Source organism: Methylobacter sp. sgz302048 (assembly GCF_052162025.1).
Taxonomy (GTDB): domain Bacteria; phylum Pseudomonadota; class Gammaproteobacteria; order Methylococcales; family Methylomonadaceae; genus Methylobacter.
This window is the reverse complement of sequence record NZ_CP197401.1, coordinates 3,083,642-3,141,312: the sequence shown is the minus strand read 5'-3', so window position 1 is coordinate 3,141,312 and position 57,671 is coordinate 3,083,642. Positions and strand designations below refer to the sequence as shown.

Sequence of the window (57,671 nt, the reverse complement as noted above, 5' to 3'; positions counted from 1 at the left end):
GAATGGCTAAAGAAACTCACACTCAGGATCACTTCAAATGTCTCTATATAACCATTTTAATTTTTTAAGTATTTATAACGTAACATCAAATGCAAAGGTATTGGTGTAATAACTTAAGTATAAACACTTAGAAAATAAATAGATCACATGGTCATTGAGTAAATAGCGCTATGTAAGCATACGTATAGATATTTTTAGTAATAGAGAATAATGTTGAATGGTCAATTGGATAATTTCTTACTAGAGGAAATAACCATGAAATCATTCTGGATACTTGTTGCTGATAGTAGTCGGGCGCGAATATTTACCTCCGATACGCCTTCTTCACCTTTAGAAGAACTTGAAGATATTGCCCATACAGAAGGCCGTCTGCATGATAGGGAAATAACCTCTGATCTGTCAGGAGGAATGCGGTATTCAGGTGGTACAGGAAGTGGGAGTAACGTAGAGGGGCATAATTATAGTCCGTCCAGTGATCCCAAAAAACACGAAATCGACAATTTTGCTCATTCCATTGCTCAGCATTTGGAGAAGGCCCGTAGTGAAAATAAGTTTGAGCAATTAGTAGTTATTGCAGAGCCTAAGTTTTTGGGGATGCTTCGTAACAATTTTTCGGAGCAGGTAAAAAAAATGGTTTGCTTAGAGCTCGATAAATCCATTACTACACACAGTGCTGCTGATATTCGAGCGCATCTTCCTATGTACTTGCCGACCCAGAGCTTATGATCAAGTTGAAACGAACGGGAGTAGTGAATCGCTGTTTGATTACTGAATTTTAGTTCTAGAAAATCAAAAAAGGTTCCCCAATTAGCTTTGCTTAGATTAAATCATTTATAAATGAAAAAAATGAGTTATAAATTTTTTTAATAGTAAATATGTAAATAATATGCAAGAAAAATATTTATTTATATGACTTAATGTTTATATCTCACATACAAATGGTTAAAGTGGCTTTTAATACTAATTTTTTGCTTATAACTGATAGAGCAGCTTAAAGTAAGGTGTCATAAAGAATCAGTAATTTTTAATTGATGAAAAATAATTATTTGGTAATGCTGATTATCTAATATCGAATGGATTAATAATAAAAAATGGGGAATACAGATGATGCAAACAACTTTTATTCCGCCGTTATTTGGCCTGTTTGGGCTGCTGGCCGCTTTTATAATTTTCCTCAAGGTAATGCGTTATCGCGAAGGCGGTGAGCGGGTCACCAAAATTGCGCATCAGATTCATCTGGGGGCTATGGTTTTTATGCGGCGCGAATATGCGATGCTGAGCCTATTTGCTGGTGTAATAGTGCCGCTGCTGTATTTTTCGCTGGGCTGGATGACAACATTGTCTTTTATTGTTGGTGCAATAACGTCGGGGCTAGCCGGTTTTCTTGGTATGTTCACCGCTACTAGAGCCAATGTCAGAACAACTACCGCTGCTTATGAAGACGGTATGTCTGCCGCATTATCGGTCGCTTTTTTTGGCGGTTCCGTAATGGGATTAGCCGTAGCTTCTTTAGGTCTGCTTGGATTGGGCTTGCTCTACTTATTTTTTGGCGGTGATGCAGAAACAGCTCATGCGATTCACGGATTTGGCATGGGAGCTTCAACTGTTGCCTTATTTTCTCGCGTAGGTGGGGGAATATTTACCAAATCTGCTGACGTCGGAGCTGATCTGGTAGGTAAAATCGAAATCGGCATTCCTGAAGATGATCCGCGTAACCCAGGCGTTATTGCTGACAATGTCGGTGATAATGTCGGCGATGTGGCCGGCATGGGGTCAGATATTTTTGAATCTTATTGTGGAGCGATGATTGCCACCATTGCCATGGCCGGATCTATGGCGGCTGAAATTATCGATCCTCTGGGGTTGCGTGAGGATCTGATGTTTTTGCCGTTGGCTTTATCTTCTACAGGACTGATCTGTTCCATAGCGGGTATCGCCTTAGTGCATCAGGCAGGCAATAAACAGATTGAAGTGCTTCTGAGGCATGAAGTTTTGGGATTTCTTGCTAAACCTTTGATGGAACTCAAATTAAATGCCAGCGAAAAGCCTGAATTGGCCTTGCGCAGCGGTACATTGGGCGCGTCCATTCTGTTTATTTTGACAGCTTTTCTGGTTGTAGCCGTTATGGGGATTAGTTTAAAAGTCGCATTAGCCGTATTGGCTGGTGCGGCAGGGGGAGTGGTGATTGGGCTGGTGACTGAATATTACACGGCCAGTAAACCGGTTCATCGAATTGCTGAATCAGGGGAAACCGGGCCGGCTACAGTGATGATCACGGGCCTGGCTGTAGGGATGGAATCCGTCGTCATACCGGTGGTGACAATTTGTGCAGTCATTTTGGCCAGCAGCTCTCTGGTGGGTTTATATGGCGTTGGCATTGCGGCAGTGGGCATGTTGGCAACCGTAGGCATTACTATGGCGATTGATGCCTATGGCCCCGTTGCTGATAACGCCGGCGGCATTGCCGAGATGGCCGGGCTGGGACCTAAAACGCGTGCGATCACAGACTCTCTTGATGAAGTGGGCAATACTACAGCTGCAATCGGCAAGGGTTTTGCCATTGGTGCCGCCGCATTGGCGGCATTGGCGATTATCACTGCTTATGTTGAAACTGTTAGCGTTCGCGTCGAAAATTTCCAGTTGAATTTAAATAATCCAGAGGTGCTGATCGGTCTTTTTATCGGCGGCATGTTGCCTTACATTATTGCCTCGATCACAATGACAGCGGTTGGCGGTGCCGCATTCGAGATGATCAAGGAAATTCGCCGACAATTTCGCGAAATTCCCGGTCTGCTGGAAGGGAATGTCGATCCGGATACGGCAACCTGTATCGATATAGCGACCAAGGCGGCGCTTAAGAAAATGATTTTACCGGGAACGATTGCCATTGCCGCACCGCCTGTGGTCGGTTTTGGCCTTGGCCCTGAAGCGCTGGGCGGCATGCTGGGCGGTGCGTTGCTTTCCTGCGTATTGTTGGCCCTGATGATGGCGAACGCAGGCGGTGCCTGGGATAATGCCAAGAAGTATATTGAAAAAGGCCATCACGGCGGTAAGGGCTCTGAAGCCCATAAGTCTGCCGTTGTCGGAGATACGGTTGGTGATCCTTTTAAGGATACCGCCGGTCCATCAATGAATATTCTCATCAATGTAATGGCTATTGTCAGCCTGGTTATTGCTCCTTTATTAAGTTAGCGGAGAGGAGGGACAATTGTGAAAGCCTATTTATTATTCTCTGGCAGTGGTACTTTGGTGGTTTTATCGCAGCATGACGACGTTGAGCACAAATTGTTTCTGGAAAAGTTGGCTGGTAAAGGCATCTATAAATTCATCGCTCACGAAATTCCTTTGGAACTGGCAAAAGAACGGTATGGCAAGCATTTTGATATAGCGACCCATGATTTATATGAAACGGACCATTTGCGTGTTGTCGATTACAATGGCGAGCGTGCTATGAGACTGTTTAAGTTCAGTGAGCTCGGTCCTGAGATCATGCATGAGCCGGACAGTTATCCTGAGCTTTTCTAGTGGTCTAGTGAGCTGCAATAGTTCCAGTATAAAAAGCTTGGTTATACGAGCGGTTTTTATGTTTAAAAAATGAGCGTATTTGTTGTATAGTTGCCCACTTTTGTGTGGGAGCGGGTCATGATTGAGGCCGATGTGATCATTATAGGCGCGGGGGCTTCAGGTTTGATGTGCGCGATCGAGGCGGGCAAAAGAGGCCGTAAAGTCATTGTTCTGGATCACGCCAATAAGGCTGGCAAAAAAATTCTGATGTCCGGCGGCGGCCGCTGCAATTTTACTAATTATGAGGTTGGGCCTGACAATTACATTTCACATAACCCGCATTTTTGCAAATCAGCGCTAAGCCGATACACGCAGTGGGATTTTCTGGCCCTAGTCGGGCGCTACCGTATTCCATTTCATGAAAGAGATCATGGTCAGTTATTCTGTGATGAGAGCGCTCGCGATATTCTCAATATGCTGCTATCGGAATGCGATAAAGTCCGCGCAGTCATACAGCTGAACACCAGCATAGGCGCCATTGAGCAGGCAATCGACAAGCGCTTCCAGCTTAAAACTAACAAAGGCAACTATATCTGTCAGTCACTGGTGGTTGCAACCGGCGGCCTGTCCATTCCGAAAATGGGCGCTACGCCTCTGGGCTATAAAATCGCACAGCAGTTTGGCATCAAAGTGCTGCCTACGCGTGCGGGCCTGGTGCCGTTTACATTGCAGCCGGAGGATAAAGCTAAATTCTCGGTTTTATCGGGGATTGCGGTTCCATGCGTCATCAGCAACAAAAGCCGAAGCTTTAGTGAAAATATTTTGTTTACGCATCGCGGCTTGAGTGGTCCGGCTGTTTTGCAGATTTCATCGTATTGGCGCCCTGGTGAGGAAATAATGATTAATCTGCTGCCGGGCATGGATCTGGATGCGGATCTGAAATCAAAGCGTCTGCAGAAGATCAAAAGCAAGCTGAAGACGTACCTGGACGGTTACTTCCCTAAGCGATTGGTCAGTAGTTTATTTGCTGAGGATATGCTGGAGTTTTTCTTGCAGGACCTTTCCGACAAACAGATTAGACAGATTTCGGAGCAGATTCATAACTGGACCATTAAGCCTAACGGTACCGAAGGCTATCGTACTGCTGAAGTGACTTGTGGCGGGGTTGATTGTAATGCCATTTCGTCTAAAACAATGGAAAGCAATGCGGTGCCAGGGCTTTACTTTATTGGAGAAGTGTTGGATGTTACCGGTTGGCTGGGCGGCTATAATTTTCAGTGGGCATGGTCTTCGGCCTGGTGCGCAGGGCAGTATGTATAGAAACGGGCAAGCTACCAAAAGCCGTATTGGCCAGTCTTATTTTATAATCACTAAATTCACCAATATTACATAGACTGATAATGCCTTGATATAATAAAAACAAAGACAATTCAAAGCAGAAGTTCTGGCGGTGACTGCCTAAGTTGAAAACTTGGCGTCAGTTGATCACGCACATCCCATTTTAAGCAAAATTTTAGAATTTTCAGCAGTGGTTGGAGAAGTTTCCAACTCTATATTAAAAACAATGGAAAAAATAATTGATAAAAGTTTTCTCACTAATCTAATTGCTGTTGCGATTATTATTACAGGCTATATCGTACAACAGGAACTGGTGAGAGCAATTGGTTACTTTGCCCTGTCGGGGGCAATTACCAACTGGCTGGCCATTCATATGCTATTTGAGAAAGTACCTTATCTATACGGTTCGGGCGTAATACCGAACCGGTTTGAAGAGTTTAAGAGTTCTATCAAGCAACTCATGATGCAGCAGTTCTTTACGATCAATAATATTGAGAATTTTATTGAGGCTGAAGAACAGCAGGGCGAAAAAATATTGAATCTGGAGCCGCTATTGAACGCGGTTGATTATGATAGAGTGTATGAAGGGCTGGTTGTGTCGATCATGGGCTCTTCTTTTGGCGGCATGCTGATGATGATGGGTGGGCCGGAAGCGCTGGCACCATTAAAAGAGCCTTTTATCGAAAAGATGAAGCATACATTGACTGAGACAGTTGAATCCGACAGCTTTAAGGCAGCGCTGCAGCAGGGCTTGAATGCGCATAAAATCGGCGAGGACATTGTCGGCAAAATTGAAACTGTGATTGATAAACGATTGAGTGAACTGACACCTCAATTAGTCAAGGAAATGGTTCAGGCGATAATCCGCGAGCATCTGGGGTGGCTGGTTGTTTGGGGTGGTGTCTTTGGCGGCTTGCTGGGCGCCATATTCGGGTTTGCATAATGAAAACTGTCGAATTAGCGTTTGAAGAATTGGGTAGTTCGAATGATCGTCCGTTAATTATTCTGCATGGCTTTTTTGCTTCCTCGCGCAATTGGCGACAAGTGGCGGACCGGCTGTCGGATAAATTTCATGTTTATGTGCCGGATATGCGTAATCACGGCGTGTCGCCTCATGATCCATTAATGGATTATCCTTCCATGACTGCCGATCTTAAGTCGTTTATCGATCAGCGAGGCATGAAGAAGGTCAATTTGTTGGGGCATAGCATGGGCGGTAAGATTGCGATGTGGTTTGCGCTTAATTATCCCGAGTGTGTGGACAAGTTGGTGGTCGTTGATATTGCCCCGGTCAGTTATAAGCACAGTTTTGACCCTCTCATTCAAGCACTGAAGTCCCTGCCGCTTAATGAAATCAGCAATCGTAAGCAGGCGGAAGCCATGCTCGCAGCAGACATACCGGAACTTAGCTATCGTCAATTTTTATTGCAAAATCTTGTACTGAACCATGGCGAGTATCGTTGGAGAATTGATCTGGATATTTTTTACCGGATGGCTCCGAATATAATAGCTTTTCCCGATGCTGGAAAGTTGGCGCCTTTTGTCGGAAAGGCACTGTTCATTGCCGGTGCAGATTCGAATTACGTCAAATCCGAGGATATTGCTACGTTATTTCCCAAAGCTACGCTCAATGTCATTGCGAATGCTGGGCATTGGGTGCATGTGCAACAGCCGGATATCTTTGTGGAACAGGTCGTGAATTTTTTATCAGACTAAAACAGGAACCATCTGCCAGACATTTGACTGCGAAAAGATGGGCTGTGAATTAATGCCTCACTAAAAGCGCCATCCAATTCTATCTAAAGCAGAGTCTGTCCTTATATTAATGCAAAGGAGTACGAGTTATTCGTATCTTCAGTCAGTTATAGTTCGCGCTAAAAAATTCTTAAACGGCAGCAAAAAATTATGGTCCTTGTTGCAACAGATAGTAATTTTTTTTCAATGGATGTCAGGCTGGGTTAAAAACAGGGCAATCAATATGTCTAAAACTGCAGTCCGTTTTTGAGCCAAGACTATAATTATTGAAACGGATTGGCAAAATTCGAGATCAGTAAAACACTGATCGCATAAGTAAAAGTAAACGACAATGGACAGTCTTTGTCAGTAAAGGTGACGATAACAGGAAATCTTGATAAAAAATGGTTTGCACAAAAAGCGAATTTTATTGTCTGAGAATAGGCGCGTTTGAGCACTGCAAAAAGCTATTTGTCTATCAGCCGATATTTTCCCGATTACGAGTGGCAATCGATGTATGCAGACCAATTCAGTGGAATTATTTTCATCAATATTGCATTAAATGCTGCAAAAATGTAGCGGTTGGGCTTATTGGGTATTTTAAACTGGATAAACGGAGCGTCAGCAGTCATTGTGAGAGTAACGGCTTATGAGTATCAGGTGCAGGCATTGGCAATGCAATAAGATTTCAGGGTGTATGGAAGATTAATGTGCTTCCGGTTATAAGCTTGCAAATAAAATCTTATGAAGAAGACAGGCCAGCCGAGAGTACTCGGTTACCTGTCCGATACGGCAAAACAACGGTTAGAGATCAATTTACCGGACAAATTTTAGTAATGATGCGGATTTTTATATTTTTAAGCATGAGAAAGCAGGAATATATGAAAATTCGGTCTGAATGGCGTTAAAATATCTAGAAGCAATTTTTGAGTTATTTCATAAGCTTTTGTCATGACTTGTAATTGCAATTGTCTTAAGCAGCTTTTTTTATAAAAAATAATAAGGAGAAACCGGATGTCAAAAGGTCAGAATTTGCAGGATAATTTTCTAAATACTCTTAGAAAAGAACATACACCTGTTTCAATTTTCCTTGTTAACGGAATTAAATTGCAAGGAAAAGTGGATTCATTTGATCAGTATGTGATTATGCTCAAGAATACAGTCAGCCAAATGGTATACAAGCATGCCATTTCAACGATTGTGCCGAGTAAGGCCGTAAAGCTAACACGTGAAAATGAATCTAATGAAGAATAACTCTTTGAGAGAGTAAGTCTTGGTGCCGAAAAACATTAAAACAAAAGAAAATAACAATCTTTTTATAAATATGGTACTGGAGTGTTTACTTGTTTGATCGTCCTGGCTCAGGTGAGCGAGCGATTTTGGTTCATCTAACACTTCATTCCGGGCAGGAAGATCTTTTAGAATTAAAGGAATTGGCCAAATCGGCCGGGACAGATCCTGTTTACGTGGTAACCGGCAGTCGGCGCAGTCCTGATCCGAAATATTTTATCGGAACAGGCAAGCTTGATGAGCTAAAAAATGTTATAGAAAGCCAGTCTGCAGATATTGTTTTATTCAATCATCCGCTTTCACCTAGTCAGGAAAGAAACCTTGAAAATGCATTAGGTGTTCGCGTGGTGGACAGGAATGGACTGATTCTTGATATCTTTGCCCAGCGCGCACAAACATTTGAAGGCAAGTTGCAGGTTGAGTTAGCCCAACTACGTCATTTATCAACCCGACTAGTCAGAGGTTGGACACACTTGGAGCGTCAAAAAGGCGGTATCGGTCTGCGCGGTCCGGGCGAAACTCAGTTGGAAACTGACCGGAGACTATTGGGTTTGCGCATTAAGCAGATTCAACAGCGATTGGAAAAAGTCGAAAAACAAAGGCATCAAGGACGGAGTAAAAGAAAAAAAGCCGAAATTCCGTCTGTTTCGCTGGTGGGGTACACCAACGCCGGAAAATCAACGCTATTTAATAAGTTAACCGGGGCGAATATTTACGCAGCGAATCAGCTCTTTGCTACCTTGGACCCAACATTACGGAATTGTCAATTGCCCAATAGCGCGGAAATAGTGCTTGCCGATACGGTTGGGTTTATTCGCCATTTGCCGCATGAATTGGTTGCCGCATTTAAATCTACGCTGCAGGAGGCCAGTGAAGCAGATTTGTTGTTGCATGTGATTGATGCTAATGCCGAAGACAGAGATGAGACTATAATTCAAGTCAATCAGGTTCTGGAAGATATAGAGGCTAACGAAATCAGGCAATTGGAGATTTTCAATAAAATTGATTTATTAGCGGATATTAGTCCTCGGATTGATCGCGATGAGGCAGGAAATCCCGTACGTGTATGGCTGTCTGCCGAAACAGGAGAAGGCGTCGATCTTCTTTATCAAGCACTGGCGGAAATGTTTTCAAGCACCAGAATCAAAAGAAAATGCTATTTGAGGCCTGATCAAGGGGATGTGAGAGCTAAACTATTTGCTGTTGCTAAAATACTTGAAGAGGAAGTTGATGATTTCGGCGGCTATGAATTAGTTATCGAGATGGATGCGAAGCATTTAGGTTTGCTCAAATCAATAGAAATTGAAGAATTACTTTAGCTTAGGTTTGTATAAAGTGTTTTTTTTTAGGATAATTCCCCAGCTAAACAATCAGAATTGGATAAAAATGTAGGATTTGCATGGGTAGGTTAGGCCGGCGGCCTATGCTGCTGGCTGAATGTCCTTCGGAATAACCATTAAATAAATTACAAATAATCCCATATGGAGCATATGTATGTCCTGGAATGAGCCTGGCGGCGATAAGAAAGACCCTTGGAGTGGTCGGGGTGACCAAAAGGGTCCACCTGATCTCGATGAAGCGATACGTTCATTGCAAGAAAAATTGGGCAGGATTTTTGGCGGCGGTAAAGGTGGCGGCGAAGGTTCTTCCGGCGGGCCAATAAAAGGTCTTGGTTTTTGGATAGCAGGCGGCGCGGTCTTGGTATGGGGATTATTCGGTTTTTACACTGTCGATGCAGGGAACCAGGGTGTTGAAACGCGCTTTGGCAAATATACTGTTATTACTGAGCCGGGTTTGAACTGGCATTTTCCTGCGCCTATTGAGCGTGTTGACATTATCAATGTTAAGCAGCAGCGTTACATTGAGGTTGGTTATCGGAGCGCGGGTAGCGAGCAGACTCTTGGAACGGTGCCTAAAGAAGCATTAATGCTGACCAAGGATGAAAATATCGTCGATGTTCGCCTGGCTGTTCAGTATCAGATTAAAGATGCCAAGCAATTTCTCTTTAATGTGGCCAACCCTGTAGCTACTTTGAAACAGGCTACGGAGAGCGCAACGCGCGGGGTCGTCGGTAGCAGCAAAATGGATTTTGTCTTGACGGAAGGCCGTAGTGAAGTTGTGGCCCAGATTAAGAAGGAAATACAGGATATTATGGACAATTATCAGTCCGGCATTCTGGTTACCAGCGTCAATCTGCAGGATGCGCAGCCGCCTGAACAGGTTCAAAGCGCATTTGAAGATGCCATTAAAGCGCGTGAAGATCAGCAGCGTTTAATTAACGAAGCGGAAGCCTATTCTAATGACGTTGTGCCCAAGGCACGTGGTGCGGCAGCCAGAGCGCTCCAGGAAGCCGAGGGCTATAAGGAGCAGGTTATCGCTCGGGCAGAAGGTGAAGCCAATCGTTTTTCCAAATTGCTGACAGAATACAAAAAAGCGCCTGAAGTAACAAGACAACGTCTTTATCTTGAATCCATGGAATCCATATTGAATGAAACAAATACGGTCATGGTTGACACTAAAGGCGGTAATAATGTGCTTTACTTACCAATAGATAAGATGATCCAGCAGTCGCATCCAGCTTCACAGCCTCATGCTCCTCAAAGCGCGGTAGAACAGCCTGAACAGACAACTAAAATAGAACAACCTGCGTTGCGAACTACAACTCGCGGTCGTGATGCAAGGGGGCGCCAATGACACAGAATAATAAAATATTGTTAGGCATAGGCGCACTGTTGCTTATCGGCATGATGTGCATATTTACAGTTAATGAAACTGAAAAGGCGATCAAATTCCAGTTAGGTGAAATCGTAAAGTCTGATTACGAGCCCGGACTTCATTTCAAGATGCCTTTTATTAACAATGTTAAGAAGTTCGATGCGCGTATCCAGACTATGGATTCAAAACCTGAGCGCTTTTTAACGGCGGAGAAAAAGAATGTGATCGTTGATTCTTTTGTTAAATGGCGAATTGGCGATGTAACCACTTTTTATACAGTGGTAGGCGGGGATATAGATCAAGCCAACCTGCGTCTGGATCAAATTATAAAAGATGCCTTCCGTGGCGAGTTCGGTAAACGTGATATCAAGCAATTAGTTTCGACTGATCGTCGGGCTATTCGTGAAATTCTAATCAAAAATTCCAGAGCTATTGCGGCAAATTTGGGTATGGATATTGTCGATGTCCAGGTGAAACGCATTGATTTGCCTAGCGAAGTCAGCAGTTCTGTTTTTCGCAGAATGGAAGCGGAGCGTGAAAGAGTTGCTCGCGAATTCCGTTCGCAGGGTGCGGAAGCTGCGGAGAGAATTCGTGCCGATGCAGACAGGCAACAGGTCGTCACGCTGGCTAATGCTTACCGCGATGCGGAAAAGCTGCGTGGCGAAGGCGATGCGAAATCGGCAGAGATATATGCAAATGCATATGGACAAGATGCTGAGTTCTTTGCTTTTTACCGTAGCTTGAACGCTTATAGAGGATCTTTCTCAGGCTCGGATATAATGGTGCTCGAACCTGACTCCGATTTCTTTAAGTACTTTAAGAGGCAAAAATAGCCGTGATGGTTTTAGTGAAGTAGGATCATTCACTACATTGCTTTAAAATATAGAAACGCTCCGCCCGTGCGGGGCGTTTTGTTTGAGTGGACACGCAAAAATATGCAACAAAAAGACTCCTGGCTGTTGCCAGACGGCATTGATGAGATTTTGCCGGAAGATGCCAAGTATCTTGAAAGCTTACGCCGTAAAATATTAGATACGTTTGCCTGTTGGGGCTATGAGCAAGTTATCCCTCCCTTTATAGATTATCTGGACTCGCTGTTGACCGGTTCAGGGCATGATCTGGAACTGCAAACTTTTAAACTGACGGATCAGATTAGCGGTGAAATGCTCGGAGTAAGGGCTGATATGACGCCGCAGGTTGCCAGAATAGATGCTCATAATCTCAAACATGAATGGCCCACGCGTCTTTGTTATGTGGGAACTATTCTGCATACACGCGGCGATGCTTTGGAGAAAACCAGAAGTCCGATGCAGATTGGCGCCGAGCTTTACGGTCATGCCGGCAAGGAAAGCGATATAGAAGTTATTCGTTTAATGCTGGAAATGCTGGCCATAACGGGACTGCAAAATGTTCATCTTGATTTGGGCCACGTGGGCATATACCGGGCTTTATCGAGACAGGCAGGATTAACGGAAGTGCAGGAAACTGCATTATTTGATGTATTGCAGCGCAAAGCCAAGCCAGAGCTTCAGGAGTTAATGGATGGTTTCGCCATTGATAGCGCACTTAAGGCGATGTTTCTTAAATTGCCGGAACTGAATGGAGGCAAGGAAACTCTTGATAAAGCGCGCACAATACTGTCAGTTGCTGATGGAAATGTGAGGCAAGCCTTGGCTGATCTGGAGGCTATCGCGGAAAGTCTGTCTGGCATTTATCCATCATTGCCGATCAGTTTCGATTTAGCGGAACTGCGAGGGTATCATTATCATACCGGTGTGGTATTTGCGGCTTTCGTGCCATCGCTGGGAAGAGAAATCGCTCGAGGCGGTCGCTATGACAACATCGGCGCTGTTTTTGGACGTGCGCGTCCGGCAACAGGGTTTAGTGCCGATTTGAAATTATTATCGTCATTAAGTAAAGAAATCAATCAGAAGGAACGGCGGACACTAATTTTCGCTCCTTGTTTAGATGATTTAGCACTGAACGAAAAAATCAGGGATTTACGCGCGCAAGGTCAGATTGTTATTCAGCAGTTGCCAGGTCAAACTGGAAATGCCGGGGATCTGGGTTGTACATCTATTTTAGAAAAAGATAATCAAAACTGGGTCGTAACGGCCTTAGCTTAAGTTTGGAATAATTATGGGAAAAAATGTCGTTGTCATCGGTACTCAATGGGGCGATGAAGGTAAAGGTAAGCTGGTTGATCTATTGACAGATCAGGCGGAAGCGGTTGTTCGTTTTCAAGGCGGACATAATGCAGGCCATACTCTGGTTATACGGGGGGAGAAAACCGTTCTGCATCTTATTCCTTCCGGCATCCTGCGGGATGATGTGCAATGCATGATCGGCAATGGCGTGGTATTGTCGCCGAATGCCTTGATGGAAGAAATTGAACTGCTTGAAAAGGCTGGCATCCCGGTCAGAAACCGTCTATTGATCAGTGAAGCCTGCACTCTGATTTTGCCGGTACACGTTGCCATAGATCAGGCGCGTGAAAAAGCCCGCGGCAGCAAAGCGATCGGTACGACAGGCCGCGGCATTGGTCCCGCCTATGAGGACAAGGCGGCTCGGCGGGGATTACGCGCCGGTGATCTGCTGAACCCGAAGCGTTTTGCAGAAAAACTGAAAGAGTTGGTTGAATATCATAATTTCATGCTGACTAATTATTATCATGCTGATGCGGTAGATTATCAGCAGACACTCGATGAGGCGCTAAAGCTGGGTGAGCAAATCAAGCCTATGCTGGCGGATGTAGGTGAGGAACTCTACAAATATCACACTGAAGGCAAGAATCTATTATTTGAAGGAGCCCAAGGCGCTTTGCTGGATATTGATCATGGTACTTTTCCTTATGTCACCTCGTCCAATACTACAGCGGGCGGAGCGGCGACAGGAACCGGCATCGGTCCTCTGGATCTTCATTACGTGCTGGGTATTACCAAAGCTTATTCAACTCGCGTAGGAAACGGTCCTTTTCCGACTGAACTACATGATGGTAACGGTGATCATTTGGGTACAAAAGGGCATGAATTCGGCGCTACGACAGGGCGTAAACGCCGTACCGGCTGGTTTGATGCGGTTTCCATGCGTAAATCGGCGAAAATGAACAGTTTAAGCGGAATTTGTTTAACCAAACTGGATGTGCTTGATGGTTTGGAAAAAGTCGGTATATGTACGGCTTACAAGCTTAACGGGCACATTACTGAAACAGCCCCTTTAGGCGCGGATCAATATGAAGAATGCCATGCCATTATCGAAGAGATGCCCGGCTGGAACGAAACTACAGCTGGCGTAACCGACTTTAATGCCCTGCCTGAGAATGCCAAGGCTTACATCAAGAGAATTGAAGAGCTTGTAGGCGTTAAGGTGGCTATATTGTCAACAGGACCTGACAGAGACGAAACAATTATTCTGGAGCATCCGTTCGCATGAGCTGGTGACTTTGGGAAAAGGTCTTGAAATGAATAAGTCTTCCTCTCTTCATGTAATTCCTTTGATTCATGTCTATTGAACAAGGAACAAATAGAAGGACTGCATCTGTAACGAGTGATTTTTAAGATGCATAGCGCTATCATAATAGGTAATTATGAAAAAGGCCGCATAAGCGGCCTTTTTGTTAGGTTGAGTTTTTGACGGAAATGGTTAATTTAAAAGAGTTGCTCTAACTTTCTCGACTTTACCGCTTCTAGCCATACGTTCAATTCTAAATTTAGAGCCGATGTCAGGTTTGATGGTAACTCTGTCTGCAAAGCCCCATATTTTCGATGTGAATTTATCAAGGGAATAGACTTCCCACTTTGAATTGTCCTCTAAGACAATAATTTTTCCGGAGTCTTTTACACTTTTAATGGTGTGTTTACCAATATTGTTGTACAACATATACGTTTCCTTAATAGCAAGACGGTGATATATGTTTTCCTTATGCTTGGATGGAGACGTCTAACGACGAAATGTGTTTAGAAAATACTAACACATGATTAATGATTACCATATGCTGCGCGTGTTGTCAATTGTTAGAGCATGGGGAAGCGGGGCTGCCTCATTAAGCTCTGGGGGTGCTTCGTTTTAAGCGACTTGATTAATGGAACAGTAAGAGATGGATTTTTTAGATGGTTTTGGTCGATTGGGCGATTTTCTTATCGAAGCGTAGGAAATTGCATTCGATGCTGGAAGTTCTGCATACATGCAGCCATCTGCATGGGTGGAAAGCTGGGGTGATATCGAAGCATTCGGCAAGGCCAAAACAGAATTTTTGCGCGTTATCTAGCATGTGATAAGTAGAATACGCTTTCAATTGCGAGCTTAAGGTAAAAGCGCAAGTTTCTGATATTCTTAAAAAGTGATGGTGCCGAGGAGAGGACTTGAACCTCCACTGGGTTGCCCCAACTAGCACCTGAAGCTAGCGTGTCTACCAATTTCACCACCTCGGCTGAGGAAAGCTGTATAAGCTGAGTGAGCGCATATAATATTGGCTTATTTGATTTTTGTCAAACAAATTGTAAATTTTTTTAACATTGAGGTTATTTGTGAAGTTTAAGGAACTCTTAATAACCAATTTCCTCCAAAGAACAATTTAGTCTGTAATCTATTCAAGGTCTGAAGATATGAATTTCAGGCCGTCTTGGTCATAGAAATGTTAATTAACTGCACAAATGGAGATCCAGATAAATGGAGATTCTTTTTTGTATACACGCGAAAAATTCAAAAGTTTTTTCTTTTCATGCTAATCGATATACTAAGTAATGTATTATATGAATATTACTTATGGTATCCATCACCTTGCATTTCATTAAAATAAATGACAGCGAAGTCAAAAAAAGACGTTGATTTTAGTTCAACAATAGACCCATATGCTCAGCGCGAAGCTGAGAAGTATGAGAATCCGATCCCCAGCCGTGAGCTGATCCTGCAGCTTATTGAGGAGGTAGGGCGGCCTCTGCGCCGTAAAGAGATTGCAAGAGCCTTTTCCTTGGCAGGGGAAGACCAGTTGGAGGCATTGCGGCGTCGGCTCAGAGCTATGGAAAGGGATGGGCAATTGATCTTTAATCGGGCGCAACAATATTGCCTGGTTAACAGCAGGGATTTAATTGCCGGCCGAATTATCGGCCATCCCGATGGTTTCGGCTTCATTAAACCTGATGACGGCTCTGATGATCTGTTTCTGTCACCACGGGAAATGGATCAATTAATACATAACGACAGGGCCGTTGTCCGCGTTTCAGGAATTGATAAAAAAGGCCGTAGGGAAGGTGCGGTTGTCGAAATTATTGAAAGGAATACACACCAGGTTGTAGGGCGGCTCTACAAGGAAAGAGGCTTTACCTATGTGGTGCCGGATATTAAGAACATCGCGCAAACCGTCCTCATTGAAAAAGGCGATGCTGGCAAAGCCAAAGTAGGGCAGATCGTTGTTGCGGAAATCCTTGAACAACCGACCAAACTGCGGCAGCCTATCGGCCGGGTCATCGAAGTGCTGGGCGATCATATGGCGCCCGGCATGGAAATTGAGATGGCTATTCGCTCCTATGAATTGCCCAATCAATGGCCCGATGAACTGCTGAAAGAAATTAAACCGTTGAAGGATGAAGTGCCGGAATCGGCCAAGCAGAATCGGGTCGATTTACGGGATATTCCTCTCGTTACAATCGACGGCGAAGATGCCCGCGATTTTGATGATGCGGTCTATTGCCAGAAAACTTCAACAGGCTGGAAATTATTGGTGGCAATCGCCGATGTCTCTCATTATGTGCAGATCAATACGGCTTTGGACAAAGAGGCGCAAAACCGCAGCACTTCTGTCTATTTTCCGGAAAGGGTTATCCCGATGCTGCCGGAGATTCTGTCGAACGGGTTATGCTCGCTCAATCCCGACGTAGACCGTTTATGCATGGTCTGCGAACTCTATATAAGCCAGCAGGGTAAAGTCTTCAGATCGCGCTTCTTTGAAGCCGTGATGCGCTCACATGCCAGATTGACTTACACCAATGTAGCCAAGATACTCGTCGAAGGCGATAAGAAACTGGCCAAGCAGTATAAAGCTTTGATGCCGCATCTGCAGGAGCTATATGCTCTGTATAAAGTTATGCGTAAAAGCCGGGAAGAACGCGGGGCGATGGATTTTGATACGCAGGAAACACGCATTATCTTTGGCCCAAACCGTAAAATCGAAAAAATAGTGCCTGTAGTGCGCAATGATGCGCACAAGCTGATTGAAGAATGCATGATTACAGCAAACATGGCGGCAGCGCGATTTTTAAACCGTAAAAAAATGCCCAAGTTGCTGCGGATACATGATGGACCAACTCCCGATAAATTGCTGAGCTTGAGAAGTTTTCTAGGCGAATTGGGTTTGAGATTAGGCGGCGGCTCCAAACCAACGCCTCTGGACTATATGCATTTGGTGGATTCGATCCAAGGCAGGCCTGATGCGCACTTGATACAGACCGTTTTATTGCGTTCCATGTCTCAGGCAGTCTACAGTCCTGAATTAAAAGGCCATTTCGGTCTCGCGCTGGAAGCTTATGCTCACTTTACTTCACCTATACGACGTTATCCCGATCTGCTCGTCCATCGCGCCATCAGACATTGTCTACAAGGTAAAACCGCAGAGAATTTTTCTTACGGACTTTCTGACATGGAGAAACTGGGTGAACATTGCTCTGCCAATGAACGCCGTGCCGATGATGCTACACGGGATGTAATCAGCTGGCTCAAATGCGAGTATATGATGGATAAGGTCGGCGAGGAATTCCCCGGCATTATTTCATCAGTCACTTCATTCGGCTTGTTTATCGAGTTGACCGAAATTTATGTGGAAGGTTTGGTTCATATCAGCAATCTGGCTCAGGATTATTTTCATTTTGATCCGACCAGTCATCAGTTGCTTGGCGAAAAAACCGGCATCCGCTATCGGTTGGGCGACAGCGTCAGGGTCAAAGTAGTCCGCGTAGACTTGGATGAAAAGAAGATTGATTTTGAACTGGTGCATAAGCAAGCGGCGTTGAGCAAACCTAAAAAAAGGCGGCGTAGAAGTAAAAAATGAAGTTAACCAAACTATTCGGTATTCATGCGGTACAGGCCGCTTTGGATTATTCACCCAAAAAAATCAATAAAGCCTGGGTGGACACGCAGCGGCAAGACAAGCGCTTGATGCAGGCTATCGAGGATTTGCTGTCGTTGGGCATAGATCCCGAAAAAACCGATCGCAAAAAACTCGACCGATTTGCCGAAGGCAAGAATCATCAGGGCATTGTGATCGAAGTGGAAATGCCGGCAGAGCTATCGGAAAGCGACTTAAAGCAGGCTGTGGAAACTTTGTCAGGCACGCCCTTATTGCTGGTACTGGACAATGTCCAGGATCCGCACAATCTCGGCGCCTGTCTTCGGACAGCCGATGCAACGGGTGTGCAGGGCGTGATTATTACCAAGGACAACGCAACCGGCATTACACCGACAGTCTGTAAGGTGGCCAGCGGCGCGGCCGAAACAGTGCCCGTTTATCAGGTGACCAATTTGTCCAGAACCCTGCGTTGGCTTAAAGATCAAGGCATTTGGATCATGGGAGCTGCCGGTTCCGCAAACCAGACTGTCTATCAGACTGACTTGACCATGCCGCTTGCCGTAGTGGTTGGCGCCGAAGGCAAGGGCTTGCGGCGGTTGACGCAGGAGCAATGTGATTTTCTGGTAAAACTGCCCATGCTGGGACAGGTAGAGAGTCTCAATTTATCCGTGGCTACCGGCGTATTGCTGTATGAGGCTGTAAGGCAGCGCTCGAACTAAAAACATGATAGCGACAACGCAACAATTATTTCTGGAAGGCAGTGATTTAAGCTGCATACGCGATGACAAAGTCCTGTTTGCCGGGCTTAATTTCGCGCTATACTCGGGCCAGGTTTTATTGCTGGAAGGTAAAAACGGCAGCGGTAAAACGTCGTTGCTGCGCATCCTGTGCGGGTTTCGCGAGCCGGATGCGGGGCAGGTGCGCTGGTGCGGTGAAGCCGTAAACGACAGTCAGTTTTATGCGCAGATGGCTTATGTCGGCCATCTGGACGGCATTAAAAAAGAATTGACCGTGCTGGAAAATTTAAAAATGGCATTGGCATTAAGCAAGCCTGGACGCTATACGATTGAGTCAGCTTTAGATAAAGTCCATTTGGCCGGATTCGATGATGCACTCGTGCAGACCTTGTCGGCGGGGCAAAAAAGAAGACTGTCGTTGGCCCGTTTGCTGATCACGGACAATCAATTGTGGATTCTTGATGAGCCTTTTACCTCATTGGACAAACAAGGGATTGCTCTTATTGAAACTTTAATGATCGAACATGCAGTCAAAGGCGGCATGATCATTTTGACTTCACATCATGACATCGATCTGCATGATGTTGACGTGCAACGTATTAATTTGTCCTGATGTCCTTATCTCGTGCATTTTTCGCCATTATCCGGCGCGATCTGGTCCTGGCCTTGCGCCGGCGCTCGGAAATGGTTAATCCGCTGCTGTTTTTCATCCTGGTAATCACGTTGTTTCCGTTGGGAATAGGCGCGCAGCCGAAGTTATTACAAGCCATTGCCCCCGGAATTATCTGGGTTTCGGCACTGCTGGCCGCCATGCTTTCGCTGGATAGCCTGTTTCGCTCGGATTTTGACGATGGTTCTCTGGAGCAGATTTTGTTGAGTCCGCATCCGACCTCTGTTTTGGTTCTGGGCAAAATAATTGCCCATTGGCTGGTGACTGGTTTGCCGTTATTGCTGGTGGCACCGCTGCTGGCTGTTTTCCTGGGTATGCCTGATTCGGCGTTAAGCGTTTTATTGCTGACGTTGCTGCTGGGAACGCCGGTATTGAGTTTAATAGGTGCCATCGGCGTCGCGCTAACGATAGGCCTGCGCCGGGGCGGCATGATTCTGTCTTTGCTGGTTCTGCCTCTGTACGTGCCGGTACTGATTTTTGCCGGCAATGCGGTAGAGATGGCGGGCAGCGGCTTGCCTGTGGACGCGCAAATCAGTATTTTGATAGCGATTCTATTGATGGCATTGGTGTTGGCGCCTCTGCCAGTAGCGGCGGCATTAAAAATGAGTATTAGCTGATAATATTTCGTAGAATGGGCGAAGAATATTACAAACTGATGTTACACAGTAAGTTCAATTCAGATCGGTTTAACAAAGTGTCGCTAACGCGACGGTTGTATTAATCGGATTTACCTCGCCCGAGGGCGAGTTACTTGCTTTTAACAGCCTGTGTAGGCTGGGTTGGAGCTTTAGCGGAAACCCGGCATGGGCCCTAGTCTGCCGCCGCTAAAAGCTGCGGTGCGGCAAACGAGATGAAACCGCCTTTGCATAACATCAGTTACAAATTAAAGAATAGAGCGTTTTTACCGATTACCTTATTTACACATTATTCTTCAATGATATTTCCGAAGCAGGTCAATTGGCTGGTATTGATCGGGTGATCAAAGACGGCATTGGCTTTGATTTTAATAGATTGCCTGAGTATATGATTGAACGAAGTTTGGATGCCATCTTAATTGCAGGGCATAAAAAAACGGGTTTGTAAGGCTGCTAAAGTAATTCAGGGGTCTTCCACTTTTTGTCTTTAACTTTTCGCTTTTTATCTGTTCATTATGTTTTTGATTCCAGATCCGGTTGTTAGATTCTTCCATCGCATGGCTTCACCGCCGCATTTTTATGCTTTTACGGAGCGCTTGATGCCGTGGCTGGCGGTAATTTTTCTGCTGCTGCTGGCAGCAGGTCTTTACGGCGGACTTTATCTGGCTCCGCCGGACTATCAGCAGGGCGACAGCTACCGCATTATCTATATCCATGTGCCCAGCGCCTGGATGTCACTGTTTATTTATGTCGTCATGGCCGTTGCCGGCGGCATAGGGCTGGTCTGGCGTATTAAGCTGGCCGAGATTGTCGCCGTCAGCAGTGCACCGGTCGGCGCCGGTTTTACATTTATCGCGTTAGTGACCGGTTCGCTGTGGGGCAAGCCGATGTGGGGAACCTGGTGGGTCTGGGATGCACGTTTGACGTCCGAATTGATTCTGCTGTTTTTGTATCTCGGCGTCATCGGCCTTTACGGCGCTATAGATGACAAGCGCACGGCATCGAAGGCCGTGGCGATTCTGGCGCTGGTCGGCGTGGTCAATATCCCGATCATTCATTATTCCGTCGAATGGTGGAATACCTTGCATCAGGGGCCAACCGTGACCAAAATGGATAAGCCTTCCATTCATGTCAGCATGCTGATACCGCTGCTGTTGATGGCGGTGGCTTTTAAATTTTATTATCTGATCGCCATGCTGCAACGCGCCCGCGTCGAACTGCTTTCGCGCGAACGCAACGCGCAGTGGGTCAAATCTATGGCATCATTGGGAGCTGAATGATGAACTGGCAGGAATTTTTTGCAATGGGCGGTTACGCCTTTTATGTGTGGACTTCTTACGCGGTCACTTTCATTGTATTGCTGGCCAATATCATCATTCCCATCGTGCGGCGTAAACAATTTTTACGTCAGCAGGCTTTAAAGCAGAAACGACAAGGTACGCTATGAAACCAGCCAGAAAACAACGCTTGATACTGATAGCCTTGATGCTGATCGGCACCGGTTTTGCCGCCGGTTTTGCGTTGAAGTCATTCAATGAAAATCTGATGTATTTCTTTTCCACGACCGATGTGATCGAAGGCAAGGCGCCTAAGGATGCTCTGTTCCGTTTGGGTGGCATGGTCGTCAAAGGTAGCGTTGAGCGGCCCGGCGATGGGATGACGGTGCGCTTCAAGCTGACTGATTTCAGCAAAGACGTGACGGTCGAATACACTGGCATTCTGCCGGATTTGTTCAGAGAGGGGCAGGGCATCGTAGCGCATGGCCGTTTAAATGGGCAGGGCGTTTTTGTCGCCGAGGAAGTCCTGGCCAAGCACGATGAAAACTATATGCCGCCGGAAGTGGCTGGCAGCTTGAAAACCGGCATGAATCAGGCGACAGGGCAAAAATAATGATTGCGGAACTCGGGCATTTCTCACTGATTCTGGCGTTGTGTATGGCCGCCATTTTAGGCACATTGCCGATTATCGGCGCATCGCGCGCCATTGCCGGCTGGATTGCCGTGGCGAGGCCTGCGGCTTATGCACTGGTTTTATTCATGATCATCGCTTACGGCTGTCTGACTTACGGCTTTTTAACGCATGACTTCTCGATCGCCTACGTGGCGACCAATTCGAACACGGCTTTGCCTTTCCTGTATCTGATTTCAGGCGTCTGGGGCGCACATGAGGGCTCGCTATTGCTCTGGGCGCTGGTACTGTCATGCTGGACGGCGCTGGTGGCGCTGTTCAGCCGCAACATTCCCGAGACGACCGTTGCCCGGGTGCTGGGCGTCATGGGGTTGGTCGCCGTTGGCTTCATTCTGTTCCTGTTGCTGACCTCCAATCCTTTCGAGCGCCTGTTTCCAGTGCCCGTGGAAGGGCGTGACTTGAACCCATTGTTGCAGGACCCCGGCCTGGCCATACATCCGCCTATGCTGTACATGGGCTATGTCGGCTTCTCTGTCGCGTTTGCGTTCGCTATTGCGGCGCTGCTGGAAGGCCGGTTGGATGCCGCCTGGGCGCGCTGGTCAAGGCCCTGGACCAATATTGCCTGGATGTTCCTGACGCTGGGCATCGCCCTGGGCAGCTGGTGGGCATATTACGAGCTGGGCTGGGGCGGCTGGTGGTTCTGGGACCCGGTGGAGAATGCCTCATTCATGCCCTGGCTGGTCGGGACCGCATTGATCCATTCCTTGGCGGCAACCGAAAAACGCGGCGTCTTCAAGACCTGGACGGTATTGCTGGCAATTTTCGCGTTTTCTTTGAGTTTGCTTGGCACGTTCCTGGTACGGTCCGGCGTATTGACGTCGGTGCACGCGTTTGCCAGCGATCCGGCCAGAGGTTTGTTTATTCTGGTGTTTCTGGCCGTCGTTGTGGGCGGTTCGCTGCTGCTGTATGCGGTCAGAGCGCCTTACGTCAAAAGCAGTGCGACTTTTGAACTGGTGTCTAAAGAATCCGTGATTTTGCTGAACAACGTTCTGCTCGTCGTGACGGCAGCCAGCATCCTGCTCGGCACCTTATATCCATTGATTATCGACGCGTTGGGGCTAGGCAAGATTTCGGTCGGCCCGCCTTATTTCAATGCCGTATTCATACCATTGATGGCGCCGCTATCGATTGCCGTAGGTTTGGGCGTGCTGCTTCGCTGGAAGCGGGACGACATCAAGACGGTCGCCTTGCGCGTGCGCTGGGCGATCCTGATCTGCGCGGCAGGCGGTCTGCTGATCCCTCTCGTCATGCCTTTTTATTCCTGGGCGGCGGTGCTGGGCATGACGCTGGCGTTATGGACCGCGGCTATTTCGATTCTGGCCTTTATGGACCGGACCGGCGCACGGGGCTTTTCATGGCAGCGGCTGCGGAGCGTGCCGGCCGGTTTTTACGGCATGACCCTGGCGCATCTGGGTATCGCAGTGTTTGTGGTCGGCATTACCTTCACGACCGTTTACAGCGTCGAGCGAGACGTGCGCATGGCGCCCGGCGAGACGCTGGATATGTCGGGCTATCTGTTTGAGTTTCATGGCGTGCGGCAGTCCGATGGGCCTAATTACCGCGCTGAGCAGGCTTTCGTTACAGTCAGCCATAAAGGTGCGCAGGTTGCCAAGTTAGAGCCGCAGAAGCGTGTTTATCGCGTGCAGACCATGCCGATGACCGAGGCGGCGATCGATGCCGGTCTGTTCCGGGATCTGTTCGTGGCCATAGGCGAGCCGCTGGGCAACGAGGGCGCCTGGAGCCTTCGCATTTACTACAAATCATTCATCCGCTGGATCTGGCTGGGCGCCGTATTCATGGCGGCGGGCGGCTTGTGCGCGGCCTTCGACAGGCGCTACCGGTACAAAATAAAAGAGGCAAGGTAAGAACTTTTTGCGCCACAACCTTATTGATGAGATATGCTTAAATATATTATCCCGTTAGTCATCTTTATCGTCATGGCCGTTTTCCTGGCCGTCGGTTTGAACTTGAATCCGCGCGATATTCCTTCGCCGCTGATCGATAAGCCGGCGCCGGCGTTTTCGGCGCCCAAACTCGGCGCGCCTTCCGAAACACTAAGCCAGACCGATATGAAAGGAAAAGTCTGGCTGTTCAATGTCTGGGCTTCCTGGTGCGTGTCATGCCGGTCCGAACATCCGATACTGAATCAGCTGGCGCAGCAGAAAGCGGCCGTTATTGTCGGCTTGAACTACAAGGATGAGCCGGACGCGGCGAAAAACTGGCTGACCCGATTGGGCAATCCTTATGACGTCAGCATCATGGATCAGGATGGCCGTATCGGCATAGACTGGGGTGTTTACGGCGTACCGGAAACGTTCGTCATCGACAAAAAAGGCGTGATCCGGTACAAGCATACGGGACCTGTGACATCGCAGGACGTTCAAGCTATCTTTCTCCCTTTAATCGCTAAATTACAGGCCGAGAATTCATGAAAATTTTAATGCTGGTCTTGCTGTTGACCTTGTCCGGTTTTGCCGGAGCCCGTGTTGAATACCGGGAATTTGCCAATGCCGAGCAGCAGCAGGCCTATGATGATCTGATATCGGAATTGCGCTGTCTGGTTTGCCAGAACCAGACCATTGCCGACTCCAATGCCGATTTGGCCAAAGACCTGCGTCGGCAGGTCTATGAAATGCTCCAGCAAGGCAAGACCAAGCAGGATGTCGCCGATTTCATGACCCAGCGCTATGGCGATTTCGTTTTATATAATCCGCCTTTCAAAGCCAAAACCGGCGTGCTGTGGGTTGGTCCTGTCGTCTTTCTGGCTATCGGCCTGATTGCCGTATTGGCATTTGTGCGGCGCAACAAGACGCCGGCGACGGCTGAGATCAGCGCTGAGAAGCGGAAAAAAATACACAGCTTGCTGGAAAAAGGGGACAAATCTTGACTACGATATTTTGGATGCTGGTCGGCCTGTTGATTCTGGCCGCTTTATTGATTGTCCTGCCGCCGATATGGCGTTCTCGCGAAATTGCGGCAGCCGACCAGGACCAGCGTAATATTGTCATTGCCCGGCAGAGGCTGGTTGAGCTTCAGGAGCAATTGCAGACAGGGACGTTAACCCAGGCGCAATATGAAGAACAGCGCGCCGAGCTGGAAGTCGCGCTCAGCGATGATCTCGATATACCAACTCAGGCGAAAGCATCCGGTACGAAAGGGCGATGGATGGTCTTCGTGCTGGTTTTGCTGGTGCCGCTGACGGCGCTGACACTTTATGCGGGACTTGGCAGCTATGCTTCATTGAATCAGACTAGCGATAATTCAGCAATGCCCGGCCCCGAAGATATCAACCGCATGGTGGCAGGTCTGGCCGCCCGCATGAAGAGCAATCCCAATGATGCGCAGGGCTGGCTCATGTTAGGTCGGTCCTACAAATATCTCCAGCAATACCCGGAAGCTGCCGATGCTTTCGCGCAAGCCTACCGCTTGCTGGGCGATCAGGCTGAAGTGCTGCTGTCTTATGCCGATGCCCTGGCCATGTCCAATGACGGCCGGCTCTCAGGAAAGCCGGCAGAACTGGTGTTTAAGGCATTGGCGCTGGAACCGAATAACATGACTGGCCTGTGGCTGGGCGGCATGGCCAAGGCCGAAGCGGGCGATGCGGCGGGCGCGGTTCAGTTGTGGCGCAAGCTGGAAGCGTTGTTGCCGCCCGATTCGGAAGCGCGGCAGGAAATTCAGACGCTGATGGCCAATGTCGAGAACCGGAGGCCCGAGGAGCAGCCCACTGAAGCCGCTTCGCCAGGCATCGATGTGGAGGTGAGTCTGGCGCCCGAGCTTAAGTCAAAGATCAGCCCCGAGCAAACTGTTTTCATCTATGCTCAGGCGCTATCAGGCCCGAAAATGCCTTTGGCGATTGTCCGCAAGCAGGTTTCCGATCTGCCGTTGACCGTCAATCTGAACGACAGCATGGCCATGATGCCGGAAATGAAATTGTCGCGTTTCGATCAAGTTAAGCTGATCGCGCGCATTTCGAAATCCGGCAACGCGACACAGCAGTCCGGCGACCTGATCGGCGTGATCGATTCCGTAGCTCAGGCCGATCATACCCGCAATATAATAGTGATTGATAGCGAAGTGAAATAATGGATCAATCTATTAAATTCGATCTGGACCTGATTAACCGTTATGACAAGGCGGGTCCGCGTTACACCTCTTACCCGACCGCTCTGGAGCTACATGAAGGCTTCGGCGATAAGGAATACCGCGAGCATATCGCCAAATCCAATGCGGCGGGCGGCCCCTTATCGCTGTATTTCCATATTCCGTTTTGCGATACCGTCTGCTTTTACTGCGCCTGCAATAAAATCGTGACGAAAAACCGCGGCCATGCGCAGCCGTATTTGGATAATCTCTATAAAGAAATCGCCATGCAGGGCGATTTGTTCGACCGCAAACGGGTCGTCAACCAATTGCATTGGGGCGGCGGCACGCCGACCTTCTTGAGCTATGAGCAAATGCAAAAGCTGATGCAGGTGACGCGCGCGCATTTCTCGTTAAGGGACGACGATCAGGGCGAATACTCGATTGAAATCGACCCGCGCGAGACTGACGACCGGACCATTCACCAGCTGCGTGAACTGGGATTTAACCGCATCAGTCTGGGCGTTCAGGACTTTGACCCGGCTGTGCAAAAGGCCGTCAATCGCCTGCAAAGCGAAGAGCAAACCTTCGCGGTTCTGGCCGCCGCCAGGGCTGAAGGTTTCCGTTCGACCAATATCGATCTGATTTACGGTCTGCCATTGCAGACAGTCGCAACGTTTTCCAGAACCCTGGACAAGCTTCTGGCCGTTGCGCCTGACCGGTTTTCCATTTTCAATTATGCCCACATGCCGGCGCGCTTTAAAACGCAGCGCCAGATCAACGAAGCGGATCTGCCGACAGCCGACATCAAGCTCGATATTCTGCAGATGGTCGGACGTCGGCTCACGGAAGCAGGCTATGTCTACATCGGCATGGACCATTTCGCCAGGCCCGATGACGAACTCGCCATCGCGCAGCGCGAAGGCAAGCTGTACCGGAATTTCCAGGGCTATTCAACGCACTCGGACTGTGATCTGGTGGGCCTGGGCATTACCTCGATCGGCCGGGTAGGGGATGCCTATATTCAGAATGTCAAAGAGCTGGCCGAATATGATCAATTGATCGGACAAGGCCGGCTGCCTGTCTTCAAGGGCGTCGAGCTGAATGATGACGACAAGCTGCGCCGCGCTGTCATCACGCAACTGATCTGTCATTTCGATCTGAATTTTGCGGCCATAGAAAAAGCATTCGGCATCGATTTTCACGATTACTTCGCCGACGAACTGAAAGCCCTGGCGCCGATGCAGGCCGACGGCTTGCTGACCGTGTCGGAACAGAACATTCATGTGTTGCCGGCAGGGCGATTATTGATCCGCAACATTTGCATGGTATTCGACCGCTATCTGGCGCAAAAACAGCAGCAGTTTTCGAAAGTGATTTAAGCAAGCGCGAATAACTTCGCGCCTGCATCGAACTCTTCAATCAATAATCTCGTTTTGTCATGCAAGGATGGCTTGATGACTGGATCACTAACTACGCTGTAGGGTCGAATTAATTCGACCCGAAACACACAGTGTTTTACAGAAGATTGTATGGTTATCGTTGAGTGCGAATTAATTCGCACCTACAATTTCCTGATTTATTTCATGCTCATTACTCAGCCGTCAATCAGCAGTCTCATCCTGTTCAGTCAAGGGCGGCTTGATGGCTATATCACCCACCAGCAGGGATTCTTCCTCTTTCTGCTGGTCAAGCCATTCATGCCAGACGGCGCGCAGTATTGCCAGTATGACCGGTCCCAAAAAAATACCTATCACGCCAAAAGCCGTCAGTCCTCCAAAAACGCCGAACATTACCACGAGGAGAGGCACCCGGCTCGCGCCGCTGATTACCAGCGGACGGATCACGTTGTCTACCGTGCTGACTACCAGAACCCCCCAGGCTATCAGCCCTATGCCGGCCCATACCTTATTCATGAAAATGAGTCCGACAGCGATAGGCAGCCATATCAGCGGCGCACCCATCGGTATCAAGGCAAACAAAGCGGTAAGTGCGCCAAACAATACCGGTGCCTGCACGCCGGCCACAGAAAAGCCAAGGCCGGCTAGAGTGCCTTGCGCCAATGCTGCCAGCACCATGCCGAAAACGACCGCATTGGTCGTATGACCGGCAGCCTGCAGATAAACATGCTGATGCTTGCCTAGAAAACGGATAAGCCCTTGATGCAGTTGCCTGACGGCTTCTTCGCCATCGCGAAAACAGAAAAACACCGTGACCAGAATGATGGCTAGTTTTACCAGGTTATTGCCGATACTGCCCAGAAACTTAGTCACGTCGCCCAGCCAGTGTTGCGCCGTATTGGCAAGTTGTTTGGCCACGCCAGCCCGGTCTGTGCTCAAGCGCGTTATGCCGTCTTGCAGATAATCGCCTAGCCCCGGTATGCGCTTGATGGCATCCGGTAACTGAAGGTTATCTAGAGAAAAGTTGACGCTTAAGGTTTGATAGGCCATTGCCAGCTCTTTCTGAAGCAAAGCGACCAACCAGAAAATGGACAGAAAGATGATCATGGAGATGATCAATGTCATGACCAGCGCGCTGAGCATTTTCCTGCCTTTCATCTGGCGGCGCAGCCACCGGTAAGCTGGCCAGGTGACATAGGTAATAATGAAAGCCCAGATCAACGACAGCAGGAATTCACGCAGCACCATATAGCTCAGCACAAGGAGGCTGACTAAAAGAATGCCGGGAATGATGTCCCGGGAGGAGGGTCTGTTTAGAAAATCATTCATAAACCTGAAAAAGTTATCTGCTCAATCGGACAGCCTGTTTGTCGGCTGTCTTCGTTGTCATGCCGGTGGCCTTTGGGGCTCTGAATTTATCGAGAGCTGCCGGCTTTATATAAATTAATCACACTGCCCGCTAAAACCATCCGGACCTGCCGTGGCGTCATCGTGTGACGGGCCAGAAAGGTTTTGTTCCGGGTTTTGTTGATGACTGTGACCGTATCGCCTTTTTGAATTTCTTCCCTGGCGTTTGGCAGCTCAAGGCTGTCGTTCAGATCGATCGCATCGTAATCCTGCTCGTCGATAAAGGCCAGCGGCAAGATACCAAAATTGCAGAGATTCTGCCAATGAATGCGGGCAAAGCTTTTGGCGATGACGGCCTTGACGCCCAGATAGCGTGGGGCCAGCGCCGCATGCTCGCGGCTTGATCCCTGACCGTAGTTGATGCCGCCGACAATCATGGAACCGGTCCGCTGATACGGCATGGCCCGATCGTAGTACGACTCGTCAATCTGGGAGAAAGTGAATTTGCTGATTGCCGGAATATTGCTGCGGAACGGCAGCACTTTCGCACCGGCCGGCATGATCTCATCGGTCGATATATTGTCGCTCACCTTCATCAACACCGGCCCTGCCAGGCTTTGCGGCAATGGTTCCAGTGGCGGCAGAGAGGCAATGTTCGGCCCCTTCACCAGCACCTCCTCTGAGCCGTCCTCAGGTGGCGGCGCCAGCGCCTCGGTATTGAGGACATAGGTTTTCGGCTCCTCAAATTTCGGATAAGGCATGGGCAATGTGCGCGGGTCGGTGATGACGCCGGTAATGGCGGATGCGGCGGCCGTTTCGGGGCTGCAAAGATAAACCAGGTCTTCCTTCGTGCCCGAGCGCCCCGGAAAGTTGCGCGGCACGGTCCTCAGGCTGATGCGATGGGTGGCCGGCGCCTGGCCCATGCCGATGCAGCCGTCGCAGCCTGCCTGATGGATGCGTGCGCCCTGATGGATCAAGGTGCCGAGATAGCTCAGGCGCGTCATGTTTTCGAGGATCTGCCGCGAGGTCGGATTGACATCGAGCGATACATCTTCATGTGCCGGATGATCCTTCAGGATCATCGCCGCGATCGCGAAATCCCGAAGTCCGGGGTTCGCCGATGAACCGATCATGCACTGGTAGACTTTCCTGCCGGCGACCTCGCTGACGGGCACGACATTGCCGGGACTGCTGGGGCAGGCGATCAGGGGCGCGAGTTCTGAGAGGTTGACTTCGATATGCTCGTCGTAGTCTGCACCCTCGTCGGCAAGCAGTTCGGTCCAGTCTTCGCCGCGCGCCTGCGATTCCAGAAAGGCTTTTACGGCCTGATCCGATGGAAACACGCTGGTTGTCGCGCCGAGTTCGGCGCCCATGTTGGCAATCACGTGCCTGTCCATCGCGCTGAGCTGATCCAGGCCCGGCCCGTAATATTCCATGATCTTGCCTATGCCGCCCGACACGTCGAGACGGCGCAGCAGTTCCAGGATGATATCCTTGGCGCTGACCCAGTCCGGCAGTTGGCCGGTCAGTTTGACACCGACGATCTTCGGCATTTTTACATGAAACGGTTCGCCGGCCATCGTCAAGGCGACTTCGAGACCGCCGGCGCCGATAGCGAGCATCCCCAAGGAACCCGCAGCACAGGTATGGCTGTCCGAACCCAGCAGCGTCTTGCCGGGCTTGCCGAAACGCTCCATATGGACGGGGTGACTCACGCCGTTGCCGGGCCGGCTGAACCAGAGGCCGAATTTGCGGCAAGCGCTTTGCAGAAACAGGTGATCGTCGGCATTCTTGAAGTCTGTCTCCAGCAGATTGTGATCGACATACTGGACCGATACTTCGGTCTTGACACGGTCGAGTTCCATGGCCTCAAGCTCCAGCATTACCATTGTGCCGGTTGCATCCTGCGTCAGGGTCTGGTCGATTTTCAGGGCAATTTCCTGCCCGGCAATCATCTCGCCTTCTACTAGGTGGCTTGCAATTAATTTTTGCGTTACATTTTTAGGCATGGGTTTCCTCCTGCGCATGGATTGGTAGGAACGCCAGCGACGGCGGTTCCCGCGTCTTCGCATCTTTCCGTGTATTCGCCTCAGATTGAGTGAATTCCATGCAATCTGATGTCGTCGAGCTCTCATGTAGGCATCACAAAATCTGATCTGACAATGCGATGATCAGCGCATAACGCAAGCTTTTGCCTACTGCTACCAGAATCATAAAGATCGAAAGGCGCACCTTCATCATGCCCGCGATAAACGTCAAGGCATCGCCGCCGGCCGGCAACCAGGACAATAATAAAGACCAGACGCCGAACCGCTGGTACCAGTTCTGGTAGCGGTGCAGTTGAGAGATTTTGAACGGAAACCAGCGGCTGTATTCGAAATGCAGCAGATAACGGCCCAGAGCCCAGTTCACGACGGCGCCCAGCGTATTGCCCGTCGATGCAGACAGCCACAGCAGCCAGGGATCATGACCGGTGGCCAACAGACCAACCAGCGCTACTTCCGAATAAAACGGAATCAGCGTGGCGGCCAGAAAACTTACTCCAAATAAACTTAAATAGGCGGTCATCTCTTATAGCCTCTCACGAGCGGCTTTCACCAGCGCGCGGAACAGGTTACGCTGGCGGGACAGGTAGAGCAAGTATTCCGGATGCCATTGGACGCCTATCAGGTATGGTTTCGACGGATCTTCTACCGCCTGCACAATATTATCCAGGTCACGGCCGACAACTCTCAATCCGCTGCCCAACCGATTGATGGCTTGCGTATGCAGACTATTAATCCGACAACGCGTGGTCCCCAGCAGTTCCTCCATTTGGCTGTTCGGCTCCACCAGCAGGGTTTTCAGCGGCAGTACCGTGAAACGGTTGCGGGTATGGCGGCGCAGCTCACGCAGATTCTGATGCAGATTCCCGCCCAGGTAAGCATTGAGCAACTGCTCTCCGCGGCAGATGGCCAGCATGGGGATGTCTTCTTTCAGGGATTTTTCGATGTACATGAGTTCGAACATGTCCCGCTCCTTGTCATAGCGCGTATTGGGCAGTTCCTCCGATTCGTAAAGCGTAGGATAAATGTCATCGCCGCCGCCGATCACGATGCCGTCCAATATCTCATTCAGATGAGAATGTCTGGGCGTGAGCCTCAGGGGATGCCCTCCCGTGGCGAGAATGGCATAGCGCGTGAAAAACCAGGCGCGGTCTCCGCCTTTGCTGGGACCTGTTACGCCGATTACAGGGTATATGTGCGATCTAGCCATATCTCGACCGTATCTTTCCAGTTTTTGAACAGGTCGGTTAGAGGCCTATCCAAAAATTGTGTATAAGCCTGACACATGGCATTCAGATACTTGACATCACAGGCCAGCCTTTCGACCATGAGCCAGTTACGCCAGTCCACATCTAGGCCCCAGCCAGGCTGGTCAATCCGGCAGTTGGGCAGCCGGTAATGCAGGGTAGGCCGGGCTTTAACACGGTCGTCATCGATGACTGATTGTGTCCGGGACTTGTCGAGATAAGTGAACAACGGCAGCATATCCAATGCCCGATTGCGCGTGGGGTTGGCGACCAGGTAATCGTCGATCAACGCCCTCTGATCGGGATGATAATCCTGGTCAATGACTTGCCGGATATAATCGGTTGGAAAAGGGGCAATATAGCCGGTCATGGTTCGGGTCAGGTCGATCTCGCTGTGGTAAACCAGCCAATCGTAGAGGCACAGGAAAGCTTTAAGATAGGATACGATAGTTTCGGGCTCCAGGCTGGGCAATTCCGGGTTGAAATGCAGGCCGAAGGCGCTCAGTGTGCCGCTGTCCGTACCTTGGGCTCCTAATGCCCGCAAGTTTGGAATCAAAAGCTCCAGCTCGCCGAGACGGTCCATCGGAATCGGCGGCGAGACGATTTCAAAAGGCACAATCTGTTCGGCCGCCAGGCGCACGAGTTGCTCCGACCATTCGTCAAGCAGGGCGAAAGGGGCCTCGGGGTCCAGCTTGTTGCGGCCTTTTTTCTTCAGGTATTGAAAATCCAACTCGACTCTGAAATCACCCAGGCACGTGCCCGTAATCGTGTTTTCGTAAGCGCTGTTGACCAGTATGGTGCCGCCGAACTGTTCGCGGATCAATCGGGTAATGTCTTCAATGGGGAGCCCTGCAAACTCCAGCTCTACGCCTACCCGTCTCATATCTCCCGATGCCGTCGTGCTGATGGGAGGAAGAAGGAATGCGGGAGGCTGATGCATAAATGTCCGTTTTTGGAGGGGTGAGGTTTGAGCTGGAAACAGGATGGCGCCAGGTCAGGACAGGATAAATGTAATTCCGAAAGGGCTGCTTGCATTATCCCGCCGGGGCAATAAAGATCAATAAGTTGAATTACTTAAAGAGAACCGGAGGTTTTGGATGTTCTTTACAGCGCACAATCAGAAGATCACTCACGCCGGGAGACTTTGAACGCCTCGTACGGCATTTTTTCAGGATATTCGGCGGTATTGATATATAAACAACCGTTCCGGCAAAAATGCCGCAAGCCAAGGTCGCCATGAATTGTATTCTGGCTTGCAAGGTTATCGTGGCATTGTTCTGTTCATGCGTTAAGTACCTCAAACTGAGGGAAGAGCGCACTTTATTGCGGCATCTTTCCTCAGTTGAGGTCAGCCAAGCATGCCTATCCTATTCCTTTCCTTCTGCCGGGATCTGGAATAGCGCCCCCAGGTTGATACTGCCGTGTTCTGAGGGATCCTGCGGATTATCGGTTCTAGGATTGCCAGGGTTCAGATTTGATGCCGTATCGTCAGGCGGGAACAGCACCAGCGTAGTAAGAAACTCCAGAACCATCTGTTGTTTGTTATCGCTCAGTTCGGCAAAATTTTCTTTTGATTCCTGTGCTTCGCCGCCATGGCGCAGAATCACTTCTTTAAGGTTAATGCTGCGTCCGTCGTGACCGTAAGGGGCCGTGCTGCCTACGCCCCATAGCGGTTCGGTCATGAATTTTGTTACGAGGCTTCCATCATACAACCTTTCGTGAAATGCCGGCCCGAGATCGTGGCGCTTGAAGTCAGCGAAGATATTTTTAACGAGGAAGGAGTTTCCCTTGGGAAGCAGCTTTGGAAATTCCTGGCCGTCGTCGACAGTATCGTAAAGCGTTGTGGCGGTTGCGAAAAGACGGTTGAAGATTCCTTTCTTCGGATCGAAGCCAGTCTCAACATCGGCGATACGGCGGTCATGCTCAATGCGCAGGTTTTCTACATGACAACCTGTACATCCGATGGCCTTCATTAGCTTCAGGCCAAACTTGGCGCGTGCGCTCATTTCGCCTGTGCCAGGTTTAAAATAGTTCAGCAGATAAAACTCCATATGGTCAATGATCGCTGGGTCAATTTCATTCAAGACCCCATCTCCATCGCCGTCTTCGTTGGGATTGCAAACAGGCGGATGCTTGATCTTGTCCAACGTCGGATCGTAAACCAGGCCGGCCGGGCTAACGGTCTTGATCGGAGCGACTGGATCCGTAGCTTGGCAGAGCACAGGATCGGCAGACTCCAGCCCCATCTCATCTTTAAATGCGCCAATGGAGAATGCCCGCATGGAATATTCACCGCCTTGAGCAAAGAAGGGGCGGACACGCAGATCCGGGTTTACGCCTTCCACCATAGAGGTATCAATTTCTCCATTCGGCAGTGCCTGGATAAATCCGTAGTGAATCTGCTTGCTGACAAGCGGCAGTTTGACGGGTTCTTTTGTATGATCAGCAAGCTGCAGCGCTCTGTCCCGGATGGCGCGCAGATCGCTCGTGATTTCGTCTCCCAGCATCTCCACAAGTCCGAGACCGAAAAGATGAGGCGCATCGCGGCTGTCGGGGCGGGTGGCCTCGTCACCGCCAGATCCTGCGCCACCTTTCGGGCGACCATGACAAGCGGCGCAACTGTCCGTCAATCCGGCCCCTAGCGCTGGATTTTCATGGATATCCCCGGTTGAATCATTGCTCACCCGCGGTCCCAGGCCTTGATCATGCGTAAACTTGCGTTGGAAGATTTGACGCCCCCGGCGAACCGAGCGGGTTGGATCACGTTTTATGAGATAGATTGACGAGCCTGGCGTAAACTCATCCCCATGTCCTGCACCGATCTGCTGCTCCAGTGATTTTTCTATAGCGCCGCCCGGTACATTCGGCGTCGTTTGGGTTACGTCAGTCAGCTCTGCCCGAGCGCTCGCTGCCATTAATAACAAAATTCCGCTACAACATGAATTCAGTATAAACGTATGTACGGTCTTGGTAGTCATTCTGGTCTCCTGTATTGGATTGCCTTCGCCACTTGTCCGGGCAAACTGCCAGCGGCACCAGAATTTATCTCCACTGATTTATACCAAATACATGGGTATTAACTTGTTAGCGCAGCGAGTCTGTTAACAATAATCATGCGAAATATTACTGGAAATAGCGAAAAACGATCTAACACTAAAGTTAAGTAGAATGGTCGCAAGCGGTGCAAAAATGCCGCTTGAGGTTGGTCCACCGAATGATTATCTCCAAAAGAGAGGCATGCATTACGCTGCATTGGGTGGATAGTTTTAACTCTAGCAGTGCAGTAAAATCCAAGACAATCGTTTTGATGAACGTTTAATGCAGTTTTGATGTGTATTCTAGTTAGCAAAATGATTACTTTTTTGAGCAGACTATTTTGAATCCTCGAACTTCTGGATCAAGCGCTTTGCCATTTCACAGAAACGGAAGGCGATGCTCCAAGTATTGTTGAGTCTTTTGCTAATATTACCGAACGCTGGCAGGGCGAGGAGAGCAGGGTAAACTCGACGGGAATGTATAAATTGCAATGTCCCATAAGATGCTTTTCGCAATGCTCTTATGGGACACGGGGATCAATAAGAGGGCTTAATCGTCTTCTGTTTTTTCTTCAGTTTTCAAAATATTTCCGTTGGTATCCAGCTCAAGCTCGACTTTCTTGTTATCCATTTCGATTTCCACTTCGTACCCGGCCACTGTGCCATCCGGCTTCATTAATTTTTCCGCTTCCTCGATTTTGCCTTGGGGATACTTCTTGTTGGCAGCCTGAGTGACGGGTTCAGGCAGTGATGAGACTTCTATTTCCTCTTCCTTTTGTACAAGTGTGCCGTCTTCGCTATACAGAATGTCGTACTCTTTACCGTTCTCCTTGTATTCCACTTCATAAACCATTTTGCCTTCAAACGTCTCTTTTTCGAATTTCACATCCTTGGCGTTGGGATAACCTTTTTCAAAGGCGGATACGACTGCTTTGGGCATCTGGTCCTTGCTTAATTTGTCTTCGTCGGCGCTCGCCTGGCCGAATACCAATAGAACGCCGAAGGTCGCTATCATCAGATATTGATTTTTCATAAATCCTCCTCTGGTTGTGAGTGAAAGTTTTGATTCAATTTCATTAACCGCGTTCCTACGCGAGTTCATTTAATCAATTTCCATTTATTTCCTTAGATAGTTTCGTTGAAGGATCGGCGATGCATAAATAGTTCTGAGGACGGTTGGTCTCAAACATGGTGAGCCGTTTTACAATGTCCTCAGCACTGCTATTTCCTATTGGGCCGGCAGTGATTCGGCCAGTCGCTGTGCTCATCAGATGCACGTAACTTTTATGCGGCCCATTGGCCAAGGTTGAGTTGATTAAAAACTCGGTTTCATCCGGCTCCTGTATTTTCTCCGGAGCCGCGCTGCCCGGATTGCAGGCGCCGAAAAAAATCAGGCCGTCCGCCGCTGTCAGGGAACTCAAGGACTTTGTGAAATGAAAGAATCGTTCCGGCGATATTTCTGTGGATGTCTTGAATTCGAATAGCGGTTCCCGGCAGACGAGTTCGCAGAGCTTGAACCTGGCTCCTCGCTGATCCTCCGGAATTGCCGCCAATTGGTTGGGCGAGCAGTAGCTGTTATAGCAAGCTCGCCCTAGCGGCTGTATCTGTTTTTCCAGTCCCTTGAGCAGATCCCAGGCATCGCTCGATTTCATCGGCCCCAACTCCTGCCAGTGCGAAGCCATGAAGTCGCTGAATTTGCGGTTTTTTTCGGTATTGTAAGTAATGGATAATGCCTTTTTAAGTCCTGGCTGCGCCTCGGAGAACTTAATAAATTTGCCTTTACCGCCTGCTGTCTTGAAGTCCTGCCAAAACACGGCGTTTTTGAGGACCGGCCCATCGAAACCGCCATGACTGATAAAAATAACCCTGTCAAAAGGAGGGAACTGCTGCGCTATTTGTTCGGCCTGATCATAGTAGTCGCTCCAGCTCCAGATATCCCGCATCTGAGTAACGGCCGCCTTGAAGCGGTTGCGATAAAAGGTTTCCACAATGCGAGCGGGTTGCTCGGACCACCTCGGACTCTCATTGGTATGCGGGTCCCTGCTCAGCAAAGGCACAAGCAATACTCGCTTCGGCGGTTGCTGCACATTCAAGTCCTTCAATTTGCTGTAAAAGGATCGGCACGATTTTAAGTGATTTGCATCGCCGTAAACATTGGCAGCACAGATCCCCATTAACAATGAAACCAGTAACCGGATGCGCATAACAGGTCTCCAAAAAAGTTATGTCGTTAAAGTATGCCCGCAAAATATAACTAAAAGCCATGCCTGATTCATTCTGGCCACGGATGCGCGCCGCATAGCATTACCCTGGTATAGCAACAGCTTCAGGATTTTAAAACAACATCCAATATTGTCCACTTTCGGCTTCAAATTTTTACCAGGCAGAAAAATAAATTATTGATGGGAACAAGGTCGTGTATATTATGGCTGTTAATCTTGATACCTCTTACTGGTAAATATTCAATGCCGTTTCACAACTTATGGACATCTTAAACGCAGCAAATTGTTCCTTGAGTTTTAAAAAAACGCATATTTTCACGGCCTCGCGCCCTACTGTGGGTATTGGCCCATCCTGTATTCAGATGAAATTTGGTTGTTTTTCTAGCAAGCTCCTGCCCATGATCGCCTTGCGCTCGCTTTGTTTGCTCACTGTCTTGTTTTTTACGGCGGTGCCGTCCCATGCCGCAGTCGCGCCAGACACGCATATTCATGTCATTGTGTCTCTGGTCGACAACGTAGCTCAAGGCATCGTGCCTGTTCCTGCAAAAATCGGCAATGGCGATGATCCGCGCAGCAATCTATACTGGGGCGCGGCTTACGGCGTGAAAACCTTTCTGAGCAAAGCGGAAGGTTGGCGTAAGCTGGGGTGCGAGAATAATATTAACGATATTATTTTGGAACGCTGCCAGTTTGCCTGGAAGGATAGACTGACCGTTACCGCCGATGCCTACCGCGGCAGCCGGATTGACCAGGCAATGCTTGATTTTATGCAGGAAGCAGCCAATCCGCCCAATGCGGCAGAGCGTGAAATGGTGGCGTTCATCGGCCATGATGGTTTGATGGACGAACAAAACCAGCCCATCATAGAACGCTTTCCAAAACATGCCGGGCACGATAAACAAGCGGTTGTCCTGGCCTGTATGAGCGATGAGTTTTTCGCCGGGCATCTGCTTGCCGCAGGCTCAAAGCCGGTGGTCACCACTTTCAGCTTCATGGCGCCGGAAGCCTATGTATTGGAAGCAATTGCCAGGGGATTTGCCGATCAGGCGAGTGAAGCGGAATTGCGCAGTTCTGCCGGTATTGCTTATGCCAAATACCAGCGTATATCAGCCAAAGCGGGAAAGGCGGTTTTTGGCGTAAAAAATTCAAACTAGCCTATAAATATAGAATCCCGCCTCATCCTGACCAAGCTTCCTGTTTCTGAAAATTTTCAATAGCGGCACTGACAAAAATTGGACAGTGATTGGCAAACATCAAGCGCTAATATACGTTTTCGTACTACTGGACTTCATATCCCTATATTGTCATCCTTGTCATCTCATAACCGGTTAAATCTCTTGCTCCTCTAATCACTCAAACGATAGGCAAAGGAGGCGATATGGTCCCGAACTGCTCACTACATGTGACGTTTGTCAACTTCAGCAGACTATTCGTAGGAATTCTTCTAGGCAGTTGGTTCACGGTTGCCCAGGCTCAGGAAGCCGCCGCACGCAACGATGCGGTGACTGCAGCGCAGACACCGGAATCAGTGCCCATCGAGCGGCCCGAGCAAAAGAAGACCCAGCATGACCTCTCGGATATTTTTAATGCGACGCGTGCCAACCCTTCTTCGCCTGCCGTTGGGGAGCAACCCAAGCAAGGCAAAATTTCAGGTTTCGATTTCTACAGGGATCCACTGAATGCCGATCAGCCGTTTCAACAGCCTACGGCTATCATGAAGAAGGAGATTGAGAATAAGCCGGCTGTGATGTCGGCCCAGCGTCAATTGCTGGAGCGCCGGTATGACCTCAAGCCGAAGTTTGATCCGGAGGTCAAGATGTCGCGGGGCAAACCCGTTCTAGTGGGGCCCACCGCCAGACTGGCTGACGGCGTGAGCTGGGATGAGCTTGCGTCAATGAATCCTGACGAGATCAAAGAACGCGGAATTTTTCCCTATCCTTCACTGCCGCATCCGTTGCATGCCAATGGCGGACAGGTCTTCCCCAAGATGCAGATCAAGATGTTTCCGCGGCTCGAGCGTTTCGATGTCGAATTTGATCTGCCGGAGGCGTTTCTGCCCGAGTTCCCGCCGGCCATCTTCCTGCATAACCGCCCCGAACTGGGCGATGTATCGCGAGGGGAGGTGGTTTCGATCAATAACTTCTACCGATTGTTCAAGGACATCCTGACGCCTGTGCAGCTCAACGGTTTGCAGTTTCTGTTAACACCGTTTCCGCAGGAGGAATTCAATCCGACCGATGACCGCAAGAGCGCTCAGCCCAGCCTCGGCGTGGCCTGCTTCGATTGCCATGTCAACGGCCATACCACCGGGCAGTTCCATCTTAACCCGGACGACCGGCCGCAGGAGCGGCGCTTCCGGCTGGACACCACGAGCCTGCGGGGGATGTTCAATCAGCAGATCCACGGCTCCAAGCGCAGCTTGCGCTCGGTCGAGGATTTTACCGAGTTCGAATTCCGCACCGCTTACTTCAACGGCGATCCAATCCACGCCATGAAGAAAGGCTTTCCGATTCTGGACCGCATCCATGTCAGCCACATGGCGCAGTTGCAGAATATGCTCGATTTTCCTCCCGCGCCTAAGCTCAATCCTACGACCGGCCGGCTCGATCCCGCTAAAGCAACGGAAAGTGAATTGCGGGGCGAGAAGGTTTTCTTCGGCAAGGGCCAGTGCAGCAACTGCCATACGCCGCCAGCCTATCTCGATCACCAGATGCACGACCTGCATCTTGAACGCTTTTTGAAAAACGAGCCCGGCGACGGCCAGATGAAGACCTTTACCTTGCGCGGCATCAAGGAAAGCCCGCCTTATCTGCACGACGGCCGGGCATTGACGCTTGAAGATACTGTGGAGTTTTTTAATCTCGTGCTGCAGCTTAAACTCGAGCCCCAAGAGAAGCAGGATCTGGTCGCTTTTATGCGGCAACTGTAGCTGATAGCGGAAGCCGGCTAATCCACCGATGTGATAAGGCTGAGCGTTTTCCCGAAGCATATTTTGCGCAGGGAAAACGCTCAGCTATTGCCGATGCCTTTGCACGTGCAGGTCGACGGCATGCAAAACAGGCTATCCATTTCATACAGGCATACGATTGGATACCTCAATCAGATTCATATCCGGATCACGGAAATAGACCGATAGTATAGGCCCTGTTGCGCCTGTACGTTGTACCGGCCCTTCTATTATCCTCACTGCACAGGCATCGAGATGCTTTATCACGTCAGGCAGAGGCACCGAAGTGATAAAGCATAAATCGGCAGAGCCCGGCGCCGGTAGTTGAGCTTTGGGTTCAAACTCGCTGCCATGCTCGTGCAGATTAATCTTTTGTGAACCGAATGACAGCGCCTTGCGTCCTTCGCCGAAGTTGATGATCTCCATTCCCAAGACTTTCCAATAAAAGGCGCAGGTGGTCTCAATGTTTTTGACGGTCAGCACCAGGTGATCAAGGCTGTCTATTTTCATAAGGGCTAGTTTACCGTTAATGCTTGCTTCGCAGGGCAGTACATATTCAGTCTGGAGCTAGCGATTGCGTTTGATGATGAAGCCATTTTCAATCTTCTCGAAGCCGACTTTGGGGTAATACGCCATGGCATCAGGCGCCGACAAGAGGATAAGCGCTACTTCATCACTGATAGCGGCACGGATACGGGCAATAAGCTCACGCCCGATGCCATGTTTCTGGTAAGCCTTAGCCACGGCAAGGTCGGACAAATAGCAACAATAACTGAAGTCAGTCAGAGCGCGGCATACCCCGACAAGTTTGCCGTCGTGCCAGGCAGATAGGCAGAGGTCGGCATTGGCAAACATACGCTCGATCCGAGCCAGATCGTTGGTGGGACGGCGAATGCCGGAGGCGTCAAAAACCGCAGCTACTTCAGCGGCAGCCAGAGGGAAATTGTGGCGGTATTCAATTACAGACATAGAAGCATAACTTAAGGTTGACCCATATAGCATGGCGGCTTCGGCCAGCCCATAACCGGACGTCCTGAAAGAGCCATAAATTACATTCAATTTGAGGTAAAAACGGAGCGGAACTCTAACACCGCCTTAACGTCCAGGACAAGCGTTTTTTTGCCATGTATTTAGTCAATCGACTGCATGGCCCGGCATACAGATAGCATTAATCTTCTTGTAAATTTGTTGAATAAATCTGTTTGTCCAATATGGATACCGTAGATCGACTAATGTTGGTTGCTGGTTATTTTCGGTTTGCGTCTGGTTTGCCGATATCGCCATTCCCGATCGGATTTTACAGAGCAAAATCATCTGTTTTGAGGATTGATGCCAAAGGGCTTTTTGAGTTATTGAAGAGGCTTTGAATGGCTGTAAAATCCGATAGAAATTTCATGATAAATGATTAAAATTATTGTGTTTTTCTGTTAAAATATGAATATATTCATAATGATGGGTATCAATATCTGCTTGTTTTTCTCTGCACTCAGAGAACCTAAAAAACGGCAGAAAACAAAGGCAATTTTTTCGAATTAGTGAGCTTACAGATGTGATTCAATCCATAGATAAGAAATCGGTTCAAATTATGAGTATTTTCATGATTTGAGGTTTCTAATCTTCCTTTGAGAAATTTCATGCCAGTTGAATTAGCGGATAAACAACGGCGGGCGGTCTGCGTCGTAGAAACCGCTTTGCTTAATGTCGGCATTAGCGGGCGTTCGGTGTGTGTCGTTGTCGATAAATGGGCGTTTAGCTATAGCTGTTACAGCGGCGAAAACGCTAACGTTGGCGTATTTGTGTCTGCTCCGGTCGGGGCGGATGTCGAGCCGTACTTTGTGACGGGTAAAACCATTGTGGAGGCCGTAAAAAATATGATTGATTCAATCAAAGGCAGGGTGAATGGCGCCAAATCGGAAGTGTTCGAGTCAGCGCCATTCTAGTAGGTGTTTCCTATGTGGCTCAGGGTAGCCGCCCTGGCTCACATTTTCCTAAATTCGCACGTTAGGAGCTGAAAGATTATGTCAACTCAATCAATAAATCAAGTTAAGCCGTTGTTTTGCTTCGAGTCAATCATTGCCAAAACAAGGCAGAATGACGATTGGGCCGCAATCGAAAATTTCGCCGTCGGCATTGTTAAGCCGTCATCAGTGCGGCGATTGGGTTTGGGGATATACCAAAGCCGATCGTTCGGCAACGGCCATTTTTAATCGAGGAATATTAAGCAAATTGGCGGGGCTTGTAGCCGCTTGCTCCGCTGTATTATTTATTTCGCACAGTTAGGAATAGTATTTTATGTATTCATCAACCCAATTAGTTGACCAGGCAAAGCCGGTCAAAAATGAACATAACCCATTGCCGGTCATTTCCGCGAACCCGCTGGATCTGCCGGCCGATACTTTCAGAGAAGGTCTGGACCGGCGCAGGGCCAATCGCGCCGTGCTTATGGCATGGGTGCACGATGCTCTGGTGGAAGGCATCGATTACGGCAGAGTTCATGTTGTCAGCCGCAGCAAATGCCATGCCGGCAAGGATTGCAGAAATCCGGCGCATTTTAGCAAACCCAGCCTGTTCAAGCCCGGCGCCGAGAAAATCTGCGGCATGCTGGGATTGACGGTTCGGTATCCGACCTTGCCGGATTATGAAAAGGCCGCGCTCACGGGCGCGAAACTGAGCCAGATCATTATCCGTTGCGAGATCCTGGACCCTTCCGGCCGTGTAGTGGCCGATGGAGTAGGAGCCCGTCTTCTTGCCCAGGATTACGGTGATATTAACAAAGCGCTGAAAATGGCCGAGAAATCGGCCCACATCGATGCAACGCTGAGGATGGCGGGCTTATCCGAAGTCTTCACGCAGGATATCGAAGATATGATGCAGCGCCGCGCAGAAGAAAACGCCCAACTGCCTGAGATTGAACCGGACAGCAGTGTTCAGCTCATTACCGAGGATCAGCATCGGCAGCTTGAAGCCAGGATTGAAGAGCTGGGCCTGGATCGGGACAGAGTTAAAAACTGGATGATTAAGGCTTCGAAGAAACGCTTCGCCGACTTTGAAGAACTTGACCCGGAATTTTACCAGGTCCTTTACCGCAAGCTTGATCAGTTTGCGAGGTCGGCACAGTGAGCCGTTTGACTCTCTATCAGTTGAGCGCCAATTACCTTGAAGCGCTGGACGCCTTGACCGATCCGGAGGCCGATCTTCCGGCTGAAGTCGTTAACGGCACGCTGGAAGCGTTAAGCGGCGAACTGGAAGACAAGGCGATCAACGTAGCCAAATTCCTGCGTAACATGGAAGCCACGGCCGAGGCGATTAAAAATGCCGAGGCGGATATGAACAAGCGCCGGAGAATCTTGGAGAGCCGCGCTAAATGGCTGAAGGATTACCTGAAAGGCAATATGGAGCACACCGGCATCAGCACAATTGAATGCCCGTACTTCAAACTGTCGATCCAGGATAATCCATCGGCCATTCATATCGTAGATGAAAACGCGATTCCGGACCAGTTCAAGGAACCGGTTACCACCTGGAGAATCAATAAAGCCGCGATCAGGGATGCGATCAAAGCCGGCGAAACGGTGCCCGGCGCTGAACTGGTCAATAGCACGCGCCTGGCTATCCGATAATCTTTTCCCATCGATATCAGAGCCGCTTCGGCGGCTTTTTTTGCTTTCCTTATGAATATATTCATATAATGTCGCGTTTCACTTAGGGTTGGCTATCCGATGCAAATTGGCGACATTATAAAGCGCAAGCGACTTGAACTGGGTTTGGTCCAAAAAGAGCTTGAGGTTCGTTCGGGCGTAACCCAATCGATGATCAGCAAGGTTGAAGGCGGCAGCGCCGAAAATGTGTCCATTGATGTGCTCAGGCGATTGGCCAAAGCCTTAAACTGCACTTTGGTGGATTTGCTCCCCGAGGCCGATAAAAAGAAAAGATGATTTTCCAAAAATGGAGATAAAGGCCAATATCTTCCACTAGCGTCTATTTTCTTTTTCGGCGGTTGAACAGGCAAACTGTGTAAGTCCTGCTCGATGTCATTGTAAGCGCTGCCCGAACCGCTCAAGGCGTAGAATCCAGCTTCCCTTGATATCCGCAGACACCAGTATTCGCTGGGCCTGTCCGATCAGCAGATGACGAGGCACAAAGCCAAAATAGCGAGAATCTGCACTGTTGTCGCGGTTGTCGCCAAGCATCAAAAAATTTCCTTCGGGAACTTCCATTGGGCCGAAAGTGCTTTTAGCAAACAGGCCTGCAAGCAGCTGAATTTGCCGCTTGTTCTGGCCAGAGGTTTCAGTTAAACGTAATGCCTTGATGCCGCCGCCTTCATTTGGCTCCCACAATGCTTTCGGTTCACTGTATTCGGCGGCCTTGCCATTGATGAACAGAATCTCGTCCCGCATTTCAACCCGGTCGCCCGGCAGGGCGATAATGCGTTTGATCAGTCGTTTACCGTCTTTGGGCGATGAAAAAGTAGCAATATCCCCGCGCCTTGGCTCACCAATGTGCGCAACGACGATATCCGTCAGCGGGAGCTTGAAATCATAGGCAAGACGGTTCACAAAAACAACGTCTCCTTCAAGCAAATTGGGGCGCATTGAACCCGATGGAATTGTATTCCAATCCGCAATTGCTGTGCGGAAAAAAACGAAGCAGAGTAAGAAGGCGATGAAGCCTCCATTGTCTTTGATCCAGTTTCGCATAATGCTCCTGATTAATGAAATTGTATGAGTGACTAGCTCTTAAATTCAGTTGCCGTGCCTCGCGCCGGCCGCATTAAGATGCGGCAATAAAATTATATTCCATAGGCTGCATTTGGGTCTGGACTCTATCACTGCCAGGGGGCTGAGACAAGCGTTTTTATAAACCCTTTTTATTAGTGAGCGCCATTAATGGGATATTTCCCGGCCGAAGGGCGACTATGCAATTAAAAGCCTTAAATACCGGCCAAGCCCGCCGACTTTGAACGTTATAATTGGTAGTGGAATTTTTAGCGGTTATCTGGAACTTTATGGTTCCCGGGAAAATCTTTGCCTGTAATTACAGAGACTGATCCTATGCAGTTAAATTCTTAGTGAAAATCGATAAACTTCAGAAAAGACCGTGTTTTGATTTTCGAAAAAATAGCGATACAAAAAGTTAATAGTTGATACAATCGAACAATTGGGATTCTTGGCCAAAAGCTGAGATTCACCGTTTTATCAGAGTTAAAAACAATAATAAAATCATTAACTATGAGGCAGCACTTAATCAAGTAATTCCCTTGATATCTGTCCTTTCCATTGATAAGCGTTGTACTTTTAAAAACTAGCAGATTTCGATTTATAGTCTTGTAGAGGTGTTTATATGTGTCAAGCTAGTCATCAGGTTTCATTCGGTTTCAATGAGCAGACTTTTCCGGCAGGACTGCACATCTGTTATTTGTACAATAATGAAAATGAGCGGCGGCGTACTATCGCGGAATTTGTCCAAAGCGGACTGGCTGCCGGCGAAAAAGTCGCCTATCTTGCAGATATTCCCTCCACACCTTCCTCAAATGAAATGGGTGAATGCCTTTCTCAGCTAGGAATTTCGCCTCCCGGCAATATTAAACCGGAACAACTGATTCTGGCTCAGGCGGAGACATCTTATTGTCCCGATGGCACCTTTATGCCGGAACGCGTGATTGATCATTGGCGTGCGCTTTATAGGCAAGCCCAGCATGAAAGATTTGCGGGAGTACGCATGACTGGAGACACGAGCTGGCTGTGCAAGGGCATGCCCGGCGCTGAACGCTGGGTCGAATACGAAGCGATGCTTAACACTCTGGTGGAAGAATATCCTGTCCACGGCGTTATCTGCCAGTATGACGTTAACAAAATAGACGGTGCGACTCTTTTTGATGTGCTGAATGTTCATCCCATGATGATCGTAGCCGGACAAGTTGTGCATAACCCCTATTATCAACGACCTAAAAAACATAATGTGTTAGCTTCCGCATCATAAGAACGGATTTTTTTGGGTTTCGGTTAGCAGACGGTATTTCCACATGCCAAATCATTGTTTTATAGCCAGCTTTATCCATGATGACTACTCAATGTAAAGCCGAAGTTCTTGGCAAATTATTTGTTATTCCCGGCACCTTGTGCATTCTTCCGGACCAAAAGACCATTGTTGATTTTGTCAATAAGGCGCTGAATCGGATAGTGCCGGGGCTGGCGGCGGTATATTTCTGTTTGGAAGGCACCGTGAAGTCGACAATTTCGGAGCCCCTCATAAACTGCTCCGAGTGTGCCAACAATTGGGACATGCCATTTGATATTGTCGGGCTTTGCTCGATGGAGCAGGTGAGCTTGCGTCGCCTGCCGCTACGTACCTCATCAAAATTATATGGTTTTTTGATTTACTCGATTGAGAACTTTGATGAGTTTTTGCCTTACGAACCTTATATAGCGAATCTTGCCAATATCGTCGCTGTGGAACTGGAAAGGCGTTCACTGGAATTGACAAGGCGGACTGTCCAGGATCAGCTTCATCAGGTATTGCAGGAACTGGAATCTGAAGTCGTTGACCGTACGGCTGAGCTGGCTCAGCGCAATGCTGAACTTGAGAAGGAAATTCAGTCCCGGAACAGCCTGGAAAAAGCGTTGCGTCTCAGCGAGGAGCGATACCGATCCTTGGCTATTGCCACCACACAAATTGTATGGACCACTAATCCTTTGGGCGAAGTTGCTGAAGATATACCTAGCTGGCGGGCATTTACAGGCCAAAACGAGGCTGAAGTCAAAGGCCATGGATGGATCAATGCCGTTCATCCGGAAGACCGCCATAATACTATGATGCGTTGGTTGCAGGCTGTGAGGACATGCTCCATGCACAACGCAGAGTATCGCTTGCACAGGCATGACGGCGAGTATCGCCATATCTCTGAGCGCGGGGTGCCGGTATTGGAAGCGGATGGAACGGTCCGGGAATGGATAGGAACCTGCACGGATATCACTGAACAAAAGTTGGCGGAAGAAGCGCTTCAGAAGTCTCACGAAGAGTTGGAAATTCGTGTGCGGGAGAGAACTTCTGAGCTTGCGCATACCAATGAAGTGTTGAGCAACGAGATTGCCGAAAGAAAACGGATGGAACAGGCGCTACGCGAAACCGACCGCCACAAGGACGAGTTTCTGGCGATGCTGGCCCATGAACTGCGCAATCCGCTGGCGCCCATCCGTCATGCGCTGCATGTGTTAAAAAAGCAGAATCATCCGGATGCCACGCTTGAATGGGGACATATGTTGATTGACCGACAAGTCACCCATATGGCGCGACTGCTCGATGACCTGCTCGATGTGGCGCGCATCATTCAGAATAAAATCCGCCTGCAAATGGAACGCTGCGATTTAACCGATATTATCGTGCATGCAGTGGAAGACTGCCTGCCTTTGATTGAAGAGCGAAAACATCAGCTCGTGGTTTCCCTGCCGGATGAACCTCAATGGGTGGAAGGCGATGCGACGCGGCTGGAACAGATCATAACCAATCTGCTGAACAACGCTGCCAAATATACAGAGGAAAACGGCAAGATCACGATCAGCGCTGTACGGACCGGCATTTACGTGCTGATACGCGTGGAAGATACCGGCATCGGCATTGCCCCGGATCTTCTTGCGCATGTTTTTGATCTCTTTACCCAGGCCGACCGTTCCCTGGCCCATTCACAGGGAGGGCTTGGGCTTGGGCTGACGCTGGTGCGCCGGCTGGTAGAGAAGCACGGCGGCACGGTCACGGCCTCGAGCGCCGGCATCGGCCAGGGCAGCACCTTTACGGTGCGGCTGCCGCTCTTGCCGGCTAGTCAATTCGCCGTCGAATCAGTGAGCGCTTCTATGGGCAATACATCTGCTTCTTTATTATCCGAGCGCCGCATTCTGGTGGTCGATGACTATGCCGACGCGGCCGAGAGCCTGACCCTGCTGCTGCAGGCGGAAGGGCACGCGGTGGAAACCGCCGACTGCGGCCTGAAGGCGCTCGAGCGGGCGCAGGCGTTCCGGCCGCAGGTGGTGCTGCTGGACATCGGTCTGCCCGACCTGGACGGTTACGAAGTGGCCCGGCGGCTGCGCGCCCTGCCCGAAACGCATGATGCGGTTCTGGTTGCCCTGACCGGCTACGGCCAGACCGAAGACCGCGAACGCTCGCGCTCGGCCGGCTTCAACCACCATTTGCTCAAGCCGGTAAATTTTGAAAAATTATCGGATTTGCTGGCCTCTGCATAACTGGCTGGCATTGCTGTTATTGATTAACTGATGTTATGCACGGGCGGTTTCATCCCGTTTGTCGCGCCAAGTATCGCAGCTTTTGCGGCGGTAGGCTGGGTTGATAAACCCGGCATTTGGCGTCTCCCCATCTTCGTAGGGTACGCATCGCGTACCTCTTGAGGCTTGATTTAGACACTGAGAAGGTACGCGATGCGTACCCTACAGTGGATTTGGCTGGGTAGCGGGCTAGGCTGGATTGCTAAACCCAGCATTTCGGCCGCCCATGCCGGGTTTCCGCTAGAGCGCCAACCCAGCCTACACAGGCTGTTAAAAGCAAGGAACTCGCCTTCGGGTGCAACAACCCCGATTAACACAACCGTCGCGCTAGCGATACTCTGCTAAACCAATCTAACTTCAACTAACTGCGTAACATTCGTTATTAATGCACATACTTGGGAAAGCGTTTCAGGCCGAATACCCACCAGGGGCACAAGTGAATTCGACCCTGCAGAGTGCGTTTGATGAATGTTTCAGCTCACCGCATAGCCTCAGTTAAACAGAGGCGTCTTCAGATTAGAGCAAGGCATTTAGAGTCTGGCTGCTTTTAGTAATGATAAACCTCTATGCGGCTGTCAGTAAGGCCGATAACTTCTCAAAATTTACCGGCTTGAGCAAATGGTGGTTGAAGCCGGCCGAGCGCGAGCGTTCGCGGTCTTCGGTCTGGCCGTAGCCGGTCAGGGCAACCAGGACCGCATCATGCGTTTCGGGCAGGGCGCGCAGCCGCCGGGCCACCTCGTAACCGTCCAGGTCGGGCAGGCCGATGTCCAGCAGCACCACCTGCGGCCGGAACGCCTGCGCCCGCTCGAGCGCCTTCAGGCCGCAGTCGGCGGTTTCCACCGCATGCCCTTCCGCCTGCAGCAGCATCGTCAGGCTCTCGGCCGCATCGGCATAGTCATCGACCACCAGAATGCGGAATTTGGGCATCGGCAACACGGATTTTGCCTGCACGGATTCAATAGCGGAGGATGGCGCCGGTAATGCTGGCAATCGCACCGTAAAGGTGCTGCCCTGGCCGATGCCGGCGCTCGAGGCCGTGACCGTGCCGCCGTGTATCTCGATCAGCTCCCGCACCAGCGTCAGCCCGATGCCCAGTCCGCCTTGGGCATGGGCCAGAGAATGGTCGGCCTGGGTGAAGAGGTCGAATATCTGCGGCAGGATATCGGGAGAGATGCCTATGCCCGTGTCCCGTACCTCGATGACGGCAGAGGAATCTTCCCGCATTACGCTGAGCGTGATTTTTCCGCCTTCGCTGGTGTATTTGGCGGCATTGTTCAGCAAATTGGACAATACCTGCGCCAGCCGAATACGGTCGCCTTCGATCCATGGCGGCGTCGTAGTCTGTGAGATGATCAATTCCTGGCCGCGTGATTCGATCAGAGGGCGGCTGGTTTCAATCGCATTATTCAAAATCTCGGTAAGTTCGAACCTCTCCATATTCAGCCGGATTTTGCCTTGCATGATGCGCGCCACATCCAGCAGGTCATCAAGCAGCCGGGCCATATGAGTCACTTGGCGATCAATGACATTGCGGCTCCATGCCAGCTTGGGATCAGTCGGTTCCAGCATTTTCAGCAACTGCACGGCATTGCGGATGGGCGCCAGCGGATTGCGCAGCTCGTGGGCCAGCATCGCCAGAAACTCGTCTTTACGTCGGTCCGCCAGGCGTAGCGCTTCTTCGGCGCGTTTGCGCTCGGTAATATCGGATGCTACGCCCAGCAGCTTATTACAGCTATTGTCGTCCTCAAATAGCGGAATCTTGACGGTGCTGTACCAGCGGATGACGCCATCCCGACAGGTGACTTTCTCTTCAGGAATAATTTGGGGCTTGCGGTTGCGTATCACATCGAGGTCGTCTTGACGGAAATGAGCCACCTCGTCAGCATCGAAATTGAAGTCCGCATCAGTCAAACCGATCAAGCCTTCCGGATCTGTACCATAGCAGTGAGCCAAGCTATTATTGGCTAAGATGAACCGTCCTTCTTTATCCTTGACGAAAATCATGCTAGGGGCCGCGTCGATGACTTGTCTGAGGAAGGCGCGTTCATGATGCAGTGCTTCTTGAGCCCCTTTGATATCGGTAATATCTTCAGTTGTGCCGAAGGCGCCTAGCAGCGAGCCATGCTCGTCGAATTCCAGTTCAGCCAGTTCACGTACCCATTTGATTTTTTTTCCCACTATCAGCCGGTGCTCAAGGTCGTAGTGCTTGCCGGCAAGCGCCTCTTTCCAGGTTTTGTCGACCAACTCCCGGTCTGCGGGATGGACAGCGTCAAGAAAAGACTCATAGGTCAAAGGCGTGCCTTTGGAGACACCAAAAATTCGATAATTTTCGTCTGACCATTCCAGTATATTTTTGTGAATATCCATGCGCCAACTGCCAACATGAGCAACCGCCTGGGCGCGATTCAGATCGATTTGGCTTTCTCGCAAAGCTTCTTCGACTCGCTTGCGGTCAGTGATGTCCATGCTTACTGTGGCCAGGCTAGCTATTTTGCCGTTTAAGTCCTTTAGCGTGAAGACATTGTAGATAATCCATACGGCTTTGCCGGTTTTAAAGTGCCGCAGGCGGATTTCACTAACATTACGGCCGTTCTTCAATACCATGGGAAAGAACTCATTCATGACGAATTCCTGATCTTCCGGAAAAAAGAATTCTTTGACCGGTGTTTTTAGCCCTTGCTCGAGACTATCCAGACCTACGAGGCGTAAGCCGGCATCGTTGATAAAAAAAGGCATAAATTCCATATCGCACATGCCGATAAATTCGGTGCTGCTTTTGGCGAGTTCAACATATAAGTCCCGCTCCGCTCTTGTTTTATCGCGTTCGGCGATCTCCTTTTTAAGCTGTTCCTCTCGCTCCATGACCTTATGCAATACTCGCTTTTCTCGCTTGTATAAGAGCGAAATCATCAGGCTGAATATTGCGCCTACACTTACTAAAAGTGCAATGCGTAGGACGTCGCTGGATTTGGCAATATAAAGAGATTCGTGAGGCTCGACTAAAAAATAAGCGCTTGCCGCCGCACTCAACAGCGTAGTGAAAAAACCCGCGATCAATCCACCGTGCCAGGCGGCGATAGCAACTACAATTAAAAAGAGCTGCAGCGGCGGTGAGCCTCCGAAAGTGAATTGGAGGTCCTTCAAGATAATCAGGATAGCTGTCACAGCTAATATCGAGATTATATAGACGTTACTGAGAAAAGATTTAATATGAATCATTTTTATCTGTAGCGATCTATATCGTTGTTCATGGGCTTAATCCATTGCATGAGAGCTCCAAAAAATAAGATAGACGAAGTTTAAGTCAATAGGCTTTTAATGTTAATGATGAAAATACTTATAAATTAATCGATGAAGGCGGATGATCATCTTTTCCTTCCATAGTAAAGCCTATGGAAACATGCGATGATAGTCTAACTTGTTTTTACGATCACATTTTTTAAAGTAGAGAATTTTTTAAAGCCCAGGTTCAATGATAAAAAGCATAATCATTGACCAATACAGAAACTGCGGAGAAATTGATGCTCAATAAAGTGATGTTGATAGGCAACTTAGGGGCAGACCCCGAAGTTCGGTATATGCCTTCAGGTGGTGCCGTCACCAGTATTAGATTGGCGACTACTTTTAGATGGAAAGATAAACAGACGAATGAAAGACGCGAAGCCACTGAATGGCATCGGGTTGTATTTTTTAATCGTTTAGCTGAAGTAGCGGGCGAATATCTTAAGAAAGGCAGTCAGGTTTATGTTGAAGGTCGCTTGCAAACCAGAAAATGGCAAGGCCAGGATGGGCAGGATCGTTATACGACTGAAATCATAGCGGAAGAAATGCATATGCTGGGCAGTCGCAGCGGAGGCACTTCCAGTTTTGGAATGGATCAGTCTCAGTCCGGTCACGCCGCACCGCCTTCAAGACCCCAACCGTCCCAGGGCAACGCTCCGTCGATGCCGCCGCCGCCAGATTATGATGATTTTGATGACGATATTCCGTTCTAGCGGGTACCTGAAGCTAGTTTTGTAAATGTCAGCCACATGGTAATGCTAGGAGAATGTGGTGCAGGGTGGTTTCGCCGAACCTTTAGAATGGGGGGAAGACCAGCGATTCCTGATGGATGACTAACCGTATGAAGTCAGGATAGAAACTCGGGGCATTGAGGATGGGATGTGCAGAAAGAACTGAGTGGAACGAACGAGACCTCTACCCGTCATGGTTTAATCTGCCATGTAATCAAAGAAATAAAAAACTTGCTATAAACTAAATTCTTGTTAAGCACTATGAGCCTGTTTCCATCGTGCCCAAGTCTTATTCAGAAGATTTATGCAGCCAAGTGCCTGAAGCCGTTGCTTCAGGCAATACTGTGCGGGCCGTGGCTTTGCAGTACAAGGTCAGCTAGGCCTTTGCCTTTACCATCAGATGTCGTATTGTTTCAACGAATAGTAAATAAAGATGCGTGAAAAAAAAGAAACAATAACACAGGGTCTACCGAGGCCATCCCTAGCCAAAACGCCGACCGGCATCCGGGGGTTGGATGAGATTGTACAGGGCGGTCTGCCCAAAGGCCGCGTTGTCCTGGTAGCAGGAGGGCCCGGCTCGGGCAAGACGTTGCTGGCCATGGAGTTCCTGGTACGCGGCGCCATCGATTACGGCGAGCCTGGCGTCTTCGTAGCTTTCGAGGAAACCGTTGAGGAGTTGAGCTGCAACTTCGTTTCTCTCGGCTTCAACTTGGAGCAGTTGGTGCAAGAGGGAAAGCTGATCATTGATTACGTGCACCTGGATCGTAGCGAGATGGAGGCGACGGGCGAGCATAACCTGGATGGCCTCTTTGTCCGCCTGGGGTATGCCATTGATTCGATCGGCGCGAAACGGGTCGTGCTGGATACCCTCGAAATGCTCTTTGCCGGCCTGCCTAATGAAGGGATTGTACGTGCAGAGCTTCAGCGTTTGTTTCGCTGGCTGAAAGCCCGAGGCGTCACAGCCATTATGACTGCCGAGCGCGGCAATGAGACACTCACCCGCTATGGCATGGAAGAGTACGTCTCCGACTGTGTCATCACGCTCGACCATCGCGTTCACGAGCAGATTTCCACCCGCCGCCTGCACGTACTGAAGTACCGCGGTTCCACGCATGGCACGAACGAATATCCCTTCCTCATTGACGAAGACGGCATTTCCGTGCTGCCGGTCACCTCGATGCGCCTTGATCATGCAGTCTGTACCGATCGCATCTCTACCGGCATCGCAGGTCTTGACAGTATGCTCGGCGGCAAGGGCATCTTTCGGGGCAGCAGCGTGCTGCTCAGCGGCACGGCGGGCATGGGCAAGACCACTTTTGCGGCCTCTTTCGCAGACGGCGCGTGCCGCCGAGGGGAACGCGTCCTCTACCTGCCGTTCGAGGAGGCGCCCCAGCAGATCATTCGCAATATGCATGCCGTGGGTCTTGACTTGGCGCCATGGGTACAGCAGGGCCTTCTGAATTTACATGCAGTGCGGCCTACGCTCTACGGTCTGGAAATGCACTTGGCTAAAATCCATAGGCTGGTGGAAGATTTCCGGCCCAGCCTGGTGATAGCTGACCCGGTGACCAACCTGATAGCCGCAGGGACTCTCGCCGAGTCTGAGGCCATGCTGGCGCGCTTAATCGATTGGCTGAAAAGTCAGCAGATCAGTGCTGTTTTTACCAGTCTGACCCCCGGCGGAACAGCATTGGAGCGCTCCCAAGTAGGCATCTCCTCATTAATGGACACTTGGCTGATGCTCACTGCCATCGAAAGCAGTGGCGAGCGCAATCGAGGCATTCAGATTGTAAAGTCGAGAGGGATGGCCCATTCCAACCAGATCCGCGAATTCCTTATTGGTGATCACGGTATCGAACTGTGCGACGTCTATACTGGCCCGATGGGCGTTCTGACGGGTGCCGCCCGTTTTACCCAGGAGGCGCGGGAAGAGGCGGAGCGCGTTTTACGCGAGCAGGAGATCAAGCACCATCGCAATCAATTGAAGCGCAAGCAAGCAGTTCTTGAAGCGCAGATTGCTGCCCTGCATGCCCAGTTCGAGGCAGAGCGGTCAGAGATCGATCTGGCAATCGCGCAGGCGCAACATCTGGAAACCACGTTAGCAAGTGATCGTGACGAAATGGGCCGTCTGCGTCACGGTGATGCCGCATCAGGCCCTCAGCAGAGCGAAAACTGAACCATGTCAGGCCATCACGAGCATATAGTAAACGAGCCATCTGAAGATGAAGACATATGGCAACTGCGGCTTTATGTGGCAGGACAAACGCCCAAGTCACTGACAGCCTGCGCCAATCTGAATCGGATCTGCGAAGAATATCTCAAAGGCCGCTATAGCGTTGAAGTGATCGACCTACTGGAAAAACCGCAATTAGCTGCAGGTGATCAAATCCTGGCCATCCCGACACTGGTGCGCCAGTTGCCTGCGCCGGTACGCAAGATTATTGGAGACTTGTCCAATACCGAGCGGGTACTGGTAGGTTTGGATCTGCGTCATCCGGAAATGCCCAAATGAAACTGCACCCTACAGAACAGGCGAACGCAAACTTAGCACGGGCCAACCGTGATCACGAAGGCGCCCCCCGTGCATTGACCCATTGCGGAGGCCGCTACAGGCAGCGCCACTGTGCAGGGGAGGGCGCCCTGTTGTTCTCGGCTCGGGCTCTCTTTAATAGCCACCGCGTAGTTGGACCAGCGTTAGCTGGCGCCATGATTCGGCCGTTATCGATAGCGGCCACTGCCAGGCACCGGAACGATCAAAGAACAAGCATAGCATTGCCGTTCATGCCCATGCTAAGCAAGCCGGCCGACACGCTCTCTGGCCAAGAACGCACTCTCATGAAGCTGTATCGCCGCCCGAAACCGGTCCTGGAAAAGGAGGCGCACAGTGAATCCTGACAATAAAAAGAATCAGGAGCTGCTGCTCAAAATCCACGACCTGACGTTGCGCCTGGAGGAAGCGCAAGACACCCTGAACGCCATTCGTGCCGCTAACGTGGATGCCGTAGTCGTCTACAATGACGGTCAACATCGTGTTTATACCCTGGAAGGGACGGATACCATCTATAAACGTCTTTTTGATACGCTGAACGAAGGGATACTGGTCGTTTCTGCCGACCGGACAATCCTCTATGCCAACCGATGGTTTGCAGACCTGATAGGCGTTGCAATGGCTAAAATGACTGGTGCAGACATCGAGCGCTTTGTGCATCCGCTCCATGCAGCAGATTTTGCGGCATTGCTTGAAAGCGCTGAGGAGAAACCTCACCGCGACGATCTGTCCATGATCCGCGCCGATGGTAGTTTGATACCCGTAATGTTGGCGATCAGTCCTGCCCCTATCGGAGGAGTTGAAGCGGGTTATGCCGTTGTGGTTAACGATCTAACAGAGTTGCGCCAGGCGCAGGATGCTCTGAGCAAGGCCAATGAGGAACTGGAGGCGCGCATTGAGGCACGGACTATGGAACTGCAATCTGCCAATATTGCGCTTGAAGCCGAGATTGCCAAGCGCATGCACATTGAGGAAGCGCTTCGGAACGAGGATCGGCGAAAGGATGAGTTTCTGGGCATGCTGGCTCACGAGCTGCGCAATCCCCTGGCCCCGATCCGCAACGCCGCGCAGATCCTGAAACGTCCGGATCTGGACGAAACGCGGCTGGCCTGGTGCCGCAATGTCATCGACCGTCAAGTCGAACATTTAGCGCGTCTGGTGGATGACCTGCTGGATGTCTCGCGCATCAGTCGTGGCAAAATCGAGCTCAAGAAGGAGTCTCTTGCAGTATCGGCTATTGTGCAGCGGGCCATGGAAATCACTCAGCCCTTGATCGAAACTCGCCGTCATGAACTTACGGTACAACTGCCGCCTGAACCGGTCATCGTTGAAGGCGATCTGGTCCGGCTGGCGCAGGTCGTCTCGAACCTGCTCAACAATGCGGCCAAGTATACCGATGAAGGCGGGTCTATCTGGTTGACCGTTGAGCATGTCGGCAATGATGTCTTCATCCGAGTCCGTGACAACGGCCGGGGCATTGCGCCTTCGGCGCTGCCGAACCTGTTTCAACTGTTCTACCAGGTGGACCGTACCCTCGACCGTTCCGAAGGCGGGCTGGGCATTGGCCTGTCGCTGGTCAAAAGCCTAGTGACCATGCATGGGGGTGACGTCTGGGCTACCAGCGCAGGCCGGGGCCAAGGCAGTGTATTCATCATTCGCCTGCCTTGCCTGCCGCAAGCCTCAGTCGTTTCGGTTTCCTCTCCGACAGCACTGAAGCCGGCGGAAGGGCCTCTGCGCATTCTCGTCGTCGATGATAACCGCGATGCTGCTCAGAGCCTGTCTGTGCTGCTGACTGGCGAAGGGCATACTGTAAGTTTGGCCTATAGCGGACCTGCGGGCTTGGTCGCCGCACTGACTGAGCGGCCGCAGGTCATACTGCTCGATATCGGCCTGCCGGGCATGGATGGCTATGCGGTGGCTCGAGCCCTTAGAGAACATCCCGAGCTAAGAACGACGCAGTTGATCGCGTTGACCGGCTATGGACGGCAGGTTGATCGCGAACAGGCGCGAGCTGCCGGCTTCAATGGTTATCTGACCAAACCGGTTGATTTTGAGGCATTACAGCGCGCTCTGGCTCAGCCATTATTTCCCGGTCCGATACTACCCGGCTAACCTTGGCATAAACCCAAGTCCTTAGAGCTTATTCAATATCTCCGCAGCAACAGCGCCAGGAAGGCCAAATTGACGAACTGTAAGCTGGTACTGAGCAAGTAAGTAGGGCGGTTTCGCGCAGCAAACCGCCATTTCAAGCAGGCCGGCTGCATAGCGGAACATTACGGCTTCAAGGCTCCGCTTGTTGGTGGCTTGCCAAGCAAGGCAAATCCACCATACGAAACATCCGCCATATGGCTATACCACTTAAATTATTCTCTATCCATTAATTCTCGATACTTTTCAAACAAACTAATAGCTGCTGGATCATCGTCTATAAGTCGTTCATAAAAAGAAGAGTCTTTAGACCATTCTTCAAATACTATCGAAGGCCTCACGGTTCCATCTGGATAAGTTATTGTTGAAAGTTTCCAATATGATGATAGACGTCCATCAGTGATATTAAATAGCTCTGCTGGATATGGAGTTGGATACTCATCATCTGCATCTAAACATAGATAGTACCAAGGAGCGTTATCCCTAAAAAGTATGCCGTAAACACAATACTCTGTGTCTCTCTCTAAATATAATTTCCCATCAGATAAACGAATATATTTTTTTAAACGCTCTACTGTTGAATTATCATTCAGTTCGAAAATATTGTTAACTTTACATAACACCTTCATTTTTTTCCCTTATGCCTGCTTCTCTGACTGACTCATATCTATGTATATAGTCCGTACTATGTTTTTTAAACTTGAAGTCCATCATG

53 protein-coding genes and 1 tRNA gene (1 of these 54 cut by a window edge) are annotated in these 57,671 nt (G+C 49.6%); 38 read left to right on the top strand and 16 right to left on the bottom strand.

Annotated features, from left to right (window positions below):
- Nucleotides 1-255: 255 nt before the first annotated feature.
- The 12 genes from ACTNE6_RS14075 (at nucleotide 256) to ACTNE6_RS14020 (ending at nucleotide 14,013) form a co-directional block, all read left to right on the top strand.
- The gene (locus ACTNE6_RS14075; RefSeq protein ID WP_442497186.1) at nucleotides 256-726 is read left to right on the top strand and encodes a host attachment protein; all 471 of its coding nucleotides are present in this window, start codon (nucleotides 256-258) and stop codon (nucleotides 724-726) included.
- A gap of 378 nt (nucleotides 727-1,104) precedes the next feature.
- Nucleotides 1,105-3,192, top strand: a complete 2,088-nt coding sequence (locus tag ACTNE6_RS14070; protein WP_442497185.1) for a V-type H(+)-translocating pyrophosphatase — start codon at nucleotides 1,105-1,107, stop codon at nucleotides 3,190-3,192.
- Nucleotides 3,193-3,210: 18 nt separating this feature from the next.
- The gene (locus ACTNE6_RS14065; protein ID WP_194970145.1) at nucleotides 3,211-3,525 is read left to right on the top strand and encodes a hypothetical protein; all 315 of its coding nucleotides are present in this window, start codon (nucleotides 3,211-3,213) and stop codon (nucleotides 3,523-3,525) included.
- A 117-nt stretch (nucleotides 3,526-3,642) separates the two neighbouring features.
- Nucleotides 3,643-4,824, top strand: coding sequence for an NAD(P)/FAD-dependent oxidoreductase (locus tag ACTNE6_RS14060; protein ID WP_442497184.1), 1,182 nt, complete (start codon nucleotides 3,643-3,645; stop codon nucleotides 4,822-4,824).
- 244 nt (nucleotides 4,825-5,068) lie between these two features.
- Entirely contained in the window at nucleotides 5,069-5,785 is a 717-nt protein-coding gene (locus tag ACTNE6_RS14055; RefSeq protein WP_194970185.1) for a DUF445 domain-containing protein, read from the top strand.
- On the top strand, nucleotides 5,785-6,558 hold the full coding sequence (locus ACTNE6_RS14050) for an alpha/beta fold hydrolase (RefSeq protein ID WP_442497183.1): 774 nt from the start codon (nucleotides 5,785-5,787) through the stop codon (nucleotides 6,556-6,558). The genes ACTNE6_RS14055 and ACTNE6_RS14050 overlap by 1 nt, the downstream gene beginning before the upstream one ends.
- 1,032 nt (nucleotides 6,559-7,590) lie before the next feature.
- Complete coding sequence (gene hfq / locus ACTNE6_RS14045) at nucleotides 7,591-7,830, top strand: RNA chaperone Hfq (RefSeq protein WP_020160432.1); 240 nt, start codon at nucleotides 7,591-7,593, stop codon at nucleotides 7,828-7,830.
- Nucleotides 7,831-7,919: 89 nt separating this feature from the next.
- Entirely contained in the window at nucleotides 7,920-9,185 is a 1,266-nt protein-coding gene (gene hflX / locus ACTNE6_RS14040; RefSeq protein WP_442497182.1) for a ribosome rescue GTPase HflX, read from the top strand.
- 175 nt (nucleotides 9,186-9,360) lie between these two features.
- Entirely contained in the window at nucleotides 9,361-10,560 is a 1,200-nt protein-coding gene (hflK, locus tag ACTNE6_RS14035; protein ID WP_194970141.1) for an FtsH protease activity modulator HflK, read from the top strand.
- Entirely contained in the window at nucleotides 10,557-11,414 is an 858-nt protein-coding gene (gene hflC, locus ACTNE6_RS14030) for a protease modulator HflC (RefSeq protein ID WP_194970140.1), read from the top strand. The genes hflK and hflC overlap by 4 nt, the downstream gene beginning before the upstream one ends.
- A gap of 102 nt (nucleotides 11,415-11,516) precedes the next feature.
- Entirely contained in the window at nucleotides 11,517-12,707 is a 1,191-nt protein-coding gene (locus ACTNE6_RS14025; protein ID WP_442497181.1) for an ATP phosphoribosyltransferase regulatory subunit, read from the top strand.
- Nucleotides 12,708-12,720: 13 nt separating this feature from the next.
- The gene (locus ACTNE6_RS14020; RefSeq protein ID WP_442497180.1) at nucleotides 12,721-14,013 is read left to right on the top strand and encodes an adenylosuccinate synthase; all 1,293 of its coding nucleotides are present in this window, start codon (nucleotides 12,721-12,723) and stop codon (nucleotides 14,011-14,013) included.
- Between the two features lie 210 nt (nucleotides 14,014-14,223).
- On the opposite strand, the gene ACTNE6_RS14015 is transcribed toward ACTNE6_RS14020, so the two are convergent.
- A complete protein-coding gene (locus ACTNE6_RS14015; protein WP_194970137.1) occupies nucleotides 14,224-14,460 on the bottom strand; it encodes a hypothetical protein in 237 nt (78 codons plus the stop codon).
- A gap of 464 nt (nucleotides 14,461-14,924) precedes the next feature.
- Nucleotides 14,925-15,011, bottom strand: a tRNA-Leu gene (locus ACTNE6_RS14010).
- Nucleotides 15,012-15,379: 368 nt separating this feature from the next.
- On the opposite strand from ACTNE6_RS14010, the gene rnr reads away from it, so the two are divergent.
- The 13 genes from rnr (at nucleotide 15,380) to hemN (ending at nucleotide 27,113) form a co-directional block, all read left to right on the top strand.
- Nucleotides 15,380-17,623 carry a ribonuclease R gene (gene rnr / locus ACTNE6_RS14005; protein ID WP_442497179.1) on the top strand — a complete coding sequence of 748 codons (2,244 nt, stop codon included), beginning with the start codon at nucleotides 15,380-15,382 and terminating at the stop codon, nucleotides 17,621-17,623.
- On the top strand, nucleotides 17,620-18,360 hold the full coding sequence (rlmB, locus tag ACTNE6_RS14000; protein ID WP_442497178.1) for a 23S rRNA (guanosine(2251)-2'-O)-methyltransferase RlmB: 741 nt from the start codon (nucleotides 17,620-17,622) through the stop codon (nucleotides 18,358-18,360). The genes rnr and rlmB overlap by 4 nt, the downstream gene beginning before the upstream one ends.
- 4 nt (nucleotides 18,361-18,364) lie before the next feature.
- Nucleotides 18,365-18,991, top strand: a complete 627-nt coding sequence (gene ccmA / locus ACTNE6_RS13995) for a cytochrome c biogenesis heme-transporting ATPase CcmA (RefSeq protein ID WP_442497177.1) — start codon at nucleotides 18,365-18,367, stop codon at nucleotides 18,989-18,991.
- On the top strand, nucleotides 18,991-19,665 hold the full coding sequence (gene ccmB, locus ACTNE6_RS13990) for a heme exporter protein CcmB (RefSeq protein ID WP_268120000.1): 675 nt from the start codon (nucleotides 18,991-18,993) through the stop codon (nucleotides 19,663-19,665). The genes ccmA and ccmB overlap by 1 nt, the downstream gene beginning before the upstream one ends.
- 340 nt (nucleotides 19,666-20,005) lie before the next feature.
- Nucleotides 20,006-20,131 (top strand): hypothetical protein, encoded by a 126-nt coding sequence (locus tag ACTNE6_RS13985; RefSeq protein ID WP_255528712.1) that lies wholly within the window; start codon nucleotides 20,006-20,008, stop codon nucleotides 20,129-20,131.
- A 67-nt stretch (nucleotides 20,132-20,198) separates the two neighbouring features.
- Nucleotides 20,199-20,963: a heme ABC transporter permease gene (locus ACTNE6_RS13980; RefSeq protein WP_194971317.1), complete on the top strand. Its 765-nt coding sequence runs from the start codon at nucleotides 20,199-20,201 to the stop codon at nucleotides 20,961-20,963.
- The gene (ccmD, locus tag ACTNE6_RS13975; protein WP_434485587.1) at nucleotides 20,963-21,130 is read left to right on the top strand and encodes a heme exporter protein CcmD; all 168 of its coding nucleotides are present in this window, start codon (nucleotides 20,963-20,965) and stop codon (nucleotides 21,128-21,130) included. Before ACTNE6_RS13980 ends, ccmD begins: the two co-directional genes overlap by 1 nt.
- Complete coding sequence (ccmE, locus tag ACTNE6_RS13970; RefSeq protein ID WP_194971316.1) at nucleotides 21,127-21,573, top strand: cytochrome c maturation protein CcmE; 447 nt, start codon at nucleotides 21,127-21,129, stop codon at nucleotides 21,571-21,573. The genes ccmD and ccmE overlap by 4 nt, the downstream gene beginning before the upstream one ends.
- Nucleotides 21,573-23,516: a heme lyase CcmF/NrfE family subunit gene (locus ACTNE6_RS13965; RefSeq protein ID WP_442497176.1), complete on the top strand. Its 1,944-nt coding sequence runs from the start codon at nucleotides 21,573-21,575 to the stop codon at nucleotides 23,514-23,516. Before ccmE ends, ACTNE6_RS13965 begins: the two co-directional genes overlap by 1 nt.
- 33 nt (nucleotides 23,517-23,549) lie before the next feature.
- Nucleotides 23,550-24,083, top strand: a complete 534-nt coding sequence (locus ACTNE6_RS13960; RefSeq protein WP_331819360.1) for a DsbE family thiol:disulfide interchange protein — start codon at nucleotides 23,550-23,552, stop codon at nucleotides 24,081-24,083.
- The gene (locus tag ACTNE6_RS13955; RefSeq protein ID WP_434485575.1) at nucleotides 24,080-24,538 is read left to right on the top strand and encodes a cytochrome c-type biogenesis protein; all 459 of its coding nucleotides are present in this window, start codon (nucleotides 24,080-24,082) and stop codon (nucleotides 24,536-24,538) included. The genes ACTNE6_RS13960 and ACTNE6_RS13955 overlap by 4 nt, the downstream gene beginning before the upstream one ends.
- Complete coding sequence (ccmI, locus tag ACTNE6_RS13950) at nucleotides 24,535-25,734, top strand: c-type cytochrome biogenesis protein CcmI (RefSeq protein WP_442497175.1); 1,200 nt, start codon at nucleotides 24,535-24,537, stop codon at nucleotides 25,732-25,734. The genes ACTNE6_RS13955 and ccmI overlap by 4 nt, the downstream gene beginning before the upstream one ends.
- Nucleotides 25,734-27,113, top strand: coding sequence for an oxygen-independent coproporphyrinogen III oxidase (gene hemN, locus ACTNE6_RS13945; protein ID WP_442497174.1), 1,380 nt, complete (start codon nucleotides 25,734-25,736; stop codon nucleotides 27,111-27,113). The genes ccmI and hemN overlap by 1 nt, the downstream gene beginning before the upstream one ends.
- 222 nt (nucleotides 27,114-27,335) lie before the next feature.
- On the opposite strand, the gene ACTNE6_RS13940 is transcribed toward hemN, so the two are convergent.
- The 8 genes from ACTNE6_RS13940 to ACTNE6_RS13905 all read right to left on the bottom strand — a co-directional run bounded on the left by ACTNE6_RS13940 (nucleotide 27,336) and on the right by ACTNE6_RS13905 (nucleotide 37,009).
- The gene (locus ACTNE6_RS13940) at nucleotides 27,336-28,460 is read right to left on the bottom strand and encodes an AI-2E family transporter (RefSeq protein WP_442497173.1); all 1,125 of its coding nucleotides are present in this window, start codon (nucleotides 28,458-28,460) and stop codon (nucleotides 27,336-27,338) included.
- Nucleotides 28,461-28,546: 86 nt separating this feature from the next.
- A complete protein-coding gene (locus tag ACTNE6_RS13935) occupies nucleotides 28,547-30,487 on the bottom strand; it encodes an aconitate hydratase (RefSeq protein ID WP_442497172.1) in 1,941 nt (646 codons plus the stop codon).
- A gap of 133 nt (nucleotides 30,488-30,620) precedes the next feature.
- Nucleotides 30,621-31,046, bottom strand: coding sequence for a YqaA family protein (locus ACTNE6_RS13930; RefSeq protein WP_442497171.1), 426 nt, complete (start codon nucleotides 31,044-31,046; stop codon nucleotides 30,621-30,623).
- A gap of 3 nt (nucleotides 31,047-31,049) precedes the next feature.
- Nucleotides 31,050-31,733 carry a gamma-glutamyl-gamma-aminobutyrate hydrolase family protein gene (locus ACTNE6_RS13925; RefSeq protein ID WP_442497170.1) on the bottom strand — a complete coding sequence of 228 codons (684 nt, stop codon included), beginning with the start codon at nucleotides 31,731-31,733 and terminating at the stop codon, nucleotides 31,050-31,052.
- Nucleotides 31,706-32,710, bottom strand: a complete 1,005-nt coding sequence (locus tag ACTNE6_RS13920; protein WP_442497169.1) for an amidoligase family protein — start codon at nucleotides 32,708-32,710, stop codon at nucleotides 31,706-31,708. Before ACTNE6_RS13920 ends, ACTNE6_RS13925 begins: the two co-directional genes overlap by 28 nt.
- A gap of 427 nt (nucleotides 32,711-33,137) precedes the next feature.
- Nucleotides 33,138-34,748 carry a di-heme oxidoredictase family protein gene (locus ACTNE6_RS13915; protein ID WP_442497168.1) on the bottom strand — a complete coding sequence of 537 codons (1,611 nt, stop codon included), beginning with the start codon at nucleotides 34,746-34,748 and terminating at the stop codon, nucleotides 33,138-33,140.
- A 607-nt stretch (nucleotides 34,749-35,355) separates the two neighbouring features.
- Nucleotides 35,356-35,838 (bottom strand): PepSY-like domain-containing protein, encoded by a 483-nt coding sequence (locus ACTNE6_RS13910; RefSeq protein WP_442497167.1) that lies wholly within the window; start codon nucleotides 35,836-35,838, stop codon nucleotides 35,356-35,358.
- Nucleotides 35,839-35,911: 73 nt separating this feature from the next.
- A complete protein-coding gene (locus ACTNE6_RS13905) occupies nucleotides 35,912-37,009 on the bottom strand; it encodes a hypothetical protein (protein WP_442497166.1) in 1,098 nt (365 codons plus the stop codon).
- Nucleotides 37,010-37,317: 308 nt separating this feature from the next.
- On the opposite strand from ACTNE6_RS13905, the gene ACTNE6_RS13900 reads away from it, so the two are divergent.
- Complete coding sequence (locus ACTNE6_RS13900) at nucleotides 37,318-38,181, top strand: hypothetical protein (protein WP_442497165.1); 864 nt, start codon at nucleotides 37,318-37,320, stop codon at nucleotides 38,179-38,181.
- A gap of 224 nt (nucleotides 38,182-38,405) precedes the next feature.
- Nucleotides 38,406-39,956, top strand: coding sequence for a cytochrome B6 (locus ACTNE6_RS13895; protein WP_442497164.1), 1,551 nt, complete (start codon nucleotides 38,406-38,408; stop codon nucleotides 39,954-39,956).
- A 141-nt stretch (nucleotides 39,957-40,097) separates the two neighbouring features.
- Here ACTNE6_RS13895 and ACTNE6_RS13890 read toward each other — a convergent pair whose 3' ends face one another.
- Nucleotides 40,098-40,484 (bottom strand): VOC family protein, encoded by a 387-nt coding sequence (locus tag ACTNE6_RS13890; protein WP_442497163.1) that lies wholly within the window; start codon nucleotides 40,482-40,484, stop codon nucleotides 40,098-40,100.
- Between the two features lie 57 nt (nucleotides 40,485-40,541).
- Entirely contained in the window at nucleotides 40,542-40,943 is a 402-nt protein-coding gene (locus ACTNE6_RS13885; protein WP_442497162.1) for a GNAT family N-acetyltransferase, read from the bottom strand.
- Nucleotides 40,944-41,608: 665 nt separating this feature from the next.
- Between ACTNE6_RS13885 and ACTNE6_RS13880 the strand changes: the two genes are divergently transcribed.
- The 4 genes from ACTNE6_RS13880 to ACTNE6_RS13865 all read left to right on the top strand — a co-directional run bounded on the left by ACTNE6_RS13880 (nucleotide 41,609) and on the right by ACTNE6_RS13865 (nucleotide 43,909).
- Nucleotides 41,609-41,914 (top strand): hypothetical protein, encoded by a 306-nt coding sequence (locus ACTNE6_RS13880; RefSeq protein ID WP_442497161.1) that lies wholly within the window; start codon nucleotides 41,609-41,611, stop codon nucleotides 41,912-41,914.
- 352 nt (nucleotides 41,915-42,266) lie between these two features.
- Nucleotides 42,267-43,094, top strand: coding sequence for a hypothetical protein (locus tag ACTNE6_RS13875; protein ID WP_194971298.1), 828 nt, complete (start codon nucleotides 42,267-42,269; stop codon nucleotides 43,092-43,094).
- On the top strand, nucleotides 43,091-43,594 hold the full coding sequence (locus ACTNE6_RS13870; protein WP_331816915.1) for a siphovirus Gp157 family protein: 504 nt from the start codon (nucleotides 43,091-43,093) through the stop codon (nucleotides 43,592-43,594). The genes ACTNE6_RS13875 and ACTNE6_RS13870 overlap by 4 nt, the downstream gene beginning before the upstream one ends.
- 99 nt (nucleotides 43,595-43,693) lie before the next feature.
- On the top strand, nucleotides 43,694-43,909 hold the full coding sequence (locus tag ACTNE6_RS13865; protein WP_434484063.1) for a helix-turn-helix domain-containing protein: 216 nt from the start codon (nucleotides 43,694-43,696) through the stop codon (nucleotides 43,907-43,909).
- A gap of 96 nt (nucleotides 43,910-44,005) precedes the next feature.
- Here the strand turns inward: ACTNE6_RS13865 and lepB are convergent, their stop codons facing one another.
- Complete coding sequence (gene lepB / locus ACTNE6_RS13860; protein ID WP_194971295.1) at nucleotides 44,006-44,671, bottom strand: signal peptidase I; 666 nt, start codon at nucleotides 44,669-44,671, stop codon at nucleotides 44,006-44,008.
- A gap of 643 nt (nucleotides 44,672-45,314) precedes the next feature.
- On the opposite strand from lepB, the gene ACTNE6_RS13855 reads away from it, so the two are divergent.
- Together ACTNE6_RS13855 and ACTNE6_RS13850 are read left to right on the top strand one after the other, a co-directional pair.
- Complete coding sequence (locus ACTNE6_RS13855) at nucleotides 45,315-45,953, top strand: MEDS domain-containing protein (protein ID WP_442497160.1); 639 nt, start codon at nucleotides 45,315-45,317, stop codon at nucleotides 45,951-45,953.
- 77 nt (nucleotides 45,954-46,030) lie between these two features.
- Complete coding sequence (locus tag ACTNE6_RS13850; RefSeq protein WP_442497159.1) at nucleotides 46,031-48,208, top strand: hybrid sensor histidine kinase/response regulator; 2,178 nt, start codon at nucleotides 46,031-46,033, stop codon at nucleotides 48,206-48,208.
- A 603-nt stretch (nucleotides 48,209-48,811) separates the two neighbouring features.
- Here the strand turns inward: ACTNE6_RS13850 and ACTNE6_RS13845 are convergent.
- A complete protein-coding gene (locus tag ACTNE6_RS13845) occupies nucleotides 48,812-51,466 on the bottom strand; it encodes a PAS domain S-box protein (protein WP_442497158.1) in 2,655 nt (884 codons plus the stop codon).
- Nucleotides 51,467-51,768: 302 nt separating this feature from the next.
- Here ACTNE6_RS13845 and ssb point away from each other — a divergent pair, with 302 nt between their 5' ends.
- From ssb to ACTNE6_RS13820, 5 genes are all read left to right on the top strand, one after another.
- Complete coding sequence (ssb, locus tag ACTNE6_RS13840) at nucleotides 51,769-52,242, top strand: single-stranded DNA-binding protein (protein ID WP_442499700.1); 474 nt, start codon at nucleotides 51,769-51,771, stop codon at nucleotides 52,240-52,242.
- Nucleotides 52,243-52,693: 451 nt separating this feature from the next.
- On the top strand, nucleotides 52,694-54,436 hold the full coding sequence (gene kaiC, locus ACTNE6_RS13835; RefSeq protein ID WP_442497157.1) for a circadian clock protein KaiC: 1,743 nt from the start codon (nucleotides 52,694-52,696) through the stop codon (nucleotides 54,434-54,436).
- Nucleotides 54,437-54,439: 3 nt separating this feature from the next.
- Nucleotides 54,440-54,772, top strand: coding sequence for a circadian clock protein KaiB (kaiB, locus tag ACTNE6_RS13830; RefSeq protein WP_194972122.1), 333 nt, complete (start codon nucleotides 54,440-54,442; stop codon nucleotides 54,770-54,772).
- A complete protein-coding gene (locus ACTNE6_RS13825; RefSeq protein WP_442497156.1) occupies nucleotides 54,769-55,155 on the top strand; it encodes a hypothetical protein in 387 nt (128 codons plus the stop codon). Before kaiB ends, ACTNE6_RS13825 begins: the two co-directional genes overlap by 4 nt.
- Nucleotides 55,145-56,920 carry a hybrid sensor histidine kinase/response regulator gene (locus tag ACTNE6_RS13820; RefSeq protein WP_442497155.1) on the top strand — a complete coding sequence of 592 codons (1,776 nt, stop codon included), beginning with the start codon at nucleotides 55,145-55,147 and terminating at the stop codon, nucleotides 56,918-56,920. The genes ACTNE6_RS13825 and ACTNE6_RS13820 overlap by 11 nt, the downstream gene beginning before the upstream one ends.
- 251 nt (nucleotides 56,921-57,171) lie before the next feature.
- Here the strand turns inward: ACTNE6_RS13820 and ACTNE6_RS13815 are convergent, their stop codons facing one another.
- On the bottom strand, nucleotides 57,172-57,585 hold the full coding sequence (locus ACTNE6_RS13815; protein ID WP_442497154.1) for a hypothetical protein: 414 nt from the start codon (nucleotides 57,583-57,585) through the stop codon (nucleotides 57,172-57,174).
- Nucleotides 57,569-57,671 carry the 3' end of an RHS repeat domain-containing protein gene (locus tag ACTNE6_RS13810; protein WP_442497153.1) on the bottom strand. Its footprint extends 734 nt past the window's final position, so the window shows 103 of its 837 coding nt (coding positions 735-837); the start codon falls outside the window, past its right edge; the stop codon is at nucleotides 57,569-57,571. The genes ACTNE6_RS13815 and ACTNE6_RS13810 overlap by 17 nt, the downstream gene beginning before the upstream one ends.

Coding starts and splice junctions, on each gene's coding strand:
- ACTNE6_RS13940 (WP_442497173.1), bottom strand. CDS start 28,460: ATGAATGATTTTCTAAACAGACCCTCCTCCCGGGACATCATTCCCGGC.
- ACTNE6_RS13910 (WP_442497167.1), bottom strand. CDS start 35,838: ATGAAAAATCAATATCTGATGATAGCGACCTTCGGCGTTCTATTGGTA.
- ACTNE6_RS14070 (WP_442497185.1), top strand. CDS start 1,105: ATGATGCAAACAACTTTTATTCCGCCGTTATTTGGCCTGTTTGGGCTG.
- ACTNE6_RS13930 (WP_442497171.1), bottom strand. CDS start 31,046: ATGACCGCCTATTTAAGTTTATTTGGAGTAAGTTTTCTGGCCGCCACG.
- ACTNE6_RS13850 (WP_442497159.1), top strand. CDS start 46,031: ATGATGACTACTCAATGTAAAGCCGAAGTTCTTGGCAAATTATTTGTT.
- ACTNE6_RS13915 (WP_442497168.1), bottom strand. CDS start 34,748: ATGACTACCAAGACCGTACATACGTTTATACTGAATTCATGTTGTAGC.
- ccmD (WP_434485587.1), top strand. CDS start 20,963: ATGAACTGGCAGGAATTTTTTGCAATGGGCGGTTACGCCTTTTATGTG.
- ACTNE6_RS13845 (WP_442497158.1), bottom strand. CDS start 51,466: ATGATTCATATTAAATCTTTTCTCAGTAACGTCTATATAATCTCGATA.
- ACTNE6_RS13815 (WP_442497154.1), bottom strand. CDS start 57,585: ATGAAGGTGTTATGTAAAGTTAACAATATTTTCGAACTGAATGATAAT.
- ACTNE6_RS13935 (WP_442497172.1), bottom strand. CDS start 30,487: ATGCCTAAAAATGTAACGCAAAAATTAATTGCAAGCCACCTAGTAGAA.
- ACTNE6_RS13920 (WP_442497169.1), bottom strand. CDS start 32,710: ATGCATCAGCCTCCCGCATTCCTTCTTCCTCCCATCAGCACGACGGCA.
- ACTNE6_RS13925 (WP_442497170.1), bottom strand. CDS start 31,733: ATGGCTAGATCGCACATATACCCTGTAATCGGCGTAACAGGTCCCAGC.
- lepB (WP_194971295.1), bottom strand. CDS start 44,671: ATGCGAAACTGGATCAAAGACAATGGAGGCTTCATCGCCTTCTTACTC.
- ACTNE6_RS13885 (WP_442497162.1), bottom strand. CDS start 40,943: ATGTCTGTAATTGAATACCGCCACAATTTCCCTCTGGCTGCCGCTGAA.
- ACTNE6_RS14075 (WP_442497186.1), top strand. CDS start 256: ATGAAATCATTCTGGATACTTGTTGCTGATAGTAGTCGGGCGCGAATA.
- ACTNE6_RS13960 (WP_331819360.1), top strand. CDS start 23,550: ATGCTTAAATATATTATCCCGTTAGTCATCTTTATCGTCATGGCCGTT.
- hflC (WP_194970140.1), top strand. CDS start 10,557: ATGACACAGAATAATAAAATATTGTTAGGCATAGGCGCACTGTTGCTT.
- ACTNE6_RS13890 (WP_442497163.1), bottom strand. CDS start 40,484: ATGAAAATAGACAGCCTTGATCACCTGGTGCTGACCGTCAAAAACATT.
- hfq (WP_020160432.1), top strand. CDS start 7,591: ATGTCAAAAGGTCAGAATTTGCAGGATAATTTTCTAAATACTCTTAGA.
- hflK (WP_194970141.1), top strand. CDS start 9,361: ATGTCCTGGAATGAGCCTGGCGGCGATAAGAAAGACCCTTGGAGTGGT.
- ACTNE6_RS14060 (WP_442497184.1), top strand. CDS start 3,643: ATGATTGAGGCCGATGTGATCATTATAGGCGCGGGGGCTTCAGGTTTG.
- ACTNE6_RS14050 (WP_442497183.1), top strand. CDS start 5,785: ATGAAAACTGTCGAATTAGCGTTTGAAGAATTGGGTAGTTCGAATGAT.
- ssb (WP_442499700.1), top strand. CDS start 51,769: ATGCTCAATAAAGTGATGTTGATAGGCAACTTAGGGGCAGACCCCGAA.
- ACTNE6_RS13875 (WP_194971298.1), top strand. CDS start 42,267: ATGTATTCATCAACCCAATTAGTTGACCAGGCAAAGCCGGTCAAAAAT.
- ACTNE6_RS13855 (WP_442497160.1), top strand. CDS start 45,315: ATGTGTCAAGCTAGTCATCAGGTTTCATTCGGTTTCAATGAGCAGACT.
- ccmB (WP_268120000.1), top strand. CDS start 18,991: ATGTCCTTATCTCGTGCATTTTTCGCCATTATCCGGCGCGATCTGGTC.
- ACTNE6_RS13895 (WP_442497164.1), top strand. CDS start 38,406: ATGGTCCCGAACTGCTCACTACATGTGACGTTTGTCAACTTCAGCAGA.
- ACTNE6_RS14055 (WP_194970185.1), top strand. CDS start 5,069: ATGGAAAAAATAATTGATAAAAGTTTTCTCACTAATCTAATTGCTGTT.
- ccmA (WP_442497177.1), top strand. CDS start 18,365: ATGATAGCGACAACGCAACAATTATTTCTGGAAGGCAGTGATTTAAGC.
- ACTNE6_RS14025 (WP_442497181.1), top strand. CDS start 11,517: ATGCAACAAAAAGACTCCTGGCTGTTGCCAGACGGCATTGATGAGATT.
- rnr (WP_442497179.1), top strand. CDS start 15,380: ATGACAGCGAAGTCAAAAAAAGACGTTGATTTTAGTTCAACAATAGAC.
- ACTNE6_RS13880 (WP_442497161.1), top strand. CDS start 41,609: ATGCCAGTTGAATTAGCGGATAAACAACGGCGGGCGGTCTGCGTCGTA.
- hemN (WP_442497174.1), top strand. CDS start 25,734: ATGGATCAATCTATTAAATTCGATCTGGACCTGATTAACCGTTATGAC.
- kaiB (WP_194972122.1), top strand. CDS start 54,440: ATGTCAGGCCATCACGAGCATATAGTAAACGAGCCATCTGAAGATGAA.
- ACTNE6_RS13980 (WP_194971317.1), top strand. CDS start 20,199: ATGTTTTTGATTCCAGATCCGGTTGTTAGATTCTTCCATCGCATGGCT.
- ACTNE6_RS13955 (WP_434485575.1), top strand. CDS start 24,080: ATGAAAATTTTAATGCTGGTCTTGCTGTTGACCTTGTCCGGTTTTGCC.
- ACTNE6_RS13865 (WP_434484063.1), top strand. CDS start 43,694: ATGCAAATTGGCGACATTATAAAGCGCAAGCGACTTGAACTGGGTTTG.
- ACTNE6_RS13965 (WP_442497176.1), top strand. CDS start 21,573: ATGATTGCGGAACTCGGGCATTTCTCACTGATTCTGGCGTTGTGTATG.
- ACTNE6_RS13825 (WP_442497156.1), top strand. CDS start 54,769: ATGAAACTGCACCCTACAGAACAGGCGAACGCAAACTTAGCACGGGCC.
- ACTNE6_RS14020 (WP_442497180.1), top strand. CDS start 12,721: ATGGGAAAAAATGTCGTTGTCATCGGTACTCAATGGGGCGATGAAGGT.
- kaiC (WP_442497157.1), top strand. CDS start 52,694: ATGCGTGAAAAAAAAGAAACAATAACACAGGGTCTACCGAGGCCATCC.
- ccmE (WP_194971316.1), top strand. CDS start 21,127: ATGAAACCAGCCAGAAAACAACGCTTGATACTGATAGCCTTGATGCTG.
- rlmB (WP_442497178.1), top strand. CDS start 17,620: ATGAAGTTAACCAAACTATTCGGTATTCATGCGGTACAGGCCGCTTTG.
- ACTNE6_RS13905 (WP_442497166.1), bottom strand. CDS start 37,009: ATGCGCATCCGGTTACTGGTTTCATTGTTAATGGGGATCTGTGCTGCC.
- ACTNE6_RS14015 (WP_194970137.1), bottom strand. CDS start 14,460: ATGTTGTACAACAATATTGGTAAACACACCATTAAAAGTGTAAAAGAC.